General features: G+C 70.6%; 50 protein-coding genes and 6 pseudogenes (1 of these 56 running past the window's edge). 34 read left to right on the top strand and 22 right to left on the bottom strand.

The window, feature by feature from the left end; all coding sequences use genetic code 11:
- The 3 genes from P2Q00_RS40020 to P2Q00_RS40010 all read right to left on the bottom strand — a co-directional run.
- A protein-coding gene (locus tag P2Q00_RS40020) for a hypothetical protein (protein ID WP_275779374.1) crosses the window boundary here: on the bottom strand, positions 1–227 show its 5' portion. It extends 157 nt beyond the left edge of the window; only the first 227 of its 384 coding nucleotides appear in the window; its start codon is at positions 225–227; its stop codon lies beyond the left edge, outside the window.
- A 386-nt stretch (positions 228–613) separates the two neighbouring features.
- Positions 614–1,087 carry a type II toxin-antitoxin system VapC family toxin gene (locus tag P2Q00_RS40015; RefSeq protein ID WP_275779372.1) on the bottom strand — a complete coding sequence of 158 codons (474 nt, stop codon included), beginning with the start codon at positions 1,085–1,087 and terminating at the stop codon, positions 614–616.
- Positions 1,077–1,346 carry a type II toxin-antitoxin system Phd/YefM family antitoxin gene (locus tag P2Q00_RS40010; protein ID WP_275779371.1) on the bottom strand — a complete coding sequence of 90 codons (270 nt, stop codon included), beginning with the start codon at positions 1,344–1,346 and terminating at the stop codon, positions 1,077–1,079. The genes P2Q00_RS40015 and P2Q00_RS40010 overlap by 11 nt, the downstream gene beginning before the upstream one ends.
- A 94-nt stretch (positions 1,347–1,440) precedes the next feature.
- Here P2Q00_RS40010 and P2Q00_RS40005 point away from each other — a divergent pair, with 94 nt between their 5' ends.
- The 3 genes and pseudogenes from P2Q00_RS40005 to P2Q00_RS39995 form a co-directional block, all read left to right on the top strand.
- Positions 1,441–1,677, top strand: a complete 237-nt coding sequence (locus P2Q00_RS40005; RefSeq protein WP_275779370.1) for a hypothetical protein — start codon at positions 1,441–1,443, stop codon at positions 1,675–1,677.
- A 163-nt stretch (positions 1,678–1,840) separates the two neighbouring features.
- Positions 1,841–1,999 (top strand): annotated as a pseudogene (locus P2Q00_RS40000) (metallophosphoesterase family protein); the annotation flags it as partial.
- Positions 2,000–2,644 (top strand): annotated as a pseudogene (locus tag P2Q00_RS39995) (transposase); the annotation flags it as partial.
- Positions 2,645–2,984: 340 nt separating this feature from the next.
- Here P2Q00_RS39995 and P2Q00_RS39990 read toward each other — a convergent pair.
- Positions 2,985–3,860 (bottom strand): undecaprenyl-diphosphate phosphatase, encoded by an 876-nt coding sequence (locus P2Q00_RS39990; protein ID WP_275779369.1) that lies wholly within the window; start codon positions 3,858–3,860, stop codon positions 2,985–2,987.
- A gap of 314 nt (positions 3,861–4,174) precedes the next feature.
- Here P2Q00_RS39990 and P2Q00_RS39985 point away from each other — a divergent pair, with 314 nt between their 5' ends.
- The 4 genes from P2Q00_RS39985 to P2Q00_RS39970 all read left to right on the top strand — a co-directional run bounded on the left by P2Q00_RS39985 (position 4,175) and on the right by P2Q00_RS39970 (position 7,333).
- Complete coding sequence (locus P2Q00_RS39985) at positions 4,175–5,350, top strand: Gfo/Idh/MocA family protein (protein WP_275779368.1); 1,176 nt, start codon at positions 4,175–4,177, stop codon at positions 5,348–5,350.
- Positions 5,347–6,273, top strand: coding sequence for a DUF6807 domain-containing protein (locus P2Q00_RS39980; protein ID WP_275779367.1), 927 nt, complete (start codon positions 5,347–5,349; stop codon positions 6,271–6,273). The genes P2Q00_RS39985 and P2Q00_RS39980 overlap by 4 nt, the downstream gene beginning before the upstream one ends.
- Entirely contained in the window at positions 6,267–6,986 is a 720-nt protein-coding gene (locus tag P2Q00_RS39975) for a cupin domain-containing protein (RefSeq protein ID WP_275779366.1), read from the top strand. The genes P2Q00_RS39980 and P2Q00_RS39975 overlap by 7 nt, the downstream gene beginning before the upstream one ends.
- A 71-nt stretch (positions 6,987–7,057) precedes the next feature.
- Positions 7,058–7,333, top strand: coding sequence for a YciI family protein (locus P2Q00_RS39970; RefSeq protein WP_275779364.1), 276 nt, complete (start codon positions 7,058–7,060; stop codon positions 7,331–7,333).
- Positions 7,334–7,354: 21 nt separating this feature from the next.
- On the opposite strand, the gene P2Q00_RS39965 is transcribed toward P2Q00_RS39970, so the two are convergent.
- Complete coding sequence (locus P2Q00_RS39965; RefSeq protein WP_275779363.1) at positions 7,355–7,825, bottom strand: winged helix-turn-helix transcriptional regulator; 471 nt, start codon at positions 7,823–7,825, stop codon at positions 7,355–7,357.
- A 107-nt stretch (positions 7,826–7,932) separates the two neighbouring features.
- Here P2Q00_RS39965 and P2Q00_RS39960 point away from each other — a divergent pair, with 107 nt between their 5' ends.
- Entirely contained in the window at positions 7,933–9,102 is a 1,170-nt protein-coding gene (locus P2Q00_RS39960) for a thiolase family protein (RefSeq protein ID WP_275779361.1), read from the top strand.
- Positions 9,103–9,130: 28 nt separating this feature from the next.
- On the opposite strand, the gene P2Q00_RS39955 is transcribed toward P2Q00_RS39960, so the two are convergent.
- A complete protein-coding gene (locus tag P2Q00_RS39955) occupies positions 9,131–9,904 on the bottom strand; it encodes a TVP38/TMEM64 family protein (protein ID WP_275779359.1) in 774 nt (257 codons plus the stop codon).
- A gap of 49 nt (positions 9,905–9,953) precedes the next feature.
- On the opposite strand from P2Q00_RS39955, the pseudogene P2Q00_RS39950 reads away from it, so the two are divergent.
- Positions 9,954–10,478 (top strand): annotated as a pseudogene (locus tag P2Q00_RS39950) (DNA alkylation repair protein); the annotation flags it as partial.
- Positions 10,479–10,511: 33 nt separating this feature from the next.
- Complete coding sequence (locus tag P2Q00_RS39945) at positions 10,512–10,895, top strand: hypothetical protein (RefSeq protein ID WP_275779357.1); 384 nt, start codon at positions 10,512–10,514, stop codon at positions 10,893–10,895.
- A 181-nt stretch (positions 10,896–11,076) separates the two neighbouring features.
- Here P2Q00_RS39945 and P2Q00_RS39940 read toward each other — a convergent pair whose 3' ends face one another.
- From P2Q00_RS39940 to P2Q00_RS39930, 3 genes are all read right to left on the bottom strand, one after another.
- Positions 11,077–12,018, bottom strand: coding sequence for a flagellin family protein (locus P2Q00_RS39940; RefSeq protein ID WP_275779355.1), 942 nt, complete (start codon positions 12,016–12,018; stop codon positions 11,077–11,079).
- 364 nt (positions 12,019–12,382) lie between these two features.
- Complete coding sequence (locus P2Q00_RS39935; protein ID WP_275779353.1) at positions 12,383–13,006, bottom strand: 2'-5' RNA ligase family protein; 624 nt, start codon at positions 13,004–13,006, stop codon at positions 12,383–12,385.
- A 14-nt stretch (positions 13,007–13,020) separates the two neighbouring features.
- On the bottom strand, positions 13,021–14,493 hold the full coding sequence (locus P2Q00_RS39930; RefSeq protein ID WP_275779351.1) for a helix-turn-helix transcriptional regulator: 1,473 nt from the start codon (positions 14,491–14,493) through the stop codon (positions 13,021–13,023).
- 300 nt (positions 14,494–14,793) lie between these two features.
- Here P2Q00_RS39930 and P2Q00_RS39925 point away from each other — a divergent pair, with 300 nt between their 5' ends.
- From P2Q00_RS39925 to P2Q00_RS39905, 5 genes are all read left to right on the top strand, one after another.
- Complete coding sequence (locus P2Q00_RS39925; RefSeq protein ID WP_275779350.1) at positions 14,794–15,327, top strand: hypothetical protein; 534 nt, start codon at positions 14,794–14,796, stop codon at positions 15,325–15,327.
- Between the two features lie 178 nt (positions 15,328–15,505).
- A complete protein-coding gene (locus tag P2Q00_RS39920) occupies positions 15,506–15,718 on the top strand; it encodes a hypothetical protein (protein WP_275779349.1) in 213 nt (70 codons plus the stop codon).
- 188 nt (positions 15,719–15,906) lie between these two features.
- Positions 15,907–16,209, top strand: coding sequence for a hypothetical protein (locus P2Q00_RS39915; RefSeq protein ID WP_275779347.1), 303 nt, complete (start codon positions 15,907–15,909; stop codon positions 16,207–16,209).
- 171 nt (positions 16,210–16,380) lie between these two features.
- Positions 16,381–16,881, top strand: a complete 501-nt coding sequence (locus P2Q00_RS39910) for a hypothetical protein (RefSeq protein WP_275779346.1) — start codon at positions 16,381–16,383, stop codon at positions 16,879–16,881.
- 80 nt (positions 16,882–16,961) lie between these two features.
- The gene (locus tag P2Q00_RS39905; RefSeq protein ID WP_275779345.1) at positions 16,962–17,618 is read left to right on the top strand and encodes a class I SAM-dependent methyltransferase; all 657 of its coding nucleotides are present in this window, start codon (positions 16,962–16,964) and stop codon (positions 17,616–17,618) included.
- A 304-nt stretch (positions 17,619–17,922) separates the two neighbouring features.
- Here P2Q00_RS39905 and P2Q00_RS39900 read toward each other — a convergent pair whose 3' ends face one another.
- Positions 17,923–18,840 (bottom strand): beta-propeller fold lactonase family protein, encoded by a 918-nt coding sequence (locus P2Q00_RS39900; RefSeq protein WP_275779343.1) that lies wholly within the window; start codon positions 18,838–18,840, stop codon positions 17,923–17,925.
- A 318-nt stretch (positions 18,841–19,158) separates the two neighbouring features.
- On the opposite strand from P2Q00_RS39900, the gene P2Q00_RS39895 reads away from it, so the two are divergent.
- From P2Q00_RS39895 to P2Q00_RS39875, 5 genes are all read left to right on the top strand, one after another.
- On the top strand, positions 19,159–19,881 hold the full coding sequence (locus P2Q00_RS39895; RefSeq protein WP_275779341.1) for a DNA alkylation repair protein: 723 nt from the start codon (positions 19,159–19,161) through the stop codon (positions 19,879–19,881).
- 254 nt (positions 19,882–20,135) lie between these two features.
- Entirely contained in the window at positions 20,136–21,317 is a 1,182-nt protein-coding gene (gene tuf / locus P2Q00_RS39890) for an elongation factor Tu (protein ID WP_275779339.1), read from the top strand.
- Between the two features lie 127 nt (positions 21,318–21,444).
- The gene (locus tag P2Q00_RS39885; protein ID WP_275779583.1) at positions 21,445–22,296 is read left to right on the top strand and encodes a patatin-like phospholipase family protein; all 852 of its coding nucleotides are present in this window, start codon (positions 21,445–21,447) and stop codon (positions 22,294–22,296) included.
- A gap of 53 nt (positions 22,297–22,349) precedes the next feature.
- Positions 22,350–23,195, top strand: coding sequence for a spermidine synthase (locus P2Q00_RS39880; protein ID WP_275779337.1), 846 nt, complete (start codon positions 22,350–22,352; stop codon positions 23,193–23,195).
- 171 nt (positions 23,196–23,366) lie between these two features.
- Complete coding sequence (locus P2Q00_RS39875) at positions 23,367–23,804, top strand: DUF4442 domain-containing protein (protein ID WP_275779581.1); 438 nt, start codon at positions 23,367–23,369, stop codon at positions 23,802–23,804.
- 175 nt (positions 23,805–23,979) lie between these two features.
- Here the strand turns inward: P2Q00_RS39875 and galU are convergent, their stop codons facing one another.
- Positions 23,980–24,918: a UTP--glucose-1-phosphate uridylyltransferase GalU gene (gene galU / locus P2Q00_RS39870; protein WP_275779335.1), complete on the bottom strand. Its 939-nt coding sequence runs from the start codon at positions 24,916–24,918 to the stop codon at positions 23,980–23,982.
- Between the two features lie 368 nt (positions 24,919–25,286).
- Here galU and P2Q00_RS39865 point away from each other — a divergent pair, with 368 nt between their 5' ends.
- The 4 genes from P2Q00_RS39865 to P2Q00_RS39850 all read left to right on the top strand — a co-directional run bounded on the left by P2Q00_RS39865 (position 25,287) and on the right by P2Q00_RS39850 (position 32,095).
- Positions 25,287–27,068 carry a ricin-type beta-trefoil lectin domain protein gene (locus P2Q00_RS39865; protein WP_275779333.1) on the top strand — a complete coding sequence of 594 codons (1,782 nt, stop codon included), beginning with the start codon at positions 25,287–25,289 and terminating at the stop codon, positions 27,066–27,068.
- A gap of 277 nt (positions 27,069–27,345) precedes the next feature.
- Positions 27,346–29,811 (top strand): beta-glucosidase family protein, encoded by a 2,466-nt coding sequence (locus P2Q00_RS39860; RefSeq protein ID WP_275779332.1) that lies wholly within the window; start codon positions 27,346–27,348, stop codon positions 29,809–29,811.
- Positions 29,808–31,367, top strand: a complete 1,560-nt coding sequence (locus P2Q00_RS39855) for a carboxylesterase/lipase family protein (protein WP_275779331.1) — start codon at positions 29,808–29,810, stop codon at positions 31,365–31,367. The genes P2Q00_RS39860 and P2Q00_RS39855 overlap by 4 nt, the downstream gene beginning before the upstream one ends.
- Before the next feature lie 86 nt (positions 31,368–31,453).
- The gene (locus tag P2Q00_RS39850) at positions 31,454–32,095 is read left to right on the top strand and encodes a DedA family protein (RefSeq protein ID WP_275779329.1); all 642 of its coding nucleotides are present in this window, start codon (positions 31,454–31,456) and stop codon (positions 32,093–32,095) included.
- Positions 32,096–32,157: 62 nt separating this feature from the next.
- Here the strand turns inward: P2Q00_RS39850 and P2Q00_RS39845 are convergent, their stop codons facing one another.
- Positions 32,158–32,685 carry a gamma carbonic anhydrase family protein gene (locus tag P2Q00_RS39845; RefSeq protein WP_275779327.1) on the bottom strand — a complete coding sequence of 176 codons (528 nt, stop codon included), beginning with the start codon at positions 32,683–32,685 and terminating at the stop codon, positions 32,158–32,160.
- A 549-nt stretch (positions 32,686–33,234) separates the two neighbouring features.
- Between P2Q00_RS39845 and P2Q00_RS39840 the strand changes: the two genes are divergently transcribed.
- The gene (locus P2Q00_RS39840) at positions 33,235–33,639 is read left to right on the top strand and encodes a hypothetical protein (RefSeq protein WP_275779325.1); all 405 of its coding nucleotides are present in this window, start codon (positions 33,235–33,237) and stop codon (positions 33,637–33,639) included.
- A 109-nt stretch (positions 33,640–33,748) separates the two neighbouring features.
- Entirely contained in the window at positions 33,749–34,984 is a 1,236-nt protein-coding gene (locus tag P2Q00_RS39835; RefSeq protein ID WP_275779323.1) for a diacylglycerol/lipid kinase family protein, read from the top strand.
- Between the two features lie 144 nt (positions 34,985–35,128).
- Here P2Q00_RS39835 and P2Q00_RS51200 read toward each other — a convergent pair.
- Positions 35,129–35,323, bottom strand: a pseudogene (locus P2Q00_RS51200) (DUF7144 family membrane protein); the annotation flags it as partial.
- A gap of 302 nt (positions 35,324–35,625) precedes the next feature.
- Between P2Q00_RS51200 and P2Q00_RS39830 the strand changes: the two are divergent.
- Positions 35,626–35,919, top strand: a complete 294-nt coding sequence (locus P2Q00_RS39830) for a DUF8691 family protein (RefSeq protein ID WP_275779321.1) — start codon at positions 35,626–35,628, stop codon at positions 35,917–35,919.
- 117 nt (positions 35,920–36,036) lie between these two features.
- Positions 36,037–36,519: a response regulator transcription factor gene (locus tag P2Q00_RS39825; protein ID WP_275779320.1), complete on the top strand. Its 483-nt coding sequence runs from the start codon at positions 36,037–36,039 to the stop codon at positions 36,517–36,519.
- Between the two features lie 43 nt (positions 36,520–36,562).
- Here P2Q00_RS39825 and P2Q00_RS39820 read toward each other — a convergent pair whose 3' ends face one another.
- The 3 genes from P2Q00_RS39820 to P2Q00_RS39810 form a co-directional block, all read right to left on the bottom strand.
- Positions 36,563–38,989 carry a winged helix-turn-helix domain-containing protein gene (locus tag P2Q00_RS39820; protein ID WP_275779318.1) on the bottom strand — a complete coding sequence of 809 codons (2,427 nt, stop codon included), beginning with the start codon at positions 38,987–38,989 and terminating at the stop codon, positions 36,563–36,565.
- A gap of 121 nt (positions 38,990–39,110) precedes the next feature.
- Complete coding sequence (locus P2Q00_RS39815; RefSeq protein WP_275779316.1) at positions 39,111–39,593, bottom strand: DUF1269 domain-containing protein; 483 nt, start codon at positions 39,591–39,593, stop codon at positions 39,111–39,113.
- Positions 39,593–40,147 carry a DUF1269 domain-containing protein gene (locus P2Q00_RS39810; RefSeq protein WP_275779315.1) on the bottom strand — a complete coding sequence of 185 codons (555 nt, stop codon included), beginning with the start codon at positions 40,145–40,147 and terminating at the stop codon, positions 39,593–39,595. The genes P2Q00_RS39815 and P2Q00_RS39810 overlap by 1 nt, the downstream gene beginning before the upstream one ends.
- A gap of 131 nt (positions 40,148–40,278) precedes the next feature.
- Between P2Q00_RS39810 and P2Q00_RS39805 the strand changes: the two genes are divergently transcribed.
- From P2Q00_RS39805 to P2Q00_RS39795, 3 genes are read left to right on the top strand one after another with little or no spacing between them, the layout of a single operon-like run.
- The gene (locus P2Q00_RS39805; RefSeq protein WP_275779313.1) at positions 40,279–41,718 is read left to right on the top strand and encodes a hypothetical protein; all 1,440 of its coding nucleotides are present in this window, start codon (positions 40,279–40,281) and stop codon (positions 41,716–41,718) included.
- 22 nt (positions 41,719–41,740) lie between these two features.
- Entirely contained in the window at positions 41,741–44,434 is a 2,694-nt protein-coding gene (locus tag P2Q00_RS39800) for an MGH1-like glycoside hydrolase domain-containing protein (protein ID WP_275779311.1), read from the top strand.
- On the top strand, positions 44,431–45,918 hold the full coding sequence (locus P2Q00_RS39795; RefSeq protein WP_275779309.1) for an alpha-amylase family protein: 1,488 nt from the start codon (positions 44,431–44,433) through the stop codon (positions 45,916–45,918). Before P2Q00_RS39800 ends, P2Q00_RS39795 begins: the two co-directional genes overlap by 4 nt.
- 25 nt (positions 45,919–45,943) lie before the next feature.
- Here the strand turns inward: P2Q00_RS39795 and P2Q00_RS39790 are convergent, their stop codons facing one another.
- From P2Q00_RS39790 to P2Q00_RS39775, 4 genes are read right to left on the bottom strand one after another with little or no spacing between them, the layout of a single operon-like run.
- A complete protein-coding gene (locus tag P2Q00_RS39790) occupies positions 45,944–47,710 on the bottom strand; it encodes a SulP family inorganic anion transporter (RefSeq protein WP_275779307.1) in 1,767 nt (588 codons plus the stop codon).
- A 27-nt stretch (positions 47,711–47,737) separates the two neighbouring features.
- On the bottom strand, positions 47,738–50,464 hold the full coding sequence (locus tag P2Q00_RS39785; RefSeq protein ID WP_275779305.1) for a cation-translocating P-type ATPase: 2,727 nt from the start codon (positions 50,462–50,464) through the stop codon (positions 47,738–47,740).
- Positions 50,461–51,429 (bottom strand): polyphosphate kinase 2 family protein, encoded by a 969-nt coding sequence (locus P2Q00_RS39780; RefSeq protein WP_275779303.1) that lies wholly within the window; start codon positions 51,427–51,429, stop codon positions 50,461–50,463. The genes P2Q00_RS39785 and P2Q00_RS39780 overlap by 4 nt, the downstream gene beginning before the upstream one ends.
- A gap of 18 nt (positions 51,430–51,447) precedes the next feature.
- Positions 51,448–51,867 (bottom strand): DUF7144 family membrane protein, encoded by a 420-nt coding sequence (locus tag P2Q00_RS39775; RefSeq protein WP_275779301.1) that lies wholly within the window; start codon positions 51,865–51,867, stop codon positions 51,448–51,450.
- A 102-nt stretch (positions 51,868–51,969) separates the two neighbouring features.
- Between P2Q00_RS39775 and P2Q00_RS51195 the strand changes: the two are divergent.
- Positions 51,970–52,662, top strand: a pseudogene (locus P2Q00_RS51195) (MFS transporter); the annotation flags it as partial.
- 72 nt (positions 52,663–52,734) lie between these two features.
- Positions 52,735–53,391 (top strand): annotated as a pseudogene (locus P2Q00_RS51190) (MFS transporter); the annotation flags it as partial.
- Between the two features lie 98 nt (positions 53,392–53,489).
- Here P2Q00_RS51190 and P2Q00_RS39765 read toward each other — a convergent pair.
- Together P2Q00_RS39765 and P2Q00_RS39760 are read right to left on the bottom strand one after the other, a co-directional pair.
- A complete protein-coding gene (locus tag P2Q00_RS39765) occupies positions 53,490–54,212 on the bottom strand; it encodes an RDD family protein (RefSeq protein ID WP_275779299.1) in 723 nt (240 codons plus the stop codon).
- Positions 54,209–54,823, bottom strand: coding sequence for a hypothetical protein (locus P2Q00_RS39760; RefSeq protein ID WP_275779298.1), 615 nt, complete (start codon positions 54,821–54,823; stop codon positions 54,209–54,211). Before P2Q00_RS39760 ends, P2Q00_RS39765 begins: the two co-directional genes overlap by 4 nt.
- Before the next feature lie 233 nt (positions 54,824–55,056).
- On the opposite strand from P2Q00_RS39760, the gene P2Q00_RS39755 reads away from it, so the two are divergent.
- Positions 55,057–55,821 (top strand): acyltransferase, encoded by a 765-nt coding sequence (locus P2Q00_RS39755; RefSeq protein WP_275779296.1) that lies wholly within the window; start codon positions 55,057–55,059, stop codon positions 55,819–55,821.
- The last annotated feature ends 122 nt before the right edge of the window (positions 55,822–55,943 follow it).

The following is a 55,943-nucleotide window of genomic DNA, read 5'->3' as shown; positions in this document are numbered from 1 at the left end:
CTGGTCCAGCCGATCAGCTGCCCTTGCCGGGCCAGGTACAGGCTGACGCTGTCCAGGTGGTAATGGTCTTCGTAGCTGAGGAGCAGGTATCCGGCCAGCTGGTGGATCGCTGGCGCCCCGATGTGCTCGGGATGGATGGTTGCCTTGCAGTCGATGAGCTGGCCTGCGGCGATGAAATCGGCGTCTGCACGTCGGCATCGGTACTTCCGCGGAATTCCGGAGCGCACACGCGTTGCCCCTCCGGTAGCTCTGCAAGCCAGCCCAAAGCCTTTTCTGCGCCCGCCAGTTGGACCTGCTGCGCGATGTCTGCGGGCACATAGGCCGGGACCTGGGCGAGCAGGTCCTCCAGGCCGCCGCCTGGCACGGGCTGCAGCATCGGATTGCCCGGACGTAGCCCGGCGCGGTGAACCTCTTCGAAGTGGGAGACGACGAAGCACAAGCGGGCCAGCCGCTCCTCCTTGGCCCGGGGTCGGCCGGTCAACACCGGTGGCTGGTCCTTCAGTTCAGTCAACAGCTGCCGGCCTCCTGGACCGCTTGTCCGGCCGCCCGGCCCGAGCGGGCGGCCACCTCGCCTGGCGCAAACGAGGCGCCTGCCATCCCGTCCCGTCTGCTTCTACCGGTTGTGGAGCACGTTCGGTCGGGTGACGGGGACGACGGTGAGGAGGTCGGCCAGGCCCTTGAAGTCGTCGGGGTTGGTGGTGAACAGGGGGAGATCTTCGGCGATGGCGATCGAGGCGATCATCAGGTCGGCGATGCGGCGCCGGGGCGTACGGCCTGCGCTGATGACGGCGGCGCAGGCGCGGCCGTAGATGCGGGCGGCTTCGGCGTCGAAGGGGATGGGGTCGAACTCGTTCTCCGCGCGCTGGAGGATGTCGGTGCGGCGGGCGCGTTCGGCGTGTTCGTCGTAGTCGTCCTGTTCGACATTGCTGCGCACCTGATGAGGTCCTGCGGAGAGTTCTGCGAGGGTGATGGCGGTGATGGCCATCTCGGCGGGCAGCTCCTCTGGATTGATCCACTTGCGCAGGATCATGATGTTGGTGTCGAGGAGACCCTGCTGGTGCTCGACGGGCGGGTGCTCACCGGGCATAGGGGTCGTCCATCTCCTGTTCGGCGGAGGCGTCCTGGTTGGCGCGGAAGGCGTCGAGGGAGATGTCGGGGGCGGTGCGGGACATGGCGGCGAACTCGCCGCGCGGAACGAAACGCCGACGCCGGCGCAGGGGGATCAGCTCGCCGATGCGGTGTCCGTCGCGGGTGACGGTGAAGGACTGGCCGCTCTGGATGGCGTCCATGATCTCTTTGGATTTGGTGCGCAGGTCGCGTTGGGTGATCTCAGGCTGGGCGGTCATACGTCCAAGGTAGCCTTCTTGTGCTATCGGGTGCCACCATGTGGCACTGCGGTTCTGTGTATCGCCGAGGAGCTGGGGGCTAGGAGCGCGTTATGTGCGCGCTCGCTACACGCGAGCGGGCCGTGCGGCTGAGACGGTCTCGGTTCGCCGGGAACGGTTGCGGGCCGAGCGCCCCCCTGCTGCCTATCAGCAGCTGCGCGCCGCCGCCCAGGCTGTGGACTGCTGGGAGACCGGGCGGGAGGGGGCGCTCGAAGCCCTGCGGGAGGATGCTGGCCGGGGGCCCGTGCTGATCGATGTGTTGCTCGACGAGGGCGACCTGGATGCCGCCTGACGGGAGGCCGCCGACCGACAGTGGGAGTAGCTCGTCGGCCTCTCGCGCGAGACGCGCCCGGCCGACGCGCTCGCGGTGTACCTGCGCCTGGCCGAGCCGTTGAAGGAGCCGACCGGGCACCGCGTCTACGAGCGCATGGCGCGGCTAATGCGATGCCCGTGCCATCGACCTTCTCGGCCGGCTGCCGCAATCACGCTCTCTGCCAGTACACGGCCTGGGGAATGTGCTGTTCTGTCACGCCACCCCTCGGGACGATGAAGAGGTCGTCCTGGCCGACTCACGCCTCGACCGCTGGCGAGAAGTCCTCAGCGGGCTCGACACCGCGCTGGGCAAGCGGCCGTCGGGACGGCTCGCGCACCTGGTGGGCGAGCTGGCCGAGACGTCGGCGGGCACCCGCCGGCTGCTGGAGCAGACCGCCTTGCGACTGGCGGGCATCCGCACCATCCCTGACCGGCTGATCTCGTTGGCCGACCCTGACGCCCGGCCGATCCGCAAGGGCAAGCCCCAGCACCCTACCCAGTTCGGTTACACCGCGCTCGTGGCCGAGGACGAACGCGGCTTCATCGTCGACCACCAGGTCCAGCGCGGAAACCCGGCCGATGCGCCGCAACTGGTTCCCTCGGTGCAGCGCGCCGTGTCACTGACCGGCCGCCCGCCGGGCACGGTCGTCGCTGACCGCGGCTTCGGCACCGCGGCCAACGATCTGGCCCTGGCCGAACTCGGTGTCCAGCGGATCGGCCTGCAACGCGCCGGGAAGCCGGGAAAGGCACGGCGTGAGTACGAACAGAGCCGCCGATTCCGGCGCATGCGCAACCGGAGAGTCGGTGTCGAGGCCCGTACCAGTCACCTCAAGCGCAGCTTCGGCTTCCGTCGCACCCGCCTGCGCCGCCTGGCCGGCGCCCAGACCTGGGCGGGACTGGGGATCTTCGCCTACAGCCTTCAGCGGGCGACCGTCCTCAGCCGGTGAGGGGCACACCCCCGACAAGCCAGCGGCACAGCGCCGTGCCGCAGTCGCCCCCTTGTCACCAGCCCAAACACTTCTTCAGGGTGTCGGTGACATCAGGGCAAGTAGCTAGGCCGGACATGAACCTCAGCTGACCCGCTCCCCCCGCTGCACGGAAGGGCCCGCACAGCAAGCCGTGCGGGCCCTTCCGTGTCATCCCTTGCTTTGCGGACGCACTCCCCCCAGGGCGTGTGCGTCCCGCCTCCCAGGTGGGAGACCAGTGGGAGACGAGTGGGAGATGATCATGGCGTGGTGATGCAGTCAGGCGCTAGGAAATGCTAGATGGTGCTACATGCGCGGCCGGTCAGCCCGCGGACTCCGCCGCGTGCGGGCTCAGTACTCCCGCGCTGACCAGGGCGATGATGACGACGCCCAGCGCGATGCGGTACCAGACGAACGGCATGAAGCTCTTCGTCGAAATGAACTTCATGAACCACGCGATGACGGCGTACCCGGACGCGAAAGCGATCACCGTCGCGAACAGCGTCGGCCCCCAGGAGACATGGTCGCTCTCCATCGCGTCCTTGACCTCGAACAGACCGGAGGCCAGCACCGCGGGGATGGCGAGGAGGAAGGAGTAGCGGGCCGCGGCCTCGCGCTTGTAGCCCATGAACAGGCCGCCGCTGATGGTGGCGCCGGAGCGGGAGACGCCGGGGATGAGGGCCGCCGACTGGCACAGGCCGTAGACGAGGCCGTCCTTCACGCCCAGGTTCTCCAGCGTCTTGCGCTGCTTGGGCGCCCGGTGCCGGCCGCCCGTCTCGTCGCGCGCCGCGAGCCGGTCTGCGATGCCGATCACCACACCGATGACGATCAGCATCGTCGCGGTGATCCGCAGATCACGGAACGGCCCCTCGATCTGGTCCTTGAACAGCAGCCCGAGCACGCCGATCGGTATCGAGCCGACGATCACCAGCCAGCCCATCTGCGCGTCGTGATCCCGGCGCATCTCCTTGTTCGCCAGCGAGCGCGCCCAGGCCGAGATGATCCGCCCGATGTCCTTGCGGAAGTAGATCAGCACGGCGGCCTCCGTACCGATCTGAGTGATCGCCGTGAAGGCGGCGCCGGGGTCCTTCCAGCCCGAGAAGGCGGCCGTCAACCGCAGGTGCGCGCTGGAGGAGACGGGAAGGAACTCGGTCAGCCCCTGGACGAGTCCGAGGACGAGGGATTCAAACCAAGACATGAAGTTACGGAGTCCAAGTGCTGATCGCGGGAAAGGGGCGCAGGGCACACCGCGCGCCGGGTACACCGCGCCGGGCGCGGTGATCACAAGGCAGCGTAACGCCCCGGGGTGACAGGCCCCGCGCAGGGGTTTCGCGGCCGGCCCGCACCCCGGCCGTCCGGATGGCAATCCGATGGTTGACCTTGCGCGGGGGCGGAGCTTACGTTTCAGCGGAGGGGAAAGCGCTTGCTGACCGCGGCCGGCAGACGCCGCGGTTCGAGGCCCGTGTTCCTCCTCGTCCGCTCGTCGTTCCCGGAGGAGTGCTGATCAGGTCCATGTCCACGCCCGAGACCCGCCCCGGGACGTCCCGGCCCCCCACCGCCCCGCTCGCCGGCCGGCGCATCCGGGCCGCCGTCATCGGCACCGGCGCCATCGGGCGCGGCTCGCACCTGCCCGCGCTGGCCAGGCTTGCCGAGGAGGGCGAGACGGAGGTCGTCGCCGCCGTCGACATCGATGCCACCGCGGTCGAGGAGTTCTGCCGGGCGGGCGGGGTTCCGCACCCGTACACCGATCTGGACCGGATGCTCCGCGAGCAGCGGCCCGACCTGGTCACCATCTGCACCCCGCCGACGCTGCACCGCGAGCAGACCATCGCCGCCCTGCGCGCCGGGGCGTGGGTGTGGTGCGAGAAGCCGCCGGTGCCGACGCTCGCCGACTACGACGCGGTGGAGGCCGAGGAGGGCAAGGACGGCGGCCCGTACGCGTCGATCGTCTTCCAGCACCGCTTCGGCTCCGGTTCCCGGCATGTACGGCGGCTCCTCGCCGAGCAGGCCATGGGCCGGCCGCTGGTCGCGCACTGCCAGACCACCTGGTACCGGGACACCGCCTACTACGCCGTGCCCTGGCGCGGCCGCTGGGCGACCGAGGGCGGCGGCCCCGCCATGGGCCACGGCATCCACCAGATGGACCTTCTGCTGGATCTGCTCGGCCCGTGGAGCGAGGTGCGCGCCATGGCCGGGCGCCTGGTCCACGATGTGGAGACCGAGGACGTCTCCACCGCCCTCGTGCGCTTCGAGAACGGCGCCATGGCCACGGTCGTCAACAGCGTCCTGAGCCCCGACGAGGTCAGCCGCATCCGCATCGACTGCGAGCGCGCCACCGTCGAACTCACCCACCTCTACGGCCACAGCAACGCCAACTGGCGCATCACCCCGGCCCCCGACGTGACCGGCGACGAGGCCGCCGCCTGGCAGGACTTCGGCGCGGACGTGCCCAGCTCGCACCTGGAACAGCTTCGGGAGCTCGTGGCGAGCATGCGCGCGGGGGAGCGCCCGCGCAGCAGCGGCGCCGACGGGCGCACCAGCCTGGAGCTGATCGCCGCGATCTACAAGGCGGCGTTCACGGACACCACGGTGAAGGCCGGCGAGATCGGCCCCGGCGACCCCTTCCACACGGCGATGCACGGGGGAGCCCCCGGCTGGGCACCCGCTGCGGCGGAGGTGTCCGCATGACCGGCCTGCGCGTCGTCCATGCCCACGGCGACCGCATCACGATCACCGAACCGGCCACCGGCGTCGAGCTGCTCAGCTACGTCTACGCGCCCGAGGCGGCCTGGGAGTCCCCGAAGCCGTACATCCACCCCCTGCGCACCCTCGCGGGCAACGTCGTCACCGACTACCGGCCCAACGACCACCGCTGGCACAAGGGCCTGCAGCTCACGGCCTCGCACCTGTCGGGCGCCAACCTCTGGGGCGGCAACTCCTACGTCCACGGCGAGGGCTACCTCGAACTCCCGGAGCGCGTCGGCTCGATGGCGCACATCGCCTTCGACGAGGTCGCCGAGCACGACGACCGCGCGGTGATCGCCGAACGGCTGACCTGGCACCCGTACAGCGGGGAGCTGTGGGCCGACGAGGAGCGCCGTATCGAGATCCACGACATCGACGCGGAGTCCGGCTCCTGGGCGCTGACCTGGACCAGTGCCGTCACCAACCGCCGCGACGATCCGCTGCGCTTCGGCAGCCCGACCACCGCGGGACGCGAAATGGCCGGCTACACAGGTCTGTTCTGGCGCGGCCCGCGCGCCTTCCGCGACGGCCGGATCATCGGCCCCGACGCCGAGGGCCCCGGCCTGATGGGCGAACAGTCGCCCTGGCTCGCCTTCTCCGGCGAACACGACCGCACCGACGGCCACGCGACCCTGGTCTTCGCGCACGCCCCCGAGAACGACCACCTGGGCGAGCGGGGCACCCACCCCGCCCACTGGTTCGTACGCAACGAACCGTTCGCCGCCGTCGCCCCCTCCTGGGCGTTCTACGACGAACTGGAACTCGCCCCCGGCGACACCCTCACCCGCCGCTACCGGATCGTGGTGGCCGACGGGTCGTGGGAGCGGGAGGAGATCGCGAAGTACCTGGAGGCGCATCCATGGTGAGCACAGGGGAGTTCACGGGACTGCCGGGCGGTGTCGCCGTCTCGCACCTGTCCGTCTACGACTGGCCGGCCGCCGACGGAGTCTGCGGCGGAACTCCCCATATGCACCTGACCTGTTCGGAGGCGTACGTCGTCACCGGCGGCCGGGGTGCGGTGCAGACCCTCACGACGTCCGGGTACGAGGTCACGCCCCTCGTACCCGGCACGGTCGCCTGGTTCACGCCGGGCACCATCCACCGCCTCGTCAACGAGGACGACCTGCGCATCACGGTGCTGATGCAGAACAGCGGCCTGCCGGAGGCGGGCGACGCGGTCCTCACGCTGCCGCCGCGGTACCTGACCGACCCGGAGACGTACGCGGCCGCGACCAGGATCCCCATGGACGTGCCGCAGGAGGAGCAGGAGCGGTTCGCCCGCACCCGCCGGGATCTCGCCCTGGAGGGCTACCGCGCACTGCGCGACGCGGACGGCCCCGAGGCCCTGACCACCTTCCACCGCGCCGCAGCGGCACTGGTACGACCCCGGCTCGCCGAGTGGCGCGAGCGCTGGCACCGGGGTGCGGAGGCGGCCGCGGCTGCCACGGGGGAGCAGCTCGGCCGCCTCGAAAAGGGCGACGTCAGTCATCTCGCCGATGCCGCCGTGCGGGCCGAACTGCCGTCGGCGTACGGGAAGTTCGGGATGTGCGGCAGGCTGGACGTCTACCGGGCGCCCTGACCGGGGGTGCCCTGATCACGACGGCGGGTAGCCTGGAGACATCGGCTGGGCCCAGCGCACCGGGAGGCCCGATGAAGTACGTCGTGTTCTACGAGTCGGCCGACGATCTGGCCACGAAGGCGCCTGCCCACTTCGCCGCGCACTCGGCCCGCTACAAGGAGTACGTCGAGCGCGGCGAGCTGCTGATGATCGGCCCCTTCTCGAACCCCCAGGAAGAGGGGTCGATGGCCGTCTTCACCACCCGCGCGGCGGCCGAGGACTTTGTCGCCGGTGACCCGTTCGTGCTGTACGGAGTGGTGAAGTCCTGGCACATCCAGGAGTGGAACGAAGCCCTCGTCCCGTCCTGAGCCGCACCTCGCCCGCGGGGCCTACGCCGCCGAGGGTCCCGCCACCGTCCACCCCTCCGCCTGCGGGTGGGCCGTGAGGTCCTCGTGGCGCACCTCCTCGCCGCAGGCCCGGCAGGTGACGACCGGGACCAGTTCGTTGCCGCAGATGTGCTTGACCACCATGGGGAGGTCGACCCCCTTGCGGAGATGGCGGTCCCCCCACTCCTTGAGGGTCATCAGGACCGGTTCCAGCTCAAGCCCCGCCTGGGTGGGCCAGTATTCGAAGCGTTGCGGCCGCTCGCTGTAGACGCGCTTCGTCAGGATCCCGGCGTCCACGAGGCGGCGCAGACGGGTGGCCAGGATGTCGCGCGGGGCACCGATGTTGCGCACCAGCTGGTCGAAACGGCCGTTGCCCAGACACACCTCCCGCAGGACGAGCAGCGAGTACTTCTCGCCCACGAGCGCCAGGGCATCGGCGATGGAACAGGGGCGTGGGTCTTTGGTGGCGGCCATGACGCCCAGTTTAGGGGAGGGTTTGATTTTCCAACCCAGCGAGCTATGGTGAGTTTGGATTTCCTACTCACCAGTAGTCCCCGCCAATTCGTCGTGGAGGCCCGCACATGCGTGACGCAGTCATCGTCGAAGCCGTACGCACGCCCATAGGCAAGGGCAAGCCGGGCGGTTCCCTCTCTCACGTCCACCCCGTCGAGCTCCTCGCCCACACCCTGCGCACCCTCGTCGACCGCTCGGGCGTCGACCCGGCGCTGATCGACGACGTCATCGGCGGCACCGTCGACCAGGTCGGCGAGCAGGCCATGAACACCACCCGCTACGCCGTCCTGTCGGCGGGCTTCCCGGACTCGGTGCCGGCGACCACCGTGGACCGCCAGTGCGGCTCCTCCCAGCAGGCCGTGCACTTCGCCGCGCAGGGCGTCATCTCGGGCGCCTACGACCTCGTCGTCGCCTGTGGTGTCGAGTCGATGAGCCGCGTGCCGATGTGGTCGAACGTGCCGCCCGGCAAGGACCCCTTCGGCCCTGGCGTGGCCGAGCGCTACCCGGAGGGCCTGGTACCGCAGGGCATCAGCGCCGAACTGATCGCCGCCAAGTGGTCGATCACGCGCGACCAGATGGACGCCTTCGCCGTCTCCTCGCACCAGAAGGCTGCCGCGGCCTGGCGGCAGGGTCTCTTCGATGCCGAGGTGGCACCTCTGGAGGGCGTCACGCGCGACGAGTGCGTACGGCCGGGAAGCACCCCCGAGATCCTCGCCGGGCTCAGGCCCGCCTACCACGACCCGGCCTTCGCCGAGCGCTTCCCGCAGATCGAGTGGAACGTCACCGCGGGCAACGCGAGCCCCATCAACGACGGCGCCTCCGCCGTGCTCATCACCTCCAGCGAGACCGCGGCCCGCCTGGGGCTGCGCCCGATCGCCCGGCTGCACAGCTTCGCCGTCACCGGCTCCGACCCGCTCCTGATGCTCACCGGCGTCATACCGGCGACCGAGAAGGTACTGCGCAGGGCGCACCTGGCCCTCGACGACATCGACCTGTTCGAGGTCAACGAGGCCTTCTCCAGCGTGGTCCTGGCCTGGCAGCAGGAGACCGGCGCCGACCTGGCCAAGGTCAATGTGCACGGCGGCGCGATCGCAATCGGCCACCCGCTCGGGGCCAGCGGCACCCGCCTGACGACCACCCTCGTGCACGCCATGCCCGCGCGTGGCGCCCGCTACGCCCTGCAGACGATGTGCGAGGCGGGCGGACTGGCCAACGCGATGATCCTGGAGAGCGTGTAGCCGGTTCCGGAAAGCGTGTAGCCGGCCGTCACTGCCCGCGCAGGTGGTGCCGCTTGCGCCAGCCCACCACTGCGGCCGCCAGCGCCGGCAGGGCGATACAGGCCATGGCGATCAGGAAGGCGGGGGACGTCGGCGCGGAGGCGCGGGCGCCGGCGACGGCGTACGCGGCGGTGTTCGGGATCGAGCCGAGCGCCGTCGCGAGCAGGAAGGGCAGCCAGCCCATGCGGGAGACGGCGGCGCAGTAGTTCGCGGCCCAGAAGGGCACGCCCGGGAACAGCCGGACCGCCATCATGGAACGGAACCCGTGCCGGCTGAACTGCCCGTCCACCGCCTTCAGCAGCCGGCCCCGCACCAGCGGGCGCAGCGCGTCCTGCCCGAGCACCCGGCCCAGTCCGAAGGCGATCCCGGCGCCGAGCACCGTGCCCACCAGGGCCGTCCCGGTGCCGAGCTGGGAGCCGAAGAGCGCGCCCGCCGCCAGGTTCAGCAGCGGCCGCGGCACGAACGCCACGCTGCACAGGCCGTACGCCGCCGCGAACACGACGGCCGCCGCGGCCCCGCCGAGCTGCGGCGGCCAGCCGTGCGCCAGCAGCCGCTGCGGCTGGAAGAGCAGCACGGCGCTTGCGGCAGCCGCGAGCAGGACGACGAGCAGGGACAGCCGTGACCACGGCGAGAACAGCACGCGCGCGAAGCGCGCGCCGGGGCCCGGTGGTGCCGGTACGGGTACGGCGATGGCGAGCTCCGTGGCGGCGGCCCGGGGAGAGGCCGTGGCGGTGCCCCCAGAGCGGGTGGTGGCATCGAGCATCCGGTGACACTAACCGACATATGTGTGTGATCGCCGTATGGTTCGTCCCATGAGCGTCACAGGTGAGGCCGTCGTGGATGTGCCGTTCAGCACACTCGCCGACACCGTGATGGAGCGGCTCACCACCACATACGCCGCCGCGGCCGACCCCGGGCGGGCCGAGTCGATGCGGGCGTACATGAAGGACGTGGCCCCTTTCCTGGGTCTCACCACCCCCGTGCGCCGGACGCTGTCCCGCACCGTCGTCGAGGGTCTGCCCCGCCCCGCCGAGGTCGACTGCACGGCGATCGCCCTGCGCTGCTGGCAGTTGCCCGAACGGGAGTACCACTACTTCGCCGTCGACTATCTGCGCCGCCACGCGCGCGTGTGCTCCTCCGGCTTCCTGCCGGTGGCCCGGCACCTCGTCGCCACCGTCTCCTGGTGGGACACCGTCGATGCGCTCGCCGCCCATGTCGTGGGTGCGCTGGTCGCGGCCGACCCGAAGCTGACGGCGGACCTGGACGCCTGGATCGCGGACGACGACCTGTGGATCGCCCGCACCGCCCTGCTCCACCAGCTGCGCTACAAGGCGCGCCCCCTGTGCGACCCGGAGATGATGACCCCGTGAGTGGCGACCTGGTGGCGTTTCTGCGCTCCTTGCCGAGGCTGGGCAATCAGTCTGGAGAAGTTCTCCCGCGACATCTCCAGCGACTACGCGGCCCCGGAGAACACGCCCTACCTGAAATTCACCGTCCGCGTCGTCAACGGCTCGGACAAGATCGTCGACGTGACCGGGCTCACCGTCAACTGCTCGTACGGCGACGACGGCAAAGAAGGGGAATCGATCTTCGATGACGGGCTGGACGGGGCACCGTCGACGAGGCTCTTGGCCGACCGCACTGTGACCGCCCCGTGGGGCTGCGCACTGCCGAAGAACGAGTCCCATGTGCAGATCGAGGTCGCACCTGACTTCGAGTCCGAGGCGGCGATCTTCACAGGCGCGGTGAGGTAAATCGAAGGCCACTGGGCGCACTTGAGACGTGAACAGACCACGGGGACGCGACAGCCGCGGACTCGTTGATACCCGGCAAGCCGCGTACAGCCTGGCGATGAAGTCTGGTCAGTTCTGCGAGCGGGCCCGCCGACGCGGCATCAGACCCGCAGAGGATCCGCGAGCGTCAGGGGGGATCCTCTCACTTGACCTGTTCGATCGGGGCGGGCGCGGCGGACGCGGATCCGCAGCTGCCGGCTTTGCTCGCGGCGGCTGCGTAGCCATATGCGTCCGTGACATAGGCGTTAATCGTGTCGATGACGCCGTTGGTCTGCGTGACCAGGTCCGCGATGAAGGAATGGGCCCCGGTGATCGCCTTATCGACGTCAGCGGGTGTCGGTTGCCCGTCGCTCCCTGTGTACGTCGGCACGTCCTTCTGGACGGCCTGAAGGCTGGACCGGAGGCTTGAGACCGTCTTCCGCAGCACCGACAGATCATCGGTGAGGGTGCCCAGGTCGGTGCTCGCACCGTCTGCATCGACACTCACACCGTCGGCGTCCACGGCGACACCGTCAGCGTCGACACACACCTCTGACGCGTCGCTCGTGGACGACTCGGCCATGACCGCCTTCTCGTCGTCGTGGGTTGTCTTGAGGTCGTCGTCGGCCGTGGACACGTCGGACGCCAGCGTGGACACGTCGTCTTTGAGCGAGCCCTTGTACTTCCCGACCGTTGCGTAGTCGTCCCCAAGGGCCTGGATCTCCTGTTTGATCTGCTGGTCTTGCTGCGCGCGGCCGTTGGCGGCCGCGGCCGTCTTCCTTAGCGTCGCCAGCGCGTTGTTGTAGTCGGCCGACGATGCTCGATGGTAGGTGACCGGGCGGATGCTGCCGTCGCTCTGGCGCACGTTCAGCGTCAGGCTCTCGCCGGACAGCCTCCCGTAGTCGGTGTGTCCGCCGAGCTGGAGAGTCACAGAATGGCCGTCGATCCGCACGGAGAAAGAGCCGGTGTCAGCCGCCACGGTTTCGTTTGGCGGGCTGCCGGAAGCCGCAGCTGAATCGATGGTGCCCTCTGCTTCACCGATGTGATCCGTAGGCCACTGGAGGAAGGTCACCTCAGTGGGTTCGGTGTAGAGATAGCCGACCACGCCAGGTGCTGCTGATGGCTGTGAGTTTCGTTCCGAGGCGGCGGGCGGTTTCGCGCCACAGGCAGCCGTGCCGAGAACGACGAACAATGACACGAAAAGGACTCGCCGCACAGCGCGGAGGCTATCTGCGCCACGGCAACGCTGTCGACGCCTTCAACGCCACGTCTTGGGCCGCTGCGGGCAAAGGTCGATGGGCTGGAAGGCCGGCGCCTCCTGCTGCCGGTGATCGGGGTGCTGACCACGGTCGGCGCTCTCCTCGTCAGCGTGATCGGTCTGCTACTTACCCGCTGAACTACCACACCCCCCGCCGTCCGCCTCGTGCGGGCAGCGGGGATCTCTTTGTGCTTTTAGCCCTCCGGCTGGGTCACCCGAGCGGCACCGTGGCGAGCGTCTCCCACTCGTACATCAGATTGTCGCGGTGCAGCACGATGAGCTCCGCACTGGAGATGCGCGCTCGCGCTGGCGTGAGACTGAGCCCGTCGAGAACTTCTGTGATCGGGGCGGCGGGGCCGTCCCCTGCGCTGTAAGCGACCGAGACGTGCGGGGTGAAGCCTTCCGCCTTCTCCGGGACCTCGCCGAGTACTTCGCCGATGGCCGCCCGGATGGCGTCTCGTACTGCGCGGACCGGGTCATCGGGATGGACGTGAAGCAGCACGGCCTCGGGGTCCAGGACCTCCGGGCCGATCTGGAGGTCGAAGGCCGGGACGGCGGCCAGGCGGGTGCGGGCCGCGTTCACGACGGCGTGGACGTCCTGCTCGTTGGCCTCTCCGACGAAGCCGATGCCCTGCATGGTCAGGTGAAGCCACCGGTCGGGGATCGGGGTGAGCACGCCGCCGAGAGGCGCGATGGCAGACCGATATTCGTCGGCGAGACGGTGCACATCGCTCTGGCCTTCGAAGGTGAGGTGCCAGGTGTAGAAGCGACGGCCCACACTCCAGCCGGGCCGCCACCACCAGTGGTTCCGCATGGTGTCGGTTTGCGTCGTCATAGCCCGAGATCAAATCAGGCAGTGCCTTGTCCTGGCGAGAGGGCGAGGTGCCGCGGAACGGAATCTACGCAGAACGCTTCGATGGCGGCACGCAGACCGACGGCAGTCGCTCCGCTGTCGTCGGGGCGGCCCTTGTCGGCAGCGAGCTCGTTGAGGCGGCGGGTTACGGGCGCCAGGCGGTGGTCCGGCGGCAGTGAGAGGACAGGGGTGAGGGCTTCGAGGGCGCCTTCTGCTTCGCCGGTGGCGAGATGGGCGGAGGCCTGGCTGATGTGGATCTGCGCTTTGGTGCCGTACGCCCTGACTGGCTGCGCGGTCAGGAGTGTGAGGGCGTTTTCTGCTGAGCGGAGGGCATCGACGGGGCGCCCGACGCGCAGCTGGACGGCTGCGGCGTAGTTCTCCTGCCGGGCAGGCTGGCAGGCGAAGATGCCGCCGATGTCGTCTTCGCCGCTCATGGTGGCGCGTGCTTCCCGCGCACGGCTAAGCGCCACGAGGGCTTCTTCGTTGGCTCCGAGTCCGGACCACGCATCGGCTTCCTGGCAGGCAAGGAGAACACCGACTGTGCCGGTGGTGCGATAAGAGGCCCCGCGCCGGGCGTAGTTGATGGCGTCTTTGAGGCGGCGGTCCCAGAACGCAACCTTGGAACGGGTCGACAGGACCCAGGCACGCAGGTCGTTGTGCCCGGCGAGCTCGGCGCACAGCCATGCCGTGCGGCCCTGGGTGTCGGCGTCCCGGAGCTGGCCGAGGTCGGAGGACATCCACGCAAGCAGCCCGCACAGGAAGCCCGCCGCGACGTACAGATCGGTGGACTGGCGTGGGTACTGGTGGCCTTCCAGGAGTGCGAAGACGCGGTCGCGCAGCATTCGTGTCCGTGTGAACAGGGTGACGGGGTCCGAGGTGAGGTAGTCCGATGCGAGCGCCCTGATCTCGGCCATGAGCTGTTCCAGGGCGATGTCACCCACGTTGGATGCCTCCGCCCATTGCGCCCACGTCGCAGACTCGTCTGCGGCCAGGCGCACCAGCTCGGCCCCGGTGGGCTCCGGAGTCGGCACGGGCAGGGCGTGAATCGCTGCCGGGTCGGTTTCCAGTGACCGATTGCTGATGGCGCGCAGGTCCCCCTCGGGGAGCGCGCGCCGGTCGTCGAGGTCCAAGAGGTCTTCGACCTGGCAGGAGAAGGCGGCGGCCGTCGCGAACAGCACGGCAAGACTGGGGCGACGTGAGGACAGGCCCGGCCATTTCTCCCACTTGCCCACCAGGGAGGCGTCCGCCGCGACGGACTCGCCGGAACGCTGGTTGCTGACGTGCGTGATGTGGTCGGCAGTCTCTTGGAGGGTCCAGCCGTGGGCGTGCCGCCAGGCCTCGCGCGGGCGCATGCGGAACCGGGCGCGCATCTCGATGGCGATGTCGGCGAGTGTGCATCCGGCGGCCGTCATGTCGTGGCGGAGGGCATCCCGTTCCTGCTTGGAACCGGGCTTGATGGGGGCGTTCATTGGCAAGCTCCCTGCGCGGCGTCGTGGACTCACCGTAGCCGTGACGTCGCTCAGTCGTGTTACGGCAGACCGTAATTGGACGCGCGTGCAGCCCAACTAGCTGTCCACAAACGGTGATTGTTCCTGGTCACGGAGATCTGAGCTGTCCAGGAAAGTTGGTCACGGCCGCCCGTGACGCCGAAGGCCGGTGTTGGAACGGTAGGGGGGCGAGCAACCACCCCACCGGCCACGGTTACGAAAGTCCCCGGCAACCGCTCGCGACGGCCCCGGGGCGCGGCCAACCTGAGAGAGCAGGTCGACATGACGAACGCTACAGCCCCAGGGGAGACCCGGACATCATCGCCCCACCCCTTCGACGCGGAGCTGGCTGCACAGTGGCTGGCCCTAGCCCATCCGTCACCGAGAGCAGCGCGCGGCGAGTGGAGCAGCGCGGCGAAGCTCGCGGTGCTCCCGCTGGGGCGCACCTTCGACGCCGTACGCATTCCCGAGGACGTCGTCCACGCAGCCGCACAGAGTGACGAGCCGTCCACCACTGGCAGTTGGCTCGCTCGGCATCTGAGCGGCCCGGTCATCCGCGATCCCGGATTCCGCCGCTACTACGTACTCGTGCCGCCCGGCACCGCCCAGGCGTGGAGGGCACGGGACACGGAGTGCCTGGGCGACGGCACTTACCTGGGCGTGCCGCGCACCGACCGCATCGAGGTGGACGAGCGCGCGCCGCTGGCTGCGTACTGGTCGGTCCCGATGGCCCGGCCGGGTCGCCTGTGCCAGGCCGCCGACGTCCTCGAACTCGTGCTCCTCGGCCACGTCCTCACCGGCGGGGACGAAGCGTGACCGCGCCCGCAACTGAGGCGCCGCCTCTGTCCGCCGAGTGCAAGCTCGCCGAGCGGCCCGGCTATAAGGACCTGCACGGCAACTGCCACGAGAAGGACATCCCACTGCCCCACGGGGGCGGCATCCTCCTGCAAGGCCGCTGCGGCTGCTACTGCCACCGGTTGAACGGGCGTGCATCGTGACCACCGCCGCGCGCAGGTGCCGGGCCTGCGATGAGTCAATCACCGACCCGGACGACGCGGTCGTGGTCGGGTACGAGGCCGGCAACTCGGGGCCTGCCTGGGAAGTATGGGCGCACCGCGAGCACGCCGCCCGGCAGCCCACCAAGCAGGGCCGCGAGCTCTTGCAGATCATGGCCTGGTTCCTGCTCAAGCAAGCCCTCGATTCATGAGCGCGGTCGCCGGTCTCCTGCTGTACGTGGGGGCCGTGACTGCCCCGGTCCTCGCCCTGGTGCTGGCGCGGACCCCGCACTGACGCACCCCCAAGGCGGCTGCTCTGGGTCAGGGCCGCACTCCACGACGCCCGTCCTGTCGGTGTCCCGGAAGACGCCGGCGGGGCGGGTCCACGAAGAGGAATCTCATGGACTCCGCAGATGACCAGCAGTTGCCAGTGCCGCCGCCTTTCATGTTCGGGTGCGGCGAGTGCACGAAGCTGCTGCGCCGCTTCTCCGCGAAGGTGAGCGCCGACGGGGGCTGCTTTTCCGAACAGGTCGCCCTCGCCAAGCACATCGCAGAGAAGCACCCCGACGATGTGCCAGAACCGCATACACGCGACTGTGATCAGTGCCCCACGTACGCAAAGCGCCCCGACACAGCTGACTCGTGGGCGGAACACCGGGCTCGCTCCCTGTTCCTGCCACAGGCCATCGCCCGGCTGATGTAGGTCTGCGGCTCCAGGGCCGCACCCAGCACGCCAATCCCGGTCGGAGAACGGAAGCCCCGGCCGGGAGGGGGGCAGCAAGACTCCCGCTCCAGGTCCCCAACCCTGGACAGGTCGAGCGCCTGGGGCGGGTCCTCCACCAAGCACGGCACGACAACCCTGAAGGGAACGTCAATGACCGTCATCCTGGAACAGCCCGCCAGCACAGGCACGAGGGACCCGGAAGAACTACTCAATGCGGTCAGCCCGCACATCACGGAGCTGACCGTGAACGTCTTCGACGCCGGCCTCAGTCTGTGGGACCGTGAGGTAGCCCTGCTCCTGCGCGACCACACGATGGTCCGCGACATGGCCGAACGGATCCTGGGCAACGCGGTCATGTACACCGTCGGCTGCATCGAGCACCCGGAAGTCCACCTGGGCGTCGGCAAGCTCGTCGACGTCGGAGTCCACCAGCTGATCCTCGACACGCCCGTGTGGTGGGGCATCTGCCGCCTGTACAACGGCGGCGCCTACAAGCACCACGCCCCGTTCATCGAGCGTCGTCGCGACGGCCTGTGCCTGCGCACCGCCGACTTCCTGAAGTCGATCGGCTTCGACATCGACGAGGAACTCTGGGCCATCGACGGCACCGACTGCTCGCCGTGCGACAACAAAGTCCCCGACAGCCACTGAGCCACTACAGTCGCCCCCGCCCTCGCAATCCCCCGGAGGGCGGGGGCTCCGCATCCCGACATCACGCAGAGGAACACGCTGTGCCCGTAGCGCACGACATCGCCGCCGAGACCGAACTGTGGGACACCTTCGCCGAGTCCGCCTTCAAGGACGACGCCGAGCCGGTGTTCTGCTGGACCCAGTACACCGGGCACGGCCCGGGCCCCGAGCTGCTGGGCGGCCCCCGCCGCGTCCTGGAGATCGGCTGCGGAACCGGCCGGGCCCTGGCATATCTGGCCGAGCAGGGGATCGAAGCGCACGGCGTCGACCTCTCCCCGGTCATGGTGAAGAAGATCAACGAACGCTGGGCGGACACCGGCGCCACCTTCGAATGTGGCGAGGTCCTGGACTGGCTGGCCGCCGACGAGAACCGGTACGACGCGGTGTACTCGGTCTTCGGCGCTGCCTGGTTCACCGACCCAGGGCGCCTCTTCCCCTTGGTGCGGGCCCGGCTCAATCAGGGCGGCGTGTTCGTGTTCTCACAGCCGCCGGCGATCCCCGGCGCATACGGTCCTCAGGGCATGTACAAGGGCGGGTTCGCGGGGAAGGCCATGTTCACCTACCGCTACAGCTACCGGCCCGCCGTCTGGGAACGCCTGCTGACCCGGGCGGGGTTCGCGACCGCCGAGGCCCGCATCATCGACGCACCCAAGGCTGGGCACATTGGCACGCTGATCGTGCGTGCCCGTGCGTCCTGACCCTGACCGGCCCCGCTCGTCTGCTTCCCCCGTGGCGGATGGGCGGGGCCTTCTGCATGCTCAGTCGACGAAGACGGACACGCGCGTGCCGAGCGCGGTGGCGATCCTGGCTGGCGCGGACGATCACCTCGGTTGGGACCTGGTCGAACTCGATGTTGGCGCGGCCCTCGTCGTCGATACCGAGGGGCCCAGCGCCGAGCCCGTCTCCTCCGTACTTCGGGTGCTTGTCCACCAGTCCTGTGGCGATCGTGGTCGTGATGGCGCTGCACCTGGGAGACATCCGTCTGCGCCCTTGGGCGGCTCATCACCCGAGCGCCACCGCATACGGGAAGTCGCCGAGGCCGGCGACAGTGGCGGTTACGGCGTTGGTGTTGGTGTCGATCACTGACAGGGTGCCGTCGGCGGCGTTGATCACGAAGGCCCGGGCCCAGGTCAGGTCCACGGCCGCCCCGAACACGAAGGAGCCGACGGGGATGGTGGCGATCACCGCGTTGGTGTTGGTGTCGATCACCAACACGACGTTCGAGGTCATGGCGGCCACGTAGGCTCGGGCACGGATCGGATCCACGGCCAACCCGAACGAGGGGGAGCTGATGGGGATGGTGTCGATCACCGCGTTGGTGTTGGCGTCGATCACCGACACGACGTCGGAGGTGCCGTCGGTCCCGGTCACGTAGAGGTGGGCGCGGGTCGGGTCCACGTCCAGGCAGGCCGCGGTCGTGCCGACGGGGATGGTGGCGGTCACGGTGTTGGTGTTGGTGTCGATCACTGACACAGTGCCGCTGGTGCCATGACTGGCCACGTAGGCCCGGTCCCCGGCCGAGTCCACAGCCACCCCGAATGACAGCTTGCTGACGCCGACGTGGATGGTGGCCGTCACGGTGTTGGTGGTGGTGTCGATCACCGTCACAGTGCCGCCCACGCCTTGATTGGCCACGTAGGCCCGGGCCCGGGGCGAGTCCACAGCCACCCCGGATGGGACACTGCCGACGCCGATGGGGATGGTGGTGGTCACGGTGTTGGTGTTGGTGTCGATCACCGACACAGTGTCCGAATCTTGATTGGCCACGTAGGCCCAGGCCCGGGCCGAGTCCACAGCCACCCCGGTCGGGAAGTCGCCTACGGGGATCGTGGCGATCACGGTGTTGCCGATGGTGTCGATGACCGAGACAGTCTTTGAATCGCGGTTGACTACGTAGGCACGTGGGACGGATGGGACCACCTGCTTCACCCCCTGCGTCGCATCTCCTGGACCTGGCAGCAGCTTCTACGTGCCACGGCTGACGACGGGCACGGCCACGACGCTTCGGACCGTGAATTCTTCTATCGGCTGTCAGCGCCATCCTTCTTGGCGCTCCTGGGCACCGCCATGCCTGTTCGGCCGTGTGGCTGACGAACCTGCCCCTACGGCCCAGTTCGGAGTACGGCGGGGCTGGCGGCACACAGCCAACCGTCTGACCAGGGGAGTTGCGGGAGCTCTATGTATCGGTATTTTCTTGGACACCAAACATATGTGTGTGATCGCCGTATGGTTCGTCCCATGAGCGTCACAGGTGAGGCCGTCGTGGATGTGCCGTTCAGCACACTCGCCGACACCGTGATGGAGCGGCTCACCACCACGTACGCCGCCGCGGCCGACCCCGGGCGGGCCGAGTCGATGCGGGCGTACATGAAGGACGTGGCCCCTTTCCTGGGTCTCACCACACCCGTGCGCCGGACGCTGTCCCGCACCGTCGTCGAGGGTCTGCCCCGCCCCGCCGAGGTCGACTGCACGGCGATCGCCCTGCGCTGCTGGCAGTTGCCCGAACGGGAGTACCACTACTTCGCCGTCGACTATCTGCGCCGCCACGCGCGCGTGTGCTCCTCCGGCTTCCTGCCGGTGGCCCGGCACCTCGTCGCCACCGTCTCCTGGTGGGACACCGTCGATGCGCTCGCCGCCCATGTCGTGGGTGCGCTGGTCGCGGCCGACCCGAAGCTGACGGCGGACCTGGACGCCTGGATCGCGGACGACGACCTGTGGATCGCCCGCACCGCCCTGCTCCATCAGCTGCGCTACAAGGAACGCACCGACACCGAACGCCTCTTCACCTACTGTCTGTGCCAGTCCGGGCACCCCGATTTCTTCATCCGCAAGGCGATCGGCTGGTGCCTGCGCGAGTACGCCAAGACCGACCCGGGGGCCGTACGGACCTTCCTGGCACGAGAGCGCGGGCGGTTCGCGCCGCTGTCGGTGCGGGAGGCACTGAAGAACATCGGGGCGTGAACTCGTCCCAGGGAAAAACCATTCGACGCGGGGCAAAGCGTCGGCAATGATCGGCGTCATGTTCCGGTACGCCTTCCACCTCGCAGCATCCGCGGTCGCGGATGCCCCGAAGGCTGCCGTTCCCACACTCGTCGCCGCAGTCGACGGCGCCCGAAGCTGACCCTCTCCGGATCGTCCGGCGGACCCCGCAGGGGGAGGGTCGGCGAGTCCTTGGGGTCCCCATCTCACCTACGAAGAGGCTTCGAGGTATCGCCATGCCCAAGACGGCATACGTGCGCACCAAACCGCATCTGAACATCGGCACCATGGGCCACGTCGACCACGGCAAGACCACCCTGACCGCCGCCATCACCAAGGTCCTGGCCGAGCGCGGCACCGGCACGTTCGTGCCCTTCGACCGCATCGACCGCGCCCCGGAGGAGGCCGCCCGCGGCATCACCATCAACATCGCGCACGTCGAGTACGAGACCGACACCCGCCACTACGCGCACGTGGACATGCCGGGCCACGCCGACTACGTCAAGAACATGGTCACCGGCGCCGCGCAGCTCGACGGGGCGATCCTCGTCGTCTCCGCGCTCGACGGGATCATGCCGCAGACCGCCGAACACGTCCTGCTCGCCCGGCAGGTGGGCGTCGACCACATCGTCGTCGCGCTCAACAAGGCCGACGCCGTCGACGACGGCGAGGACACCGTGCTCACCGACCTGGTCGAGCTGGAGGTCCGCGAGCTGCTCACCGCGCAGGGCTACGGCGGCGACTCCGTACCCGTCGTACGGGTCTCGGGGCTGAAGGCCCTGGAGGGCGACCCGCGCTGGACGGCGTCCATCGAGGCGCTGCTCGACGCCGTGGACACGTATGTGCCCATGCCCGAGCGGTACTTGGACGCGCCGTTCCTGATGCCCGTCGAGAACGTGCTCACCATCACCGGTCGCGGGACTGTGGTGACGGGCGCGGTCGAGCGCGGTGTCGTCCGGGTGGGCGACCGGGTCGAAGTGCTCGGCGCCGGTGTCGACTCCGTCGTCACCGGCCTGGAGACCTTCGGCAAGCCCATGGAGGAGGCGCAGGCCGGCGACAACGTGGCGCTGCTGCTGCGCGGTGTCCCGCGGGACGCGGTCCGGCGCGGACACGTCGTGGCGGCGCCCGGCAGCGTGGCGCCGAGCCGCCGCTTCTCCGCGCGCGTGTACGTCCTGTCGACGCGCGAGGGCGGACGCACGACCCCGGTGTCGACCGGCTACCGGCCGCAGTTCTACATCCGCACCGCGGACGTGGTCGGCGACGTCGACCTCGGCCAGGCGGCCGTCGCCCGGCCCGGCGACACCGTGACCATGACGGTCGAGCTCGGCCGCGACGTGCCCCTGGAGCCGGGGCTCGGCTTCGCGATCCGCGAGGGCGGCCGGACGGTCGGCGCGGGCACGGTGACGTCGGTCGGCTGAGCACGCACGGCGCCCGCCTCCTCGGGGGCGGGCGCCGCGCACCCCGCCGTCCGGGCCCGAATGTCAGTGGCGTGCGCAAGACTTGATCGCACACGGAGTCGTGGGTCGGACAGAGGCGGGGGAGACCATGGCGGGCAGGGCGTTGGTGCTGGGCGGCGGGGGCGTCGGCGGGATCGGATGGCTGGCCGGGATGGTGTACGGGCTGTCCGAGGCGGGCGTGGAACTCGGGGACGCCGATGTGGTGTTCGGTACGTCGGCGGGTTCGGCGGTGGCCGCCCAGCTTCTGGCGTTGCGCACACCACAGGAGCTGCCGCGGGAGCTGTACGAACGTCAACTGGCCGACCCCGAGGGCGAGATACCGGCACGCCTGGGCACCGGCGTGATGGCCCGGTTCGTCTGGGCCGCACTCACCTCACGCACCCCCGAGGCGTACGGCCGCAAGGTCGGCCGGATGGCACTCGCCGCCCGGACGCCCACCGAAGCGGCCCGGCGGGCGGCGATCGAAAGCCGGCTCGTGTCACCGCAGTGGCCGGACGGACCTCTGCGGATCGCCGCCGTGGACACGGCCACCGGGACGCTTCGCGTCTTCGACAAGGACAGCGGCGTGCCCCTGGCGGACGCCGTCGCCGCGAGCTGCGCGGTGCCGGGTGTGTGGCCGACCTGGCCCATCGAGGGCCGCCGCTGGACGGACGGCGGTGTGTACTCGCCGGCCAATGCCCATCTGGCGAGCGGATACGAACGCGTCGTCGTCCTGGCTCCCATCGCCTCGGGCGGCGGCCCCCTCGCCTCGCCGGCCGCCCAGGGCGGACGGCTCGCCGAGCAAGGCGCACGGGTCGCGGTCGTGACACCCTCGGAGGCTGCGAAGGACGCGATCGGGCGCAACGCCCTGGACCCCTCGGTCCGGGCGGCCGCGGCACGGGCAGGGCGCGAACAGGCGAAGGACCACGCGGGGGAGGTGGCGCAGGTCTGGGGCGACTGAAACGACGGGCCCGGACCGCCCGCCCGCGCCCCTGCTCCCGGCACAATGGACCCGTGGACGAGCCGATACCCGTGACCCGAGATGTCGATCACGGCACCGCCAAGCTGATGCCCGACGTCGACCGCAAGCGGGCCTGGCTGCTGACGGTCGACGGAGCACCGCAGTCGTATGTGGACCTGGACGAGCCGGCGCATCTGGAGTTCGAGTACGCACGGCGGCTCGGGCACGTCCTGGACATCGTCGCGGAACCGGGCAGCCCGCTGGACGTGCTGCACCTCGGCGGGGGCGCCCTCACCCTGCCCCGGTATCTGGCCGCGACCCGGCCCGGCTCGCGGCAGGACGTCGTCGAGGCGGACCGGGCCCTGCTGGAGCTCGTCGTGGAGCACCTGCCGCTCCCGGACGGCGCCGCCATCACTCTGCACACCGCAGATGCCCGCGCCTGGCTGGAGGCGGCGCCCGCGGACTCGGCGGACGTGCTCGTCGCAGACGTCTTCGGCGGCTCCCGCGTCCCGGCACACCTCACCTCCGTCGCCTACGCCCGCGAGGCCGCCCGGGTGCTGCGTGACGGGGGCGTCTATCTGGCCAACCTCGCCGACGCCGCGCCCTTCGCCTTCCTCCGCTCCCAACTCGCCACCTTCGCCACGGAGTTCGAGGAACTGGTGCTGATCGCCGAACCGGCCGTCCTGCGCGGGCGCCGCTTCGGCAACGCCGTGCTCGTCGCCGCGCACCACCCCGTCGACACGGCTGCCCTCGCCCGGCTCACGGCAGCCGACGCCTTCCCGGCACGGGTCGAGTACGGGCCCGGAATCCACGCCTTCATCGCCGACGCGCGCCCGGTGGCGGACGAGGACGCCGTACCGTCACCCGAGCCCCCCGACGGGACGTTCGGCATCGGCTGAGCCGTCCGGGGCACCGGGCATCGGCAGGAGAGGTCACCAGCCGACATCCCCCGGCGGGACAGCTGCCCGCCAAACCCTTTCCGAGCCGTGCACGTGATCCCGCGAACACCGCACAGATCTGGCCACCCCCGACTACTCGTGGGTAACATTCCTGGCATGAGCGCAGACCAGATGTCCATCGGCGAGATGCTCGCCGCCACCGTGCCGATGGCCCGGACCCTGAACCTCGAGTTCCTGGAGACCACGCCCGAGAAGGCCGTGGTGACCCTGCCGGACCAGAGTGAGTACCACAACCACGTGGGCGGGCCGCACGCCGGCGCGATGTTCACGCTCGGGGAGACCGCGAGCGGGACGATCGTGCTGGCCGCCTTCGGAGATCAGCTCTCGCGGGCCGTGCCGCTCGCCGTGAGCGCCGAGATCGCGTACAAGAAGCTGGCTATGGGACCCGTCACGGCCACCGCGACCCTCGGCCGCCCGGCCGCCGACGTCGTTGCGGAGCTGGACGCAGGGGAGCGCCCCGAGTTCCCGGTGACGATCGAGATCCGGCGCGGTGACGGCGCCGTCACCGGCGAGATGACCGTCGTATGGACGCTGCGGCCCAACGGCTGAGCGGCGCTTGAGCATCGGGCCCGGGGTGTACGTCGTCCCCGGGCCCTCGGTGTGTCACTCGGCTTCGCCTCGCGATGTCTGCAGGTCGGCGGCCCCTGCCGACCTGCATTTCTGCTGGGGGTCCGGGGGGCCGCGGCGAAGCCGCTGATGTCGCCGCCCCGGGAATGGTGCCGTATCAGGCCGCGAGACGCCGCCGCTCGGAGCTGGTCCCGGTGTCGAGTCCGGCCACGAACTCCTTGAGCCAGGCGGTGAATTCGGGGCCGAGGTCGTCGCGGTCGCAGGCCAGGCGGACGACGGTGCGCAGGTAGTCGGCCTTGTCGCCGGTGTCGTAGCGCAGTCCGTCGAAGACGACGCCGTGCACCGTGCCGCCCGTGGCCAGTTCCTGGAGGGCGTCGGTGAGCTGGATCTCGCCGCCGCGGCCGGGCGGGGTGCGCTCCAGGGTGTCGAAGACGGCCGGGTCGAGAATGTAGCGGCCGATGACGGCGTAGCTGCTGGGTGCATCCTCGTGGGACGGCTTCTCGACCAGCCCGGTGACGCGGACCACGTCGTCCTCGCCGGTCGCCTCCACGGCCGCGCAGCCGTAGAGGTGGATCTGCTCCGGCGGGACCTCCATGAGGGCGATGACGCTGCCCGCGTACTGGTCGCGGACGTCGAGCATGCGGCTGAGGAGGGTTTCGCGGGGGTCGATCAGGTCGTCGCCGAGCAGGACGGCGAAGGGCTGGTCGCCGACGTGGCGGCGGGCGCACAGGACGGCATGGCCGAGGCCGAGGGGCTCGCCCTGGCGGATGTGGTGGATGCTGGCCAGCCGGGCGGGGTCGCGTACGGCGTCCAGGCGCACCGCGTCGCCCTTGGCGGCGAGGGCCTGCTCCAGTTCGAAGGCGTTGTCGAAGTGGTCCTCGATGGCGCGCTTGTGGCGGCCGGTGACCATCAGGACGTCGTCGAGTCCGGCCGCGGCGGCCTCCTCGACGACGTACTGGATGGCCGGCTTGTCGACGACCGGCAGCATCTCCTTGGGCGTCGCCTTGGTGGCGGGCAGGAAGCGGGTGCCGAGGCCGGCGGCCGGGACCACCGCCTTGCGGACCGTACGGGCTGAGGTGGTGTGGGGGACGATCATGCGGCTCATGCTGGCGCACGCGGATGAGAGCCCGCCGAGAGAAGCTTGGGATCTCCCTGTGCGTCCGCCCGGCAGTGGAGGTTTCGTGTACCAACCGTCCTGGGGTGCACACAACTCGACGCTCGCCCTACGGTTGTTTCGAATGCGGGTACGGATACCGCCGGTAACTGATCTGAAGTTTCCATGTTTTGAACTTGAGTCGCTCGAACTCCTTGTTGCCTGTGAGTCAATTGTGCGAAAGTGAGCGGCCCAATAGCGGTCAGTATCTGACACCGCATAGGTATGCACCAAACAGGCACCTGCTTTCCGACGGATGCGCATTTCGCGCATTCCGCACGCCGGCCTGCGGCTTGGAAGGAATTGGTTCAGTGCAATCGCCCTACCCCCCACGCCCGCCGTACCCGCCGCGTCCCGGATCGGGGCCCGCCGAGTCCGACCGCAACCTCGTCGCGCAGCTGGGTCCGGGTGCCGCGGGCGCCCGTGCGGGCGCATTGCTGCTGGCCCGGCACTGGCCCGCGACGTACGACTACGCGGTCATCTGCCTTGCCTCCGGGGAGAGTCCGGCGTCCATGGCCGCGGCCGCCGCGTTCCACCGGGTGCTCGGCCGGCCGGGCGGCGGCGCCCTGCGGCCGCAACTCCTCATGGCCGTCCGGGACACGGTCAGGCAGTGGGCCGCGGATGACGGTATTTCCGCTCTTCTGCCGGAACTCCGCAAAACGACCGGCGGGCGCGGACTGCGTGCCGCGCGATCCGCGACGCCCGAAAGGCGGCAAATCGCCGAGCGGGCATTCCAGGCCCTTCCGGGAGCCTCGCAATGCCTGCTCTGGCACTCGGAGGTCGAGGCCGAACCCATAACCGTACCGGCTGGTCTGTTGGGGGTGGACGCGCCCACCGCGTCGGCCGCGCTGGAGCAGGCGCGCGAGCAATTCCGCGTGGGTTGTGTGCGCGCCCACCGGGAACTCGCGCCCGGCAAGGAATGCCGCTTCTACAACCGCCTCCTCGACGTCCCGATACGCCGCGGCGGTGCCCTGCTCCCCGATGTCCAGCAGCACCTGATGGAGTGCCGGTACTGCCGGCACGCCGCCGAACAGCTCAGCCATTTCGAGGGCGGCCTGGAGGTTCTGCTCGCGGAGACCGTGCTCGGCTGGGGCGCCCGGCGCTATCTCGACTCCCGCCCCGGCCGCGGCGGAGACCGGGCGTTCGCGCCCGGGCGCGGCGTACGTCCCGGGGGCGGGCGCCACCGGCCTGCCGCGCCGCGAAGGCACACCAAGGCCGTCGTCGTGGGCGTCGGCCTGACGGCCCTCGCCCTGCTCGCCACGGTCCTCGTCAGCAAGGGCTGGTCCGATGACAACGCTGTCCCCGGCTCCGGCGCCACCTGGGGAGCGCCCAGCAGCAGCACCCTGCATCCGTCGAACCCCGCGGACGACACCTCGGCGGGCTCCCCGTCGCCCGCCTCCGCGGGACGGCCCGTCGAGATCGGACGCGGCAGGCTCCGCAACGCCAAGGCCGGACTCTGTCTCGGCGTCGAGGGCGGCAGGGCCAGGTCCGGCGCCGCGGCCGTACTCGCGGCCTGCTCCTCCGCCGGGTCGCAGCAGTGGTCGTACCAGGACGACGGTCTGCTGCGCAGCGGCGCCGACCCCACCCTGTGCCTCGACGCCGACGCCGACGGCCAGGGCTCGGTGACCCTGGCCGACTGCCTGGTGCACGCGGGCGAGGTGCGCTACGACCTCACGGTGCGCGGGGAGCTCCTGCTGCGCGGCGGCAAGGGACTCCTTGTCGCACCGGGCAGGCGGGCGGACGTCGTCGTCACCCCACGGGACGGCTCCGACGGGCAGCGCTGGATGCTCGAAGTCGACGTCGACGACACCGGCCGCACGGAGAGCAAAGGCGGATCGCAGGACAGCGGCCGCCCCGCGGGCCCCGGCTCTCCCGGTGACGCGTCGAAGCCGCCCGGCGCCCGGGCCCCGGAGCGGAGGAAGCCCGGCGGCGAGCCGCACGAGCAGCCGTACGACGAGCAGTACGAGGAGCGGTTCGCCCAGGTCGACAGCGAAACCCAGCCTTCCGCGCCACCCGCGCCCCTTGATGAACTGCGCACCCTTCCGGCCGACGTGCTGGGCACGGTCACCCATCTCAAGGCCGCCCTGGGCTGATCGGGACCCACGCCGGACATACGAAACATACTGCTCATCCGGGGCCACCTCGCCGGGGTGGCCCCACCTTCGGTTCTTGTCGGCATCAGAGAGTTTCTTGTTCGGTTCATTGACACGAGTCACTGGCGGTCATAGTTTTCCGCCGCGCCCACGGTTCCCTACGGGGTGTCAGGTCGGTCCTGAAGCAGACTGCGTTCAGATGCCGAACGCAGACCGGGCCGCCGGGCGTACCTGCGGTTCACATCGTCGTGCCCGCACACCGAAGGAGTGACGGCCCATGACCGACACTGTCTCCCGGAGATCCGCACTGCGTCTGCTGGGCGGCGCGATCGCCGTCGCCACGGCGGCCACCGGCGGTCTCACGCCCCCCGCGCACGCACTGGACAGACCCGAGGCGGGGGCCGGCTCCCGCGTCGAAGGCCTCATCGGCAAGCTCACCCTCGACGAGAAGATCTCCCTCCTGCACGGCGCCACCGACGCCAAGTCGCTCGGCCAGGCGGGCTATGTCCCCGCCGTCGAGCGCCTCGGCATCCCCCCGCTCCGCCTTGCCGACGGCCCCGCCGGCGTCCGTGTCACCCGGCACGCCACCGCCCTGCCCGCCCCCGTCCTGCTGGCCTCCGCCTTCGATCCGGACCTGGCCCGCCGCTACGGCCAGGTCATCGGACGCGAGGGTCGCGCCCTCGGCCAGGACGTCCTGCTCTCCCCGATGGTCAACCTGATCCGCACCCCGTACGCGGGCCGGAACTTCGAGACCTTCAGCGAGGACCCGCTGCTCGCCTCCGGCATGGTCGCCGCCGAGATCGGGGGCATCCAGGGGCAAGGTCTCATCGCCACCGTCAAGCACTATGCGATGAACAACCAGGAGAAGGACCGCAACTCGATCGATGTGCGGGTCGACGAGCAGACCATGCACGAGATCGAACTGCGCGGCTTCGAAGCAGCCGTCGGCGCCGGGGTCGGCGCGGTGATGGGCGCCTACAACAAGGTCAACGGCACGTTCTCCTGCGAGAACAAGACCCTGCTCACGGACATCCTGCGCGATCGGTGGGGCTTCGACGGCTGGGTGATGACCGACTGGTTCGCCGCGCACAGCACCGTCGCGGCGATCACCGCCGGCCTCGACATGGAGATGCCCGGCGGCACTTATTTCGGTACGGCGCTCAAGTCGGCCGTGCAGAACGGCAGTGTGCCCGAGCGCTACGTCGACCGTTCCGTACGCCGCATTCTCAGCGTCATGGACCGCTTCGGGCTGCTCGACGGCAGCGCACCGCCGCGTCCGGACCGCGACGCACCGGCGGGCGCCGCCGTCGCCCTGGAGGTCGCCAAGGCCGGCGCGACCCTCCTGCGCAACGAGCACCGCACCCTCCCGCTGGCCCCCGGCACCGCCGTCGCGGTGATCGGCCCGACCGGCACCCTGCCCTTCGTCAGCGGCGGCGGCAGCGCGCACGTCGTGCCGGACCACGCCGACAGCCCCCTGGACGCCATCAAGTCCCGTGCGGGGAAGGTCACTTACGCGCTCGGTGAGGATCTGTTCGGCAAGGCGATCCCGGCGGACGCGCTGAGCCCCGCTCTCGACTCAGAGGGCCACGGGGTCGACGCCGGCAAGGTCTGGACGTACGACGGGACGCTCACCGTCCCCGAGGCCGACGAGTGGACCTTCGTCCTGCACTTCTCGTCCGCGCCCACGGCCCGCCCGAAGGTTCTCCTCGACGGCACGGAGCTGTTCCCGCAGGCCGCCGGATACGGCGAGTTCTTCACGGGAGGGCTGGTCTCGGCCGCCCCCGACGGGCTGTCCGTGCGCCGCAAGACCCTCACCCTCGCCAAGGGCGCCCACACGCTGAAGATCACCGCGCAGGGAGGAGCCGACGGTCTGCTGTTCCGGCTGCGGCGCAGCACCGGCGCGACCCGCGCCCAGGACGTCGCCGAGGCCGTCAAGTCCGCCCGCACCGCCCGCGACGTCGTCCTCTTCGCCTACGAGGACGCCACCGAGGGCCAGGACCGCACCACGATCGCCCTCCCCGGCCACCAGCAGCAGCTGATCGAGGCCGTCACCGCGGCCAACCCGCGCACCACGGTCGTCCTCAACACCTCGTCCTCGACATCGATGCCGTGGCTGCGGCACACCGGCGCCGTGCTCCAGATGTACTACCCGGGCCAGGAGGGCGCGGCCGCCACCGCCGCCGTCCTGTTCGGCGAGTGCGACCCCGGCGGCCGCCTCACCCAGTCCTTCCCGGTCGACGACGACCACCACCCGGTCGCCGGCGACCCCCGCCGCTACCCCGGCGTGGACGGCACCGAGGAGTACTCCGAAGGAATCCACGCCGGCTACCGCTGGTACGACGCCGAAGGCGTACGGCCCTTGTTCCCCTTCGGGCACGGACTGTCGTACACCTCCTTCTCGTACGAGGACCTGCGGGCCCGGTGGACGAGAGGCGGCATCGAGGTCTCCTTCACCGTCCGCAACACCGGCCGGCGCGACGGTGTCGATGTGCCGCAGGTGTACGTCGGGCCCTCGCCGGACCTCCGACTCGACCAGGCGGTACGGGTGTTGGGCGGTTACCGGCGGCTGACCCTGCGGGCGGGGGAGCGGCGGCGGATCGCCGTGGAAGTCACCGCACGCACATTGTCCTCATGGGACCTGAAGCATCACGATTGGGTGCTTGGGACCGGCCGACGCACGCTATGGGTCGGTGCGTCCTCGCGTGATCTCCGGTTGCGTACGAGCGTGGAGGTGGGCACGTGATACGGCGCATGGTCATCGGCCTGACGGCCCTCGCGGCGGCGCTCGTCACGCCACTCCCGGCGGCGCAGGCCGCACCGTCGGGCGGCGGCCCGGTCATTCGCACGGACGCGGGTCTCGTCCGCGGCGAAACCACCGCCGAGGGACGGCAGTTCCTCGGTATCCCGTACGCCGAGCCGCCCGTCGGGAAGCTCCGCTGGCGCGAGCCGCACACCGTGCGGCCCTGGCAAGGGGTGCGTTCCGCACAGGACTTCGGCAACAAGTGTGTACAGACGTCGAGTTGGGACCCCGGCTACGACAAGCCCTCCTACACCGAGGACTGTCTCGACCTCAATGTGTATGTCCCCGAAGGCTCCGCCCGGCGGTCGGTCCTGGTCTGGTTCCACGGCGGCGGACTGACCGCCGGCGCAGGTCAGGACGTCGTCCCGGACGCCTTCGCACGGCAGACCGGAACAGTCGTGGTGACCGTCAACTACCGCCTCGGCGCGATGGGTTTCCTCGCCACCTCCGGCCTCGACGGCGAGACGCACGACGGGGTCTCCGGCAACTTCGGCATGCTCGACCAGCAGGCCGCGCTGCGCTGGGTGCGCGCCAACATCGGCCGCTTCGGCGGCGATCCGGGCCGCGTCACCATCGCGGGCGAGTCGGCGGGCGGCCGCTCGGTCTGCACCCAGCTGGCCTCACCGACGGCCAGGGGCCTGTTCCGCGGCGCCATCATCGAGAGCGGCGCCTACGACGACTGCACGGCCCGTACGCACCAGGACGCGGTGGCCCAGGGGTCCGACTTCGCCAAGAAGGTCGGCTGCACGACCGTGGCGTGTCTGCGCGGCAAGTCCGCCCGCGAGATCCTGGAGGCCCAGGGTGACTTCGACTGGAACCCGGTGGTCGGGGGCGCCTTCCTGCCTGTACAGCCCGAACAGGCCGTCGCGAAGGGAACCGCCGCCCGGGTGCCGGTGATCAACGGCTCGAACAAGGACGAGGGGCGGCTGTTCGCGTTCTCCAACTTCGACCTGAACGGCACACCGCTCACCGCCGAGCAGTACCCGGGGGTCATGCGTAACGACTTCGGCGAGCAGGCGCTGCAGCGCTATCCGCTCGCCGACCACCCGACGCCGACCATCGCGTACGCCACCGCACTGGGCGACGTGCTGTTCAGCTGCCCGGCACTGCGGCTCGACGGTCTGCTCGCCACCCGCGGCCCGGTCTACTCGTACGAGTTCGCCGACCGCACTTCTCCGCCCTTCGCCTCTCTCCGCAACCTGCACACGGACTTCGACTTCGGCGCGACGCACGTGAATGAGATCCAGTACCTCTTCAAGCACTTCGGTCTGGAGTCCCCGTTCAACGCCGAGCAGAAGGCGCTGTCCCGGCAGCTGGTCCAGTACTGGGGATCCTTCGTACGGGACGGTGTGCCGCGGGCGGCGGGGCAGCCCACGATGCCCGCCGGTCCGGGCGTGATCCTCTCCCTGAAGACCGCGTCCAAGGGCGGGAACACCTTGAGTACCTCCGTGCACCAGGAACACCAGTGCGATCTCTGGGACGGTCTCTCCGGCGGCTGACCCGGTAGGCTTCCCGGCGTGCGCCCCCGTGCGGCGCACGCCGGGAACGCAGTAAACAAAGGGTTACGAATCGGGAGGAACCGGCGTTGCACGTCCAGGAGTGGCTCGACACAGTGCCCGCGGCAGCCGTCTACGCCGTGGTGGCACTGGTCATCGGTCTGGAGAGCCTGGGCGTCCCGCTGCCGGGCGAGATCGTCCTGGTCTCGGCGGCCCTGATGTCCTCCCAGCACTCCGGCATCAACCCGATCGTGCTCGGCGCCTGCGCAACCGCCGGTGCCGTCGTCGGCGACTCCATCGGCTACGCGATCGGCCGCAAGGGCGGACGCCCGCTGCTCGCCTGGCTGGGCCGCAAGTTCCCGCGACACTTCAGCGAGGGCCACGTCGCCACCGCCGAGCGGTCCTTCGAGAAGTGGGGCATGTGGGCGGTCTTCTTCGGCCGCTTCATCGCCCTGCTGCGCATCTTCGCCGGCCCGCTCGCGGGCGTGCTCCACATGCCGTACTGGAAGTTCCTGACCGCCAACGTCCTCGGCGGCATCTGCTGGGCGGGCGGCACCACGGCGGTCATCTACTACGTGGGCGTCGTCGCCGAGGACTGGCTGAAGAGGTTCTCGTACCTGGGCCTGGTGGCGGCGGTGCTCGTCGGTCTGACGTCGATGCTGATCATCAAGCGCAAGGCGAAGGCCGCTTCGCGGGAGGCCGCAGTGGAGACCGTGGGGGCTTCGGAGTGACTTCGGGTGCGGGTTGCTTGTGGCTGGTCGCGCAGTTCCCCGCGCCCCTTTAAGGCGTTGCCCTATTCGTGGAGTTCGCTGTGCGCCTTGGCGAGATCTGCGTAGAGGGTGCCGTTCAGCGTCACCCCCTGCCGCTCCTCCTCCGTAAGTTCCCGCCTCACCTTCGCCGGCACCCCCGCCACCAGCGACCCCGGCGGCACCTGCATCCCCTGCGGTACCAGGGCCTGCGCGGCGACGAGCGATCCCGCCCCGATCACCGCGCCATTCAGCACCGTCGCCCCCATCCCGATCAGACAGTCGTCCCCGACGGTCGCCCCATGCACCACCGCGTTGTGCCCCACCGACACCCTCTCACCGATGCTGACGGGGAACCCCGGGTCGGCATGGAGCGTGCAGTTGTCCTGGATATTGGCCTGAGCCCCCACGGAGATCCGCTCGACGTCCCCCCGCAGCACCGCCCCGTACCAGACGCTCGCCCCGGCCTCCAGCGTCACATCCCCGATCACGGACGCCGTCGGCGCCACGAAGGACTCCTCGTCGATCTTCGGATTCCGACCGCCGATACCCGTGATCAACGCCTTGTGTGTCATGGCCCTCTCCTCGTCGCCGGTACAAGACGCACCGTAGGCGATGAAGTGCCTGGAGAGCGCGGCGGGGCGGGCTTCACCCGTCGTGGGTGAAGCACCGTGGCCGGGCCCGGGAGAGGGTGATCGACCGACAGGCTTTCGTGGTCCGAGGGAGCACGGCCATGGCGTTCCCTGGCCTGGCCCGAGAACTGGCGGGCCGCATCGGCCGGCAGCTGGTGAGCGTGGGGTTTGTGGACATGGCGACCCGGCTGGCTGCGCAGGCCTTCCTGACCGCGCTGCCGCTGCTCTTCGTGATCGCCTCCTTTTCCCCGCAAGCAGTCCGGGACGAGTTCCGGCGGACGCTGCGGATGCTGCTCGGCACCTCGGGTCCGGTTCTCGCCCAGGTCGACGAGGTCTGTGCGGGCGGTGACCGGGCGTGGGAGACCTGGGGTGCCGTCGGTCTCCTGGTGGCGCTGGTGTCGGCCACGGCCTTCAGCCGGGCCCTGCAGAGGCTGTGCGAGCGTGCCTGGCATCTGCCCCGCTCGGGGCTGCGCAGCGTGGTCTGGCGCTGGGGTGCCTGGCTGGTCGTGTGGGTCACCGCTGCTCCAGGGGACGCTGCGCGACGGCTTCGGAGTGGGGCCCGTGCTGGGCGTGCCGCTCCAGTCGGTCGTTTCGTGTCTGCTGTGGTGGTGGACGCAGCATCTGCTGCTGGTCGGGCGAGTGGGCTGGCTGCCCCTGCTGCCCGGCGCCCTGCTCACCGGCTTCGGTGTCGTCCTGCTCTCGGCCGTCTCCGGGCTCTGGCTGCCGCATTCCCTGCGGCTGAGCGTCGAGCGGTACGGTCCCCTTGGCTCCGTCTTCACCCTGCTGTCCTGGCTGATTCTGTTCTTCTCGACCGTGGTCGTGGGCATTGCGGTGGGATACGTGATTGCCCATTACGGCCCGATCGGGCGCAGGCTGGGCCTTGCGCCGCCGGGCTGAGACTGTGTCGACCTGTGAGGCGAGGCCGCGGCGGACGGCCGTCGGCGGACGGCCTCGTTCCCCTTACGGGGGTGAGGCGCCCCGGCGGGCCGTGGACGAGCTTGGCGTCATGCAGTCCACTTCGCCGCAACAACGGTGGCCGGCCCGAGCGTCGCTGGCGGCTGCGGCGGCGTCGGTCCTCGTCCTGGCCGTCTTCGCCGGACTGAAGACCTTCGCCCTCGTCGGCGTCGGCCTGGCCGGCACGGCGATCACCGCCGCAGCCATCTGGTGGGTACTGACCAGGCGACGTGCGGCGCGCGTGCCGGCCCTCCTGCTGGCGGTGGCCGCACCCGTGTCGGTCCTGGTGCTGTACGCCGGCGCCCATCTGGCCTGGGTAGTCGCCCTGGCCGCCGCGCTGTGGCTGCTGGCGGTCGGCGCGGGACGGCGCGCCCTCGGCCGGGCCGAGACCACTGTCGCCATGCCGGAGGTTCCGGCGTCTCCGGTCCGCCACGCCGTCCTGATCACGAACCCTCGGTCGGGCGGCGGAAAGGTGGAGCGCTTCGGGCTGCGGGAGAAGGCCGCGGCCGAGGGCGCCGATCTGCTCGGCGTCGCCGGCGGCGACGGCACCCAGGCACTGGTCGCCGAGGTCGCCGCCTCGCTCGGTCTGCCCTTCCTGGTGATCCCGGCCGGCACCCGCAACCACTTCGCCCTCGACCTGGGCCTGGACCGCGACGACCCGTCCAAGGCGCTGGACGCGCTCACCGACGGCGTGGAGCTACGGGTCGACCTCGGCCGGGCGGGCGGCCGCACCTTCGTCAACAACGTGTCCTTCGGCGCCTACGCCGAGGTGGTGCAGAGCCCGGCCTACCGCGACGGCAAGACGCGCACCATCCTGGAGCTCCTGCCGGACCTGCTGCTGGGGCACAAGGGCGCGCGGCTGACCGCCCGCGCGGGGCAGACGACGTTCACCGAGCTGCAGGCCCTGCTGGTCAGCAACAACCCCTACGGAACGGGCGACATCGCGGGCCTCGGCCGCCGGGCCCGCCTGGACGGCGGCCAGTTGGGCGCCGTCGGCATCGATGTGTCCAGTGCCGCGCAGGCCGCAGGGCTGCTGCGGGGCGGACGCGCCCCCGGGCTGACCCGGGCGACCGCGACCCGCGTGGTGGTCGACGCCGACCGGCCGTCGATACCGGCCGGCGTCGACGGCGAGGCGCTGACGCTGCCCGTGCCCGCGTGCTGCGAGTTACGGCCGCGGGCGCTGCGGGTGCTGGTGCCGCGCCGGCGCCCGGGAATGCGCCGGGCGCTGCCCCCGCTGGACTGGCGCAGGCTCGCCCGGCTGGGTCTGCCTCACCGCGGTGCGCCGTAGACCTTGTGGGCCTGGGCGTGGCCGTAGGAGGTCAGGGACCAGATGATCAGCACGTCGAGCGCGATGATGATCACCGACCACACCCGGGTAGTACGGCGTGAAGAAGAAGTTCTCCAGCGCGCTGAGCCCGGCGACCGTGATCCCCACGATGCGCGCCCACGTCCTGCCGCTGAAGAGGGTGAAGGCCGCGGCCAGGACGACGACGCCGGAGATCAGGTGGAACCAGCCCCAGGAGTGGACGTTGTAGTCGTACGGATAGTCCTGCACCCGGGTGTAGAACTGGTCGTCGATGATCGCCGCCGTGCCGACCACCGTCTGGTACAGGCCGACGATGAACATCACGCACACGGCGACCACGACCCCGCCGACCATCAGCGGTTTGATGCGCGGCTCCGGTGCGGGCGTACCGGTCCGGTCCTGCCCGGCCGATGTCTGCTCCGCCATGTCGGACACCTCCTCCTCGGGAGCCAGGAGCATCCCGCGGGCGTGGCGGTGGGGGTTCACCCGCGCTGGATGACCCCGGGCGGGGCCCTCGCCGCGTCCGCCGCCGCTGTCACCCCGGCTGTGTGATGTGCGGGGCTCGCTGCCCGGGAGAATGAGGAAAGCCCCAGTCCCCGGCCCGCGGCAGCGGAGGTGACCCCATGGGTACGGCGCAGGAACGCCCGGGACCTGAGCGGGGTGAGGCGCGCAGCGCCGGCGGCGACTTCGAGATCCGGATCAAGGGCCGGGTCGGACAGGCGTTCCGCACGGCCTTCGACGAACTCACGGTCACGGTCAACCCGCCGGAGACGATCCTGCACGGCGCGGGGCTCGACCAGGCGGCCCTGTACGGGATTCTGGACCGCATCCAGGCCCTCGGACTCGAATTGGTCGAGGTGCGGCGGCTGCCCGGCGGACGAGGCGGCGCCGACTCCGCTTCGGGTGAACGGACGTAGACACTTACCCCTGACATTTTCCGATTCCTTGGCGGAAAGTCCGTAAGGCCCCTTCCGGTACCGGCGTCCGGCCCACACCGTTGGTGTGTACCGCCTACCGCGGAGGAGGTGAGGGACATGCCTGCGGTGCTGGACAGCGAACGGGGGCGGAAGGAGGCGGCATTCCGGCGGACGGACGCCCGGCGGGTGTCCGTGCTGCACGGGCGGTTGCGTGCCCTCGGTTCGGATGCGCCCGGTGTGGACACGGTGGTGGCGACCTGTCTGGTGTGGGTGGCCGACACATTGGTGGACATCGCGGGCGCCGTGGGCGACCCGCGCAGTGCGGGTGCGCTGGTGGACGAGGCGTCAGCCGTGCTGGCCGCCCTGCCCCAGAACGGCCGGGGCCGCCAGGACCCCGTGACACCGGCCGGCATCCTGACGGAACGTGAGCACGCCGTCCTTGTGAGGCTCCAGGAGGATGTGCCGCTGCGCCAGATCGGCTCGGAGCTCTTCATCTCGCACAACACGGTGAAGAGCCATGCGCGCGCTGTGTACCGCAAGCTCGGAGTCTCCTCGCGCACTGAAGCCCTCGACCGGGCGAGGCAGTTGCGGCTCCTGTGACCCACGGAGCCCGGCAGGAGACCCCTGAGAGCAGTCAGAGCAGTCAGAGCAGTTCGAGTTCGCGAGCTCGCCGTACCGCGGCCGACCGCCGGGTCACGGCGAGCTTCCGGTAGACGCTCTTGAGGTGCGTCTTGACCGTGTTGACCGACAGGTAGAGCTCCTCGGCGATCTCCTCCGTCGTCATCATCTGCGCCAGCCGCCGCAGCACGTCCTGCTCCCGGGCGCTGAGCGGGTCCACGGGCGGCCGGTCGTCGTCCTGCCGACCGGTCGTGACGGCGGCGCGGCCGTCGGCCCGTGGCAGCCGCAGCGCGTGGGCGCGGATCGCCCCGAGTGAGGCGGCGCACGCTTCCCGTACGGGCCGGCGCAGACTCTCGGTGAGCCAGTCGGCGGCGTCGGGGACGACCTCGGCCGGCGGCGTCCCGCTCTCCACCGCGCCGACGAGCCGGGCGACAAGGGAGCCGATGCCCGCCACGAACGGGTCGGGCGCGGTGCGCAACGCGGCCTGGGCGCGGGCGAGTTCACAACGCGCCTGGGACGGCTCGAGCCGGGCCGTGCCGACCCAGGCCCGTACGACGTGCAGCGCCGCCCCCGACGGATCCCCCGGCGTACAGGCCGGCAGGGGCGGCCGCTGGGCCTGCCCGGCGAGTTCGTCCGCGGCCCGGAAGCGCCCGCGCAGTACTTCGAGCAGCGCCAGTTCGGTGAGGCAGTCCCGGCGCAGCATGCCGTTGGCGGCGGCGCCCGCGGCCTTCAGCCCGGCGGTCAGCGAGGCCTCGGCCGCCTTGAGGCCGCCCTCCCGCAGTTCGGCGCGGCCGCGGATGGACAGGGCGAGCGCCCGCAGTTCGGGGCGGTCCGCCAGCAGGGCGCGCGGCATCTGGGCGAAGAGGCGCCCGGTGTCGGCCGCCGCGGCCCGTGCCGCCTGCGGATCACGGCACCGGTCCCGGGCCATGCGGACGACCGCGTGGGACAGCCGGCACCGCGCGATCCGGTCGGCCTCCTCCCGGGGCAGCTCCCCGACCAGACGGTCGGCGAGCTCCAGGGCAGCAGCGCACACCGGTTCCTCGCCCCGGCGCAGGGCCGCCGCCGCGGCGACGAGTGCGGTCTCCGGGTCGGGCGAATGCGGGGGCAGCCCCCGGACGTCGGCGGGTGTCAGCCCCACCAGTTCGCCGGGCAGGTGGGCGTCGGTGAGGGCGAGGACCTGTCCGATCGCCAGCTGATGCACGACCAGACGGCTGGCGTAGCACCAGTCACCCGCGGTGATCGCATGCCGTACCGCCTCCGCGAGGAGGCCGTGCTCGCCCAGCCAGGCGGCAGCGCGGCCGTGCAGACCGGGCAGCAGGCCCGGCGCCTCGTGACGCAGGCGTACCCGCAGCACGTCGGCGAACATCCGGTGGCAGCGGTACCAGCCGTTGCCGGCGTACTGGAGGAAGGAGTTCTGCCGGACGAGGGCCGCGAACTGCGCCCCGGCCTCCTTGCCCGCGAGCTCGGTGGCCAGTTCGGCGTTGAGGTGTTCCAGGACGCTGGTCGTCAGCAGCAGCCTGCGCATGGCCGGGCTCTGTCCGTCGAGGACCTCCTCGACGAGGTAGCTGACGACCGCCTCGTCATCGCCTGCGAACTGCCCCACGAACTGCTCCGGTTGGGGGTGTTCCTCCATGGACATGGCCGCCAGCCGCAGGCCCGCCGCCCAGCCGTCCGCCCGTTTCCGCAGTGTGCTCACCACCTGCCGGGGCACCTCGACGCCGTGCTGGGCCAGCAGGGCGGCCGTCTCCCGGTCGTCGAAGGCGAGGTCGGCGGTGCGCACCTCGGCGAGCTCACCGGCCAGCCGGTGGCGGTGCAGGTGCAGCGGCGGGTCCCGGCGCGAGACCACGACCACGCGCAGCACCGGGGCCGCGTGCCGGAGCAGACAGACCATTCCCTCCGCGACCGGCGAGCCGGTCTCCGGCTGGAAGTCGTCCAGCACGAGCACGACGGGATCCTCGCGGGCGGCGAGCCCGGCGGCGAGCGCTGCCACGAGCAGAGGCCATTCGGCCGCGGATGCGGGAGCAGAGGCCGAGGCTGGGGCGGAAGCGAGAGACGGAGGAGAGGCCGCACAGGCGGCGGAGGCGGCGGTCCGTGGGCGGGGTACGCCCGACAGCAGTGGCAGATCCACACCCGCCTCGCGCAGGGCCGCCCGCACCCGGGCCCAGAAGACGTCGGGCAGTTCTCCCGCACCGTCACAGGTGACCCAGGCCACCGGGCCCGGCGCGTCCCGGGTGTGCGCCCATTCCACGACGAGTGCCGACTTCCCGGCACCCACGGGGCCCACCACCACGGTCAAAGGCCCCAGCACCCCACGGGAGAGACGGTCCGTCAACCGGGGCCGGGGGACGAGCCACGTCGGCAGGGGAGGCACACCGACCCGGGGCGGGAGGGCGGTCGCCGGGGAGATGACATGCGTTCCCGGCGGCCGCTGCCGCTTGCTCCACTCGTCCATCGTCGCCACCTCGGTCTCGGAGCTGGCTGGTGCACGTCAGACGAGTGTGGTCCCACCCGGGCGGGGGCCCAGGACGAATGCCCCATCTCACCCGGGTGAACTTGGTACAACGGTCAGTTGTTCATCCTTGGAGCGCGGAGACCAGCTCCTCCTCCCGCTCCTTGGTCAGCGAGGTGCGCAGCACGGTGGGCTGGAACGGGCGCAGCGCCTCCCGGACCCGGTCGGGCGTGGAACGCCGTACGAGCGCGAAGACCGCGGCCCGGCCGGGCTCCAGCGTGCCGGCGATCTCCTTGATGAACGCGTCGTTGATGCCGACGTCGGTGAGTTTTCCCGCGACCGCCCCGGTGGCGGCACCGACCGCAGCCCCGAACACCGGCATCAGGAAGAGCAGGCCGAACAGTGTCCCCCACAGGGCACCGCCGGCGGCACCGGTCGCGGTCGGGCTGTAGGACTGGCGGACATGGATCTTGCCGTCCGGGGTCCGCCAGGCGAGCGCCCCGTCCTCCAGGTCCAGCAGTTCCTGCTTGGACAGCTCCTGCGAGAGGCGCATCACGGCCTCGGCCTTGTCCTTGTCGGAGAAGCCGAGCACGACGAGTTCGGTCATCAGGACCTCCTGGTGTGCGGGCCGGACCCCCGGCCCTCATGGCTGTGTTCCTCGGTGGCGTCGTCGAGCCGTGCCATGGCATCGGCGAGCTCTGCGACCACCGCTTCGAGAACCTCCTCCGTGAGGAAGCCCTCGGCCACGGGCACTCCGCCGGACTCGCGGATCGCCGCTCGCAGATCCCTGGCCCAGGTGTGCTCCAGCAGCACGAACCCGGCCGCGGTGCCGGGCTCCAGCTCCCGTGCGATGTCCCGGATCTGGTCCAGGGCGAGCCCGAAGGCGTTGCCCTCGGACAGGGACGGGAACGTCGCCGCTGCCTTCCTGACGACCCGGCGCGGAATGCCGAGCAGCGCGGCAACGGTGTCTCCCATGCCCTCCGCCTGGTAGTCGGCGGTGACGAGGTCGCCGCTCGGCTCCTTCTGCACGAAGAGCAGGTCGAGGACGCGGATTTCGCCGCTGCGCTCCAGCGCCCAGAGCTCGTCCACGATCCTTCCCTCGAACTTCGCGTCGGGTCCGAACCCGACCGTCAGCAGTTGTACCGGCCCGATCCCGGTCATGGCCGCTCCCTTCGACGTGATGGCGAGGCGGTCTCCATCCAGCCGATCCCGCGGCCCCTCCGCGTCACCCGCCGAAGGTGAGGGCCGGCCAACGCGGCGGGCGCGACCGTGGGCGTGGAGGTACGAGACCCATGAACCAGGACCAGGACCAGGCAGCCCAGGCAGCCCAGCGGAACACGCCGTCGGCCGCCGACGACGAGAGCGAACTGCAGCGTCTGCGCGCCGAACTCGCCGAGCTGCGGGCCCGGATCGGCGGTGAGCAGCGGCGCCGGTCCCGGCTGCTGGTCGTGCGGCGCGTGGTTGCCGCGCTGCTGGTCGCGCTCGTCGCGGTCCTCGCTGTCACGTCGGTCGTGGGGGTGTGGGGCGCGCGGACGACCCTGAACACCGGCCGCTGGGTCGCGACGGTCGGACCGCTGCCGAAGAACCCGGCCGTGAACGCGGCCGTCTCCACGTATCTGACGGACCAGATCTTCGACCAACTGAACGTGCAGCAACGGCTGTCCGAGGCACTGCCGCCACGGGCGTCCTTCCTTGCCGCACCCGTGACGGGCGCGGTGCACGACTACATGAAGGACACGGTCTCCAAGCTGATCAGGACAGAGCAGTTCCAGGCCCTGTGGCGGGCCACGAACCGCTCCGCCCACGCCCGCATCGTCGCCGTACTGGAGAAGCGCAACGAGAACGTGCGCGTCGGCGGCGAAACGGTGACCCTGAACCTGCTGCCGATGGTCAACAACGCCCTCAACGCACTGGAGGACGGACTCCCCACCCTGTTCGGCAAGAAGCCGGACCTGCCCGAGCTCTCCTCGGGGCAGCTCCCACCCGGTCTGCACGACCGGATCGAAAAAGCCCTCGGTGTCAACCTCCCCGACGACTTCGCCCAGGTCAGGCTCTACAACCGGCAGGAACTCGGCCAACTCCAGGACGCCGTCGTCCTGTTCAAGCGCGGTCTGGTGGGCCTGCTGATCGGCACGGTCCTGCTGCTCGCCCTCGCGCTGTGGATCTCGCCCGACCGCCGCCGGAGCGTGCTGCAGCTCGGGCTCTGGCTCGTGGTGTGCACGGTCGTGCTGTCCAGTGTGCTGCGCGCCGTGCGGGACCAGATCCTCGGTCAGGTACCGGACGGCGTCTACCGGGACGGCGTACGCGCCGTGCTCTGGACGGTGTTCACCACCCTGCGCGAACGGGGCGACCAACTCCTCGTCGTGGGCGTGGCCACAGCCGTCGTGGCGTATCTCGTCGGCCCCGGACGGCTGCCCGTCGGCCTGCGGCGCTACAGCATGCAGGGCGCCCGGGCCACGGGCCGCTTCGCCGCGAACACCGGCAGGCGCCTCACCCGGGAGACCGATGTCTCGGCGTGGATCCGGGACCACGCCGATGTGCTGCGCGTCTGCGGGATCGCGGCCGCCGCGCTCTGTGCCCTCCTGCTGTCCTCGTGGACGGGCCTGCTCGTCGTCGCGCTTGTCCTCGCCGCATACGAGGTGACGGTCACCCTTCTCGCGCGCGGCGCCCCCTCACCCGCGGCAGGTGAGGCACCCGCGAAGAGCCCCCAACAGACTGACACCGCCCGGTAGATCTGCCTCAGGGAGCGTGGGGATGAGCGCGCGGACGAGCGGTGAGCGCATCGGCCCGAAGGGCGATGACAAGGGACGGTGGCGGCTGTGGGGGCCGTATCTGAGTGAGCGTCAGTGGGGCACGGTCCGCGAGGACTACAGCGACGGGGGTGACGCGTGGTCGTACTTCCCCCACGACCATGCGCGCTCCCGTGCCTACCGCTGGGGCGAGGACGGCCTCGGCGGCATCTGCGACGAAAAGCAGCGGCTGTGCCTGGCGCTCGCCCTGTGGAACGGGCGCGACCCGATCCTCAAGGAGCGCGCCTTCGGCCTCACCAACAGCGAGGGCAACCACGGCGAGGACGTCAAGGAGTACTACTTCTACCTCGACAGCACACCCAGTCACTCGTACCTGAAGTATCTGTACAAGTACCCGCAGGGCGAGTTCCCGTACACCGACCTGGTGGCCGTCAACACGGCGCGGACCAAGCAGGACTTCGAGTACGAGCTGCTCGACACCGGTGTCTTCGACGACGACCGGTACTTCGACGTGACGGTGGAGTACGCCAAGGCGGACTTCGACGACGTGCTGGCCCGGATCACCGTCGCCAACCGCGGTCCCGACGAGGCGACCGTGCACGTGCTGCCCACCCTGTGGTTCCGCAACACATGGTCCTGGCACCCGAACGGCGCCGAGAAGCCGCAGCTGAGTGCGGTCGACGGCCCCCGCGGCACGACCACCGTCCGTGCGGTCCATCCCGAACTGGGCAGCTACGACTGCCGGTTCGCCGCCTCGGTGCCAGTGCTGTTCACGGAGAACGAGACGAACAACGAGCGGCTCTTCGGCACGCCCAACGCTTCGCCGTACGTCAAGGACGGCATCGGACGGCATGTCGTCGACGGCGAGAGCGGCGCCCTCAACCCGGCCCGGGAGGGCACCAGGGCCGCCGCGCACCACATCCTCACCCTCCCCGCCGGAGGTTCCGAGACGCTGCGGCTCCGCCTCGGTCCCTCCGGCACCCAGCTGTCCCTGGCCCGCGGCTTCGACACGGTGTTCAAGGACCGCATCGCCGAAGCGGACGCCTTCTACGGGGAGTTGACGCCCAAGGGCGCGAGCGAGGACGAGGCCCGGGTGCTGCGGCAGGCGCTCGCCGGCATGCTGTGGACCAAGCAGTACTACCTCTTCGACCTGGAGGCCTGGCTGAACGAGCACGGCCTGGACCCGTGGAGCCTGCCCCGCCCCGGTGTGCGCAACCGCGAGTGGTTCCACATGGTCAGCGACGACATCGTCTCCATGCCCGACAAATGGGAGTACCCCTGGTTCGCCGCCTGGGACCTGGCCTTCCACACCGTGGCGCTGTCGACGGTGGACATCCGCTTCGCCAAGGAGCAGCTGGAACTGCTCCTGCAGGACGCCTACCTGCACCCCAACGGCCAGATCCCCGCCTACGAGTGGAACTTCGCGGACGTCAATCCGCCGGTGCACGCCTGGGCCGCCTACTTCGTCTACATGATGGAGGAACGCACCACCGGCCACGCCGACCACGCCTTCCTCGAACGGGCCTTCCAGAAGCTCCTGACCAACTTCACCTGGTGGGTCAACCGCAAGGACCCCGGTGGCCGCAACGTCTTCCAGGGCGGCTTTCTCGGCCTCGACAACATCGGCGTCTTCGACCGCAGCGCCCCGCTGCCCACCGGCGGCACCCTCGAACAGGCCGACGGCACCGCCTGGATGGCCCTGTACTGCCAGTCCATGCTGCAGATCGCCGTCGAACTCGTCGAGCACAACCCGGCGTACGAGGAGCTCGTCCTGAAGTTCGTCGAGCACTACCTGTGGATCGCCGCCTCCATGGACCGCGTCGGCGACCTCGGTGACGAACTCTGGGACGAGGAGGACGGCTTCTTCTACGACGTCCTGCGACTGCCCGACGGCCAGGCCGTACGGCTCAAGGTCCGCTCGCTGGTCGGCCTGCTGCCGCTCTGCGCGGCCACCGTCTTCCGCCCGCAGCAACTGGCGAAGGTGGCCGGCCTGGGCGAGCGCCTGCGCCGCTTCGCGAGCCGTCACCCCTCGCTCTCCGTGACCCTCGCATCGGCCCAGGCGGGCGTGGCGGGCGGACCGCGGCTGCTGTCCGTCGTGGACGAGAAGAAGCTGCTGCGCGTCCTCGGCCACCTCCTGTCCGAGGACGAGTTCCTCAGCCCGTACGGCATCCGCTCCCTCTCCCGCCACCACGCCGAACACCCCTACAGCTTCTGGGTGCACGGCGAGGAGTACCGGGTCGGCTATCTGCCCGCCGAGTCCGACACCGGCATGTTCGGCGGCAACTCCAACTGGCGCGGCCCGGTCTGGTTCCCCATGAACGCCCTCGTCATCAGGGCCCTGCTCAACCTCTACGGCTTCTACGGCGACGAGCTCACCGTCGAGTGCCCGACCGGGTCCGGCACCCGGATGACCCTCTTCGAGGTCGCCCGGGAGATCTCCGACCGGCTCGCCCGGCTCTTCCTGCGCGGCGAGGACGGACGCCGGCCGGTCTACGGCGGCCAGGCCAAGTTCCAGGACGACCCGCACTGGCGGGACCTGATCTCCTTCCACGAGTACTTCCACGGCGACAACGGCGCCGGTATCGGAGCGGCCCACCAGACCGGCTGGACCGGCCTGGTCGCCACCCTGATGACCGTCTTCGGAACCCTCACCCCCGGCGACTTCCTCGCCGAACCCGTCAGGAGGACGAAGCGATGACCGGTGAGCTGCCCGTCCAGCCTGTCGTCCACGAGGTCAACACTCGTGTCTGGCTGCGGGAGATCGCGGCTCGCACGGGGCACATCACGGGACTGCGCGACGTGCCGAAGGACGCCTGGGACGAGATCACCCCGCACGGCGTCGACGCCGTCTGGCTCATGGGCGTGTGGGAGCGCAGCCCCGAGGGCCGCAACATCGCGCTGCGGGACCCGGCGCTGCGCGAGGCGTTCACCGACGCCGTCCCGGACATCCGCGAGGAGGAGATCGCCGGATCGCCGTACTGCATCCGCCGCTACGAGGTCGACGCGAGCCTCGGCGGAGCCGCGGGCCTGGCCGGGGCGCGCGCCGAACTCGACCGCCGGGGCGTGGGGTTGCTGCTCGACCACGTGCCCAACCACGTCGCGCCGGACCACCCCTGGACCTGGGAGCACCCCGAGTACTTCGTGCGGGGCAGCGACGAGGAGGCCCGCCGTGACCCGGCCGCCTTCCTGACGGTGGCCGGCAAGGTCCTGGCCCGCGGCCGCGACCCCTTCTTCGCGCCCTGGCCGGACGTCGTCCAGCTCAACGCGTTCGCGCCCGCCCTGCGCACGGCCACCACGGATGTGCTGGGCCGCATCGGGGACCTGTGCGACGGGGTCCGCTGCGACATGGCGATGCTGCTGACCAACGACGTCTTCGAACGGACCTGGGGCGGGCGCGCCGGGCGGCGCCCCCAGGAGGAGTTCTGGCCCACGGTCATCTCCGGCGTCCGCACCCGGCACGCCCGTATGACGTTCGTGGCCGAGGCCTACTGGGACCTCGAATGGGCCCTCCAGCAGCAGGGGTTCGACTTCTGCTACGACAAGCGGCTCTACGACCGTGTCATCGACGAGAGCCCCGAAGCGGTGCGGCAGCACCTGCTGGCGGACGAGGGCTATCAGCGCCGACTCGTGCGGTTCCTGGAGAACCACGACGAACCGCGCGCCGCGCACACGATGCATCCCGCCAAGGAACGGGCGGCGGCCGTGCTGATCGCCACGCTGCCCGGGGCCACGCTGTGGCACGAGGGGCAGTTCACCGGGCGCCGCACGCGGCTTCCCGTCTTCCTGGACCGCCGCCCGGACGAGCCCGTCGACACCGAACTGCGGGCGTTCCACGAGCAGTTGCTCGCCGCGGTCCACCGCAGCGGGATGCGCGGCGGACAGTGGCGGCTCCTGGGCCACGCGGGTTGGCCGGACAACGACTCCCACCACAGCCTGATCACCTCGGGCTGGGTGGGGCCGGCCGGGCGGTTCCTGACCGTCGTCAACCTCTCCGACGCCCCGGCGCAGGGCCGGGTGCCGCTGCCGTGGCCCGAACTCGGCTCCGGCACCTGGACGTTGACCGGGCTGCTCGACGGCGCGCGCTACACCCGCGACGGCGCCGAGCTGACCGGACCCGGGCTCTTCGTCGACCTGGGCGCGTGGGGCACGCATGTGCTGTCGATCGCGCCGGCCGACGGCTGAACCCGGTCGCTCAGCCCAAGTCCCTTCAATCGGGCGGCTGTTCGCCGGTGGTATCCGCCGGCGGCCGTCCGGCGGTGACGGTCGTCCACTGCGCGCCCGTTCGTTCCCGGAACGCGGCGACCGCCGCCTCCAGTGTCGGGAAGAAGTGGTCGGGGTTGATGGTGCGGGTCAGCTCATAGCGCTCGATCTTGCTCCGCACCGGGTCCTTCATCTCGGCGAACACCAGGCTGATGCCCCGCTCGTTGAGTGCCTCGTCCAGCTCCTCCAGCTCGTCGGCCGCGGTCGTGTCCACGTCCGTGACGGGCTCGGCCGCGATCAGCACCCAGCGGGGCGGCGGCTCGTCGCGGGTCAGCCGCATGAGCTGGTTGCGGAAGGCCTTGGCATTGGCGAAGAACAGCGGCCCGTCGAAGCGGTGGATCACCAGCCCGGGCAGCTGCTCGGCATCCGGGTAGGAGCGCATGTCGTGGAAGCCGGGCAGCCCCGGCACCCGGCCCAGCACGGTGTTGTACGGCCACCAGGCCCGCCGGAAGACGTTGAGGATGGACAGGCCGACGGCGACCGCGATCCCCGGCAGCACACCGAGCAGCGCCACCCCGAGGAACGCGGAGATCGACAGCAGGAACTCGGTCCTGCGCTGCTTCCACAGCCGTGCGGTGCCGGCGAGGTCGGCCAGCGACAGCGAGGCGGTGATGACCACCGCGGCGAGCGCCGGCTGGGGCAGATTGCGGAACAGCCCGGGCAGCAGCACCAGCATGAGGACGATCAGGCCCGCGCCGACGATCCCGGTGAGCTGGCTGCGGGCGCCCGCGCGCTCGGCCACGGCGGTCCGCGATCCACTGGTGCTGACGGGGAAGCCCTGGAACAGCCCGGCCGCCAGGTTCGCCGCGCCGATCGCCGTCATCTCCTCGTTGCCGCGCACCTCCTGGCCGGTGCGGGAGGCGAACGCCGAGGCATTGGAGATGGTGTCGGCCAGCGACACCAGGGCGATGCCCAGCGCCCCGCCGAAGAGCGGAGCGAGATCGTCCAGGCGGACGTGCGGCAGCGTCAACGGCGGGAATCCCTGCGGCAGTTCGCCGACCAGGCTCACCCCGTGCCCGCCCAGGTCGAAGACCGAGGTCGCCGCGATGGAGAGCACCACCATGACGAGCACCGCCGGCACCTTGGGCAGCCGGCGCTGCAGCACCAGGATCAGCACGATCCCCGTGGCCCCCACCGCCAGCGCCGCGGGCACCGTCTTCCCGTCGGCCAGGCCCCGGAAGAAGGCGCCGAACTCCTCGATCAGCCCGTCGGCGTCCGTCTTGAAGCCGAACAGCTTGGGCAGCTGCCCGATCAGGATCGTCAGCGCCAGCCCGTTCATGTAGCCGATCATGGTGGGCTTGGAGATGAGGTCCGCGATGAAGCCCAGCCGGCACACGCCGGCCAGCACCGTGATGGCGCCGACCATCAGCGACAGCATCGACGCCAGCGCCACGGCCCGCCCGCTGTCCCCGCCGGAGGCGATCAGTGGCAGCACCGTCGCCGCGATCATCGGGCCGAGCGAGGAGTCCGGGCCGAGCACCAGGATCCGGGACGGCCCGAAGACGGCGTACGCCAGCAGACACAGCACCGACGTGTACAGACCGGTGATCGCGGGCAGCCCCGCCAGCTCCGCGTAGGCCATGCCCTGCGGCACCAGCAGCGTGGTCAGGACGACGCCCGCGACGACGTCCTTGACTAGCCACTCCCGCCGGTAGGCCAGGAGGGTGCGCAGCCCCGGCGGGATGAAGCGGTGTCTCGTGTCCTCAGCCGGCATCGGGTCCTCCACGGCGACTTCGGCTGCTCAGCCGTCCGGGACGGGCACCGGCCGCCGTCGTCGGGCCACGGCCTTGCCGGCCTCCCACAGCCCGAGCAGGGCCAGCGCCGGCAGCAGCGCCCACCCGAACTGGCCCACGGTCAGGGGAGTCGTGCCGAGCAACCGGTTGAAGACGTCCGTCTGGGTCGCCAGTACGGCGAGGGCGAACTCGCCGAACACCGCCCGGTTCATCTGCCTGCTGTCGAACGTCGACGTCGTCAGCACCGTCCCGGTCTCGCTCCGGCACTCCAGGGCCGCCACGATCAGGCAGAGCGCGAACGACGTGAACGCGATCGAGTTGCCGACGGCGGCGCTGTCGAAGCGCGACTCGCCCAGCTTGATCATCGACAGCAGACCGATCGTGATCGCCAGTCCGGCGAGCCCCACCGTCACCATCAGACCCGCCGTCATGACCGGCTCGCCGCGCGGTCGCGGACGCCGTGTCATGAGCCCCGGACTGACCCGGTCGAAGCCGAGGGCGAAGCCGAAGGCCGCGTTGACGAAGAAGTGGATCCACAGCACCTGGGCCGGCGAGAACGGCTCGCCGTCCGCGATGTCGAACAGGGCCGCGCCGAGGAAGGTCAGCACGAACACGACCAGGAGCACCAGGACGAAGCGGATGTACTTGGTGAGGTTGTCGTAGATCTTGCGGCCCTGTTCGACCGCGAAGACGATCGTGGCGAAGTTGTCGTCGGACAGGATCAGCCGGCCGGCGTTCTTGGCCACCTCTGTGCCGGAGCCCATGGCGATGCCGATGTCCGCCGCCTTGATGGCGGGGGCGTCGTTGACCCCGTCGCCGGTCATCGCCACCACCTCGCCCTTCGCCTTCAGCGTATCGGCGAGCAGCACCTTGTGCTCGGGGGCGACCCGGCCGATCACGCCGATGCCGTCGATGCGCTCCAGCCGCTCCGCCTCCGGCAGGGCGGCGAAGTCCGAGCCGAGGATCGCCTCCCCCTCGATGCCCACCTGTTCGGCGATCGCGGCACCGGTGACGACGTCGTCGCCGGTCACCATCCGCACCCGGATGTTGGCCGTCCGGGCGCCCTCCACCGCCCGCCGGGACTCCTCGCGCGGCGGGTCCTCCATGCCGACCAGGCTCGTCATCTGCAGCCCGGTGACCTGTGCGAGCAGATCGTCGTCGGCCGTGAAGTCGCCCGGGTCGAGGTCACGGGTGGCGGCGGCCATCACCCGGCGGCCCTCCCGCTCCATGCGCTCCATCTGCTCGTGCGCCCGTTTGTCGAGATCGGCGTCCCAGGGGATCGCCGTACCCTCCGAGAGGGCTGTTGCCGCGCGCCCCATCACAGCGGGCGCCGCACCCTTCACGAAGCAGCGGACGACCTCCCGGCCGCGTGCATCGGTGGCCGCGTTGAAGGTGGCCATCAGCTTGTACGAGGGGTCGAAGGGCAGGGTGGCGAGCCGCGGGTAGCGTTCGCGGGTCGCCTCGACGTCGAGGCCCGCCTTGTGGCCGAGCACCAGCAGCGCGCCCTCGGTGGGGTCGCCCACCACCCGGCCGTCCACCAGCCTCGCGTCGCTCGCCACCAGGTACGGCAGGATCGCGTCCTCGATGTCCGACGAGCGCCCGGCCGCATGATGGACCCGGCCTTCGAGGCCGTAGCCGGTGCCCGAGACGGTGTAGCGGTCGAAGGCGTCCACGACCTCCACGGCGGTCATCTGGTTCAGCGTCAGCGTGCCGGTCTTGTCGGAGTTGATCGCCGAGGTGAAGCCCAGCGTCTCCACCGACGGCAGGTCCTTCACGATCGCGTGGCGCCGGGCCAGGTCGAGGCCGCCGAGCGACAGGATCGTCTGGGTCACCGTCGGCAGCGCCTCGGGGACGGCCGCGATCGCCAGCGACACCGCGCTCACGAACAGCGCGTCCCATGCCTCGCCGCGGCTGCGACCCAGCACGAACATCACGATCATCGTCAGCCCGGCCGCCCCCGCGATCCACAGCGTCAGCCGGTCCAACTCCCTGGTCAGCGGCGATGCCTCGCGTTCGGTGGCCGACAACATCCCGGAGATCTTGCCCAGTTCGGTGCCGGAGCCCGTCCCGGTGACGATCATGGTGCCGCTGCCGTGGGTGACCGGCGTGTTCATGAACGCCGTGTTCGTACGGTCCCCGGGCCCCAGCCCCTCGCCCCGCAGCGTCCCGTTCTCCTTCGCGGCGGGCGTGCTCTCGCCGGTCAGCGCCGACTCGTCGATCTGCAGGGCGCTCGCGGTGACGAGCCGCCCGTCGGCGGGCACGTCGTCCCCGGCGGTGATCAGTACGACGTCCCCGACGACGACCTCCTCCGCGGGGATCTCCCTCTCCGTGCCGTCCCGCCGTACCCGCGCGGTCGCCTTCATCATCGACTTGAGGGCGTTCACGGCGCTCTCCGCCTTGCCCTCCTGACGCATGCCGATGGCCGCGTTGATCACGGTCAGGACGAGCAGCAGCACCGCGGTGGCCCACTCCTGGATGAGCAGCGACACGATCGCGGCGGCGACCAGGATGATCTGCATGTAGCTGCGGTACTGGTCGAGCACCCGGAGCAGGGTCGGCCTCGGCTGCTCCTCGGGGAGCGCGTTCGGACCGTCCCGGCTCAGCCGCTCGGCCGCCTGCGCGGTGGTCAGACCGGTGGCCGGGTCGACGCCGAGGGCCTTCGCCACCGTGTCGGGCGGCTGCGCGTACCAGGGCGTGGCCGGCTGCGAGGAGACCGGGTCGGCCGGTGCGGTCATCGTCCCTTCCTCCGTTTCTTGTCGGCCTCGGCCTTCGCCTTGTACGGGTCGGCCGGCGCACCGGGCGGTGCCGAGGCGACCAACTCCTCCTTCGCCACGAACAGTTCGTGCCGGGCCTTCTCGCCGACCTCCGGATACTGGGGGTCGATGTCCATCAGGGTGTGGGCGAGCACCGCGCCCGCGGAGATGCGCGCAAACCACTTGTGGTCCGCCGGGATCACGTACCACGGCGCCCACCGGGTGCTGGTGGCGGAGAGCAGGCGGGAGAACGCGTCCTGGTAGTCGTCCCACCAGGAGCGCTCACGGGCGTCCGCCGCGGAGAACTTCCAGTTGCGTTCGGGTACGTCGATCCGTTTGAGGAAGCGGGTGCGCTGCTCCTCCTTGGAGAGGTTCAGGAACAGCTTCACCATCCGGAAGCCGTTGTCGTACAGATAGCGCTCCCAGTCGTTGATCTCCCGGTAGCGCCGCCGCCACACGCCCTTGCGCTTCGCCTTGTCCGGCAGCCGCTGCCGGTCCAGGAGCTCGGGGTGCACCCGCACCACCAGGACCTCCTCGTAGTGCGAGCGGTTGAAGATGCCGATCTCGCCCCGCCGGGGCAGTCGGCATGCGTAGCGCCAGAGGTAGTCGTGGTCGAGTTCCTCGCTGGAGGGCACCTTGAAGTTCGACACATGGACGCCCTGCGGGTTCACCCCGCTCATCACGTGCCGGATCGTGCCGTCCTTGCCGCCGGCGTCCAGGGCCTGCAGGCACATCAGCACCCCGTATCTGCCCTCGGCCGCCAGCCGCCGCTGGTAGTCGGCCAGCAGCTCGACTCCGGTCTTCAGCAGTTCCCGGCCGTCCTTCTTGCCGGCGATGCCCGCCTTGTAGCCGGGGTCGAAGTCGGTGGACAGGTCCACCTTCGACCCCGGCCGCACCCGCAGAGGTGCGATGAACTCGGCGATCCGCTCGGCTCGTTCGTCCGCCATGCGTGTCGCCTCCGGATCTCAGTACTCCGTATCGGGTTCCACCACGCACAGGCCCCAGATGATGAAGGCGTAGAGCGCGATCAGGGAGAGTGACCAGAACGGGTAGTAGGGGATGGACAGGAAGTTGGCGATGATCAGCAGCGCCGCGATGCCCACGCCCATCACCCGGGCCCAGGTCGTCCTCATGGCCAGGCCGATGCCGACGGCCACCGCGACCGCCCCGAGGCCCAGATGGATCCAGCCCCAGCTGGTCAGGTCGAACTTGAACACGTAGTTGCGGGTGTTGATGAAGACCTCGTCGTCCGCGATGGCCATGATGCCGCGGAAGATGTCGAGGATTCCGCACATGATCAGCATCACGCAGGCGAAGGCCGTCAGCCCGCCGGCTGCCGCCCGGACGCCTTCCGAGCGATGGTGCTTCGTGGTCGTGGTGGCCATGGGAGGGCCTCCGTCTTCGGGACGGCCGCAGGTCGCGGCCCTTTGTCCACACTTCTACTCTGCGCCCAAGCCCCGGACGTCACCTCACAAGGGTGATGACGGATGATCGGCGGCCATCGACCATGGCCGGGTTTCGAGCGCTCGGGGGCGGACGTTCCGGGTGCTCAGGCCCAACGCCCGGGAGCAGCCATGGCCATGCCGTCCAGCCCCATCTCCGCGGGCCGTCCGGGCCCGCCGCGGAGCAGTGCGCGACGGATCCTCGCCCCGCTCGCCCTGGCGCAGTTCGTCTGCAGCTTCGCCGGCTCCAACATGAACGTGATGATCACCGACATCAGCAAGGATCTGCACACCACCGTCCAGGGCGTGCAGATCGCGATCACGTCGTTCCTGCTCGTCATGGCGGCCCTGATGATCCCCGGCGGCAAGCTCACCGACCGCCACGGCCGCAAGCGGTGCCTGGTGGCCGGGCTCGTCGTGTACGGCGCCGGCGCCCTGCTCTGCGCGGCGGCCCCGGGCCTCGGCGTGCTCATCCTCGGCTACTCGATCCTCGAAGGCATCGGTACGGCCCTGCTCATCCCGCCGGTCTACATCCTCACCACGCTGCTGTTCACCGACGTCACCTCGCGCGCCCGCGCGTTCGGCGCCGTCATGGCGCTGGGCGGCATCGGCGCCGCCGCAGGGCCGCTGATCGGCGGGCTCATCACCTCGCTGCTCGGCTGGCGGGCGGCGTTCGTCTTCCAGGCGCTGGTGGTCGTCGTGATCATCGTGCTGAGCCGCCGGGTCGAGGACCCACTGCCGCCGGATCCCGGGCGGGACTTCGACACCGGCGGGGCGGTTCTGTCGGCCGCCGGTCTCGTGCTGCTGGTCATGGGCATCCTGGCCACCGACGACAACGGCTGGCTGGCGGCCGGTCTGCTGCTGGCCGGCGTGCTCGTGCTGGCCTGGTTCCTGCGCCGGTCGCGGGTGAGGGAGCGTACCGGCTACGAACCGCTGCTCTCCCTGAGCCTGTTCCGCAACCGCACCTCCAACCTCGGCCTGGTCACCCAGCACATCCAATGGCTGATCCTGATGGGTGTCTCGTTCACGGTGGCCGCCTATCTGCAGGTCGTGCGCCACTACGACGCCGTACGCACCGGAGTCGTCTTCACGGCCGCCACGCTGGGTCTGCTCGCGTCCTCGCTCGGCGCAGAGCGTTTCGCCAGGCGGCGGGAGCAACGCACCCTCGTCATGGCCGGGTTCGCCGTGACGGTCTGCGGCATCGGGGTGCTCGTCGCCATGGCCGAGGACGCGTCCAGCGCCTGGGCGTTCACGCCCGGACTGCTGCTGATCGGCCTGGGGCTCGGGGTGATGCTGACGCCGTCGGTCAACGTGGTGCAGTCGAGCTTCGGGGAGGGCCGGCAGGGCGAGATCTCCGGTCTGTCCCGCAGCGTGTCCAACCTCGGCTCCTCGGTCGGCACGGCGGTCGCCGGCACCATCCTGGTCGCCGACCCCGCCTTCGGCGCGTACGCCACCGCGATGATCGTCCTGGGCGTCATCGGTCTCGGCGGCCTCGGCACCGCGGCCCTGCTGCCGCGGGGGAAGGGCGTGACCGCCCCTGCGGAGAACTGACCGGTGAGCGCACGTCAGAACCGGTGATACCGCACCCAGCTGGCCGTCACGACGTCCTGGACCGATGCGTGGCGCCGGCTGAAGGGAATCCAGAACAGGCCCACCGGGAACGCGACGCACAGCACGGACCGCAGCAGTGCGCGGGGGACACCGAGCAGCCGCCCGGCGCGGCCGGTGACCTGCAGCCCCAACAGCCAGTCACCGACGGTGCCGCCGGTCGAGGCCCAGCTCACGGCGAGGTAGAGCACGGCGATGGCCCAGCCGAGCACACCCGTCAGCCAGGCGGAGAGGTCGGGCATGCGCATCGGCGGCCCGGTGACGAGCAGCCGCAGTCCGCCGAACGCAAGCTGCAGGGCGACACCGATGCCCGCCACCACGAGCGCATCGACCAGCCCCGCGAGGCACCGCGACACGATGCCGGCCGCATCGACCTCCGGGGCCTGCTCCTGGTCGCCCTCGGGTGGCTGGACGCCGCGGTTGCGTTCGGGTGGCTCGACGGCCTGGTCGTCCTTGCGTGGCTTGACGGCCTGGTTGCCCTCGGGTGGCTCGATGCCCTGGTCGTCCTTGCGTGGCTCGACGGCCTGGTTGCCCTCGGGTGGATCGACGCCGCGGTCGCGTTCGCGTGGCTCGATTACCTGGTTGCCCTCGCGCGGCTCGACGACCCCGTCGCTCGTCCGTGGCACGGCGAACCGGTCGCTCTCCCGTGGCACGGCGAACCGGTCGTCCTCCCCTGTCACGGCGACTGCCCGAGCGGCGGCCCATGGCCGTCGGTCTGCGCCGGGGCCGCGCCGGACCGGTGCAGCAGCCGGTCGGCGACGCGGTTCACTCTCCGGTCGGCCCGCATGCTGCGCGACCGGAGTGCGTCGACCGTCTCCTCGGCCATCCCGCCGCTGGTGTCCCGCACGATCCGGCCGAGGTCGATCTCCTCCAGCACGGCTCTGGTGAGCTCGACCAGATCGACTCGGGCGATCACGGCGTCCATATCCAGCCGCGCGGCGATCCGGTCGATGTCGATCCGTTCAACGATCCGGTCGAGGTCGAGTCGCTCCGCGATGCCGTCGACGTCGACCCGCCCCGCCACCTGCTCCACATCCACCCGGGCCGCGACCCGGTCCACGTCCACCCGGTCGGCGATCCGGTCGACATCCACCTGATCGGCGATCCGGTCGACGTCCACCCGCCCCGCCACGCGCATCACGTCCACCCGGTCGGCGATGCGGTTCACGTCGATCCGGGCGGCGAGTCCGTCCAGGTCGAGGCGGTCCACGACGGCCGCCGTCACCGTCCGGACCACCCGGTCGGCCACCGAGCCGGCGGTCCCCAGCGCGAACCCCGCCACGCGTTTCACGAGGCCGAAGGGTCTGACGAGGTCGGGGGGTCGCACGATGCCGTACCAGCTCATCCCACCACCGCACCACGGCCCTGGCCCGACCGCCTCATCCGTTGCGGGTGAACCGCACCGCGGCGGTGTGTGCCCCTGCGACATGCGTCGGGACCCGTCGGGACCCGCCGGGGCTCGTGGGGTGAAGATCACAGCCCCACGACCTCTTGGGTGCACCTCACGCTGAGTACGGTGAGCGGGTGCCGAAGAGCAAGAACACGTTCTCATCCTGGCGGCGGAACCTCACCCAGCGCGCCGTCCATGCGGGCTGGGCCTGGGTGCAGCGCACGGGCTCGGTCTCCGCGGAGTACCCGGGACGGTTCCGCTTCGGCGCACTGGGACCCCACACCCGCCTCGCCTTCCCGCTCGGCACGGTCTTCGGCGAGCCCTGGATCCACATCGGCTCCCACTGCATCGTCGGCGAGCAGGTCACCCTCACCGCCGGGCTGATGCCCGACCTGGACCTCGGCCCCGACCCCATCCTCCGGATCGGCGACGGTGTCGTCCTCGGCCGCGGCAGCCATGTCATCGCCGACACGACGGTCACCATCGGCAGCGACTGCTACTTCGGGCCGTATGTGTACGTGACGTCCACGAACCACTCGTACGACGATCCGCACGAGCCCATCGGCAAGCAGTGGCCGCGCATGGAGCCGGTGGAGATCGGGCCGGGCTGCTGGATCGGCACCGGTGCGGTGATCCTGCCGGGTGCGCGGATCGGGCGGAACGTGGTCGTGGCCGCCGGCGCCGTGGTCCGGGGCGTGGTGCCCGACCATGCCGTGGTGGCGGGGGCGCCCGCCCGTGTCGTACGGCGCTGGACGGCCGCCGAGGGCTGGCAGCCGCCGCTCAGGACGCCCGCGCCCGTGCCGATTCCCGACGGGGTCACGCCGGAACAGCTGCGGGCACTGTCGGAGCTGGACGAGGAGACGGTGGCGAGGCTCGCCGAGCTGGAGCCGGAGTCCTAGTAGGGCCTGGTCAGGTTCACTCGCCGGTGGCGTGTCCGTTTGATCTCTTGTTCCGTTGACCTGTTGTGATGGGTGGGGAGTTGGCCGCGGTCCGGTGTGATCTGGAGGACTTCGCGGCGGAG

It is taken from the genome of Streptomyces coacervatus, assembly GCF_029223485.1.
GTDB lineage: Bacteria > Actinomycetota > Actinomycetes > Streptomycetales > Streptomycetaceae > Streptomyces > Streptomyces coacervatus.
The sequence above is the reverse complement of the archived record's forward strand: the minus strand, read 5'-3'. Positions and strand labels throughout refer to the sequence as shown.

What these genes read in the sequence shown, in the direction of transcription:
- P2Q00_RS40015 (WP_275779372.1), bottom strand. Translation starts at nt 1,087, where the DNA reads ATGCCCGGTGAGCACCCGCCCGTCGAGCACCAGCAGGGTCTCCTCGAC.
- P2Q00_RS40010 (WP_275779371.1), bottom strand. Translation starts at nt 1,346, where the DNA reads ATGACCGCCCAGCCTGAGATCACCCAACGCGACCTGCGCACCAAATCC.
- P2Q00_RS39990 (WP_275779369.1), bottom strand. Translation starts at nt 3,860, where the DNA reads ATGTCTTGGTTTGAATCCCTCGTCCTCGGACTCGTCCAGGGGCTGACC.
- P2Q00_RS39985 (WP_275779368.1), top strand. Translation starts at nt 4,175, where the DNA reads ATGTCCACGCCCGAGACCCGCCCCGGGACGTCCCGGCCCCCCACCGCC.
- P2Q00_RS39980 (WP_275779367.1), top strand. Translation starts at nt 5,347, where the DNA reads ATGACCGGCCTGCGCGTCGTCCATGCCCACGGCGACCGCATCACGATC.
- P2Q00_RS39975 (WP_275779366.1), top strand. Translation starts at nt 6,267, where the DNA reads ATGGTGAGCACAGGGGAGTTCACGGGACTGCCGGGCGGTGTCGCCGTC.
- P2Q00_RS39970 (WP_275779364.1), top strand. Translation starts at nt 7,058, where the DNA reads ATGAAGTACGTCGTGTTCTACGAGTCGGCCGACGATCTGGCCACGAAG.
- P2Q00_RS39965 (WP_275779363.1), bottom strand. Translation starts at nt 7,825, where the DNA reads ATGGCCGCCACCAAAGACCCACGCCCCTGTTCCATCGCCGATGCCCTG.
- P2Q00_RS39960 (WP_275779361.1), top strand. Translation starts at nt 7,933, where the DNA reads ATGCGTGACGCAGTCATCGTCGAAGCCGTACGCACGCCCATAGGCAAG.
- P2Q00_RS39955 (WP_275779359.1), bottom strand. Translation starts at nt 9,904, where the DNA reads ATGCTCGATGCCACCACCCGCTCTGGGGGCACCGCCACGGCCTCTCCC.
- P2Q00_RS39935 (WP_275779353.1), bottom strand. Translation starts at nt 13,006, where the DNA reads ATGACGACGCAAACCGACACCATGCGGAACCACTGGTGGTGGCGGCCC.
- P2Q00_RS39930 (WP_275779351.1), bottom strand. Translation starts at nt 14,493, where the DNA reads ATGAACGCCCCCATCAAGCCCGGTTCCAAGCAGGAACGGGATGCCCTC.
- P2Q00_RS39925 (WP_275779350.1), top strand. Translation starts at nt 14,794, where the DNA reads ATGACGAACGCTACAGCCCCAGGGGAGACCCGGACATCATCGCCCCAC.
- P2Q00_RS39915 (WP_275779347.1), top strand. Translation starts at nt 15,907, where the DNA reads ATGGACTCCGCAGATGACCAGCAGTTGCCAGTGCCGCCGCCTTTCATG.
- P2Q00_RS39910 (WP_275779346.1), top strand. Translation starts at nt 16,381, where the DNA reads ATGACCGTCATCCTGGAACAGCCCGCCAGCACAGGCACGAGGGACCCG.
- P2Q00_RS39895 (WP_275779341.1), top strand. Translation starts at nt 19,159, where the DNA reads ATGAGCGTCACAGGTGAGGCCGTCGTGGATGTGCCGTTCAGCACACTC.
- tuf (WP_275779339.1), top strand. Translation starts at nt 20,136, where the DNA reads ATGCCCAAGACGGCATACGTGCGCACCAAACCGCATCTGAACATCGGC.
- P2Q00_RS39885 (WP_275779583.1), top strand. Translation starts at nt 21,445, where the DNA reads ATGGCGGGCAGGGCGTTGGTGCTGGGCGGCGGGGGCGTCGGCGGGATC.
- P2Q00_RS39875 (WP_275779581.1), top strand. Translation starts at nt 23,367, where the DNA reads ATGTCCATCGGCGAGATGCTCGCCGCCACCGTGCCGATGGCCCGGACC.
- galU (WP_275779335.1), bottom strand. Translation starts at nt 24,918, where the DNA reads ATGATCGTCCCCCACACCACCTCAGCCCGTACGGTCCGCAAGGCGGTG.
- P2Q00_RS39860 (WP_275779332.1), top strand. Translation starts at nt 27,346, where the DNA reads ATGACCGACACTGTCTCCCGGAGATCCGCACTGCGTCTGCTGGGCGGC.
- P2Q00_RS39845 (WP_275779327.1), bottom strand. Translation starts at nt 32,685, where the DNA reads ATGACACACAAGGCGTTGATCACGGGTATCGGCGGTCGGAATCCGAAG.
- P2Q00_RS39835 (WP_275779323.1), top strand. Translation starts at nt 33,749, where the DNA reads ATGCAGTCCACTTCGCCGCAACAACGGTGGCCGGCCCGAGCGTCGCTG.
- P2Q00_RS39830 (WP_275779321.1), top strand. Translation starts at nt 35,626, where the DNA reads ATGGGTACGGCGCAGGAACGCCCGGGACCTGAGCGGGGTGAGGCGCGC.
- P2Q00_RS39825 (WP_275779320.1), top strand. Translation starts at nt 36,037, where the DNA reads ATGCCTGCGGTGCTGGACAGCGAACGGGGGCGGAAGGAGGCGGCATTC.
- P2Q00_RS39820 (WP_275779318.1), bottom strand. Translation starts at nt 38,989, where the DNA reads ATGGACGAGTGGAGCAAGCGGCAGCGGCCGCCGGGAACGCATGTCATC.
- P2Q00_RS39815 (WP_275779316.1), bottom strand. Translation starts at nt 39,593, where the DNA reads ATGACCGAACTCGTCGTGCTCGGCTTCTCCGACAAGGACAAGGCCGAG.
- P2Q00_RS39810 (WP_275779315.1), bottom strand. Translation starts at nt 40,147, where the DNA reads ATGACCGGGATCGGGCCGGTACAACTGCTGACGGTCGGGTTCGGACCC.
- P2Q00_RS39805 (WP_275779313.1), top strand. Translation starts at nt 40,279, where the DNA reads ATGAACCAGGACCAGGACCAGGCAGCCCAGGCAGCCCAGCGGAACACG.
- P2Q00_RS39800 (WP_275779311.1), top strand. Translation starts at nt 41,741, where the DNA reads ATGAGCGCGCGGACGAGCGGTGAGCGCATCGGCCCGAAGGGCGATGAC.
- P2Q00_RS39795 (WP_275779309.1), top strand. Translation starts at nt 44,431, where the DNA reads ATGACCGGTGAGCTGCCCGTCCAGCCTGTCGTCCACGAGGTCAACACT.
- P2Q00_RS39790 (WP_275779307.1), bottom strand. Translation starts at nt 47,710, where the DNA reads ATGCCGGCTGAGGACACGAGACACCGCTTCATCCCGCCGGGGCTGCGC.
- P2Q00_RS39785 (WP_275779305.1), bottom strand. Translation starts at nt 50,464, where the DNA reads ATGACCGCACCGGCCGACCCGGTCTCCTCGCAGCCGGCCACGCCCTGG.
- P2Q00_RS39780 (WP_275779303.1), bottom strand. Translation starts at nt 51,429, where the DNA reads ATGGCGGACGAACGAGCCGAGCGGATCGCCGAGTTCATCGCACCTCTG.
- P2Q00_RS39775 (WP_275779301.1), bottom strand. Translation starts at nt 51,867, where the DNA reads ATGGCCACCACGACCACGAAGCACCATCGCTCGGAAGGCGTCCGGGCG.